Below are 57,548 nucleotides of genomic sequence, written 5' to 3'. Positions count from 1 at the left end.
AGACATCGGATGTTCGCGCCTGCCAATCAACCGCGTTTCACGTTGACCCTCGAAGGCGCCCAAGTTGATCTCAAAGTCCTTGAGTTCACGGGCAAGGAAGCCATCAGCCAACCCTTTCGTTTCGAGCTGGAACTGGTCAGTGAGCGTCCGGATCTGGACCTCGAAAGCCTGCTGCACCGTCAGGCGTTTCTGAGCTTCGATGCGGAAGGTTCCGGTGTCCATGGTCAGATTTATCAGGTCGGGCAGGGCGATTCCGGGAAACGTCTGACGCGCTACCACCTGAGCCTGGTGTCGCGTCTGACCTACCTCGGTCACCGCATCAACCAGCGGATTTTTCAGCATCAGACGGTTCCGCAGATCGTCGCGCAGATCCTCAAGGATCACGCAATCCTGCGCGATGCCTTCGAGTTCCGCCTCGGCAGCGATTACCCGGTGCGGGAATATTGCGTGCAATACGTCGAGAGCGATCTGGCGTTCATCCAGCGCCTGTGTGCCGAGGTCGGCATTCATTACCACTTTCAGCACAGTCCCGAAGGCCATCTGTTGGTGTTCGGCGACGATCAAACGGTGTTTCCGCGCCTGGCCGAGCCGACGCTGTATCTGCCGGGCAGCGGCATGGCGTCGACGGCGCCGGCCATCAAGCGCTTCAACGTCCGGGTGGAGACTCGCACCAGCGTGGTCACCCGGCGCGACTACAACTTCGAAAAGCCGCGACTGCAACTGCAAAGCCGCAGCGACAGTGAGCAGCGCCCGGTGCTCGAGGACTATCACTTTCCCGGCCAATTCAACGATCGAGAAACCGGCAGGCAACTGGCGCAACGTACGCTGGAAAGGCATGTCGCCGACTACCGTCAGGCTGAGGGCATCAGCGACGTATCCGCACTGGTTTGCGGACATTTCCTGCAACTGAGCGAGCATCCGCGCCAGGACTGGAATGACCTGTGGCTGCTCACCGCCATCGAGCATCATGGCCGACAGCCGCAAGTGCTGGAGGAATCGGTGACCAGCGATGGGGAAACATTCCAGGGTTACCGTAATACCTTTCTTGCCACGCCGTGGGAGGTGTTCTTTCGCCCGGCGTTGGGGCCGGAAAAACCGCGCATGCCCGGTTATCAACCGGCCGTGGTCACCGGGCCGCAAGACACGGAAATCCATTGCGACGAGTACGGCCGGGTCAAGGTGCAACTGGCCTGGGATCGTGACGGCGAGCTCAACGAGCATTCCAGTTGCTGGCTGCGCGTTGCCACGGGTTGGGCGCATGATCATTACGGCAGCGTGCTGATCCCGCGGGTCGGCATGGAAGTGCTGGTCGGTTTCATCGATGCCGATGCCGACAAACCGTTGGTGATGGGTTGCCTGCCAAACGCCGCAACTCCGCTGCCGCTGGATTTGCCAGCGGACAAGACCCGCAGCATCCTGCGCAGCCAGAGCAGCCCCGGTGGCGGCGGTTATAACGAACTGCGCATCGAGGACAAGAAAGGCGCCGAGGAAATTTACCTGCGCGCCCAGCGCAATTGGACCCAGCATGTCCTGCACGACCAGCAGGTGCAGGTCGACAACCAGCGCAGCATTGTCGTCACTGGCCTTGCCAGCCATGAACTCAAGGCTGACGAGCAGCGCATCACCCACGGCCAGCGCCAGACCGAAGTGAAACAGGACGATCACCTCACGGTTATTGGTGATCGGCATATTCGGGTGAGTAGTCAGGCAACCAGTGCGAGCGCACAAATTCACGTCAGTGCCGGGCAACAAGTGGTGATCGACGGTGGCGCGAGCGCGACGATTCAGGCCGGCGGGCAATGGATCAACATCGGTCCCGGCGGGATTTTCAGTAGCGTGCCGATTGTCGTGGGTGGGGCGCCAATGGCGGCGATGAGCGCGGCGCCGAGTGTGCCGGGGTTGCCGGCAAAACTCGCAGCAGCACCAGCGGCCATGCTCACTGCTGCGCAAATCATGAGCTTTAAAGGTGATGCACCATTCTGCGAAGAATGCGAGCGTTGCAAGGACGGTGTCTGTGCAGCCTGAGTGCCTCACACCTGCAGAGTGGCTGGCGCGTGAACCGCTGAAACCTTCGGAGCAACTGTTCGCGATTTTCAGTAATGCCAGCGACGCCAGGCCTCCGCTGGTCGCGCCGGCCCCGATCTGGGCGGACACGATCTACGCCGAGTGGGACGCGGTGATGCCCTTCGTGGGAATTGTCGCGGCGGACAGTGAGTTTCTCGATTGGGTGGCCTCTACCGAGTCTCGCGACTGGGGTTGGCTGGCGGTATCTTCCGCGAGCCTGGAAGTGCTGGTCGAGCATTTTTGCAGCCTGACTCAGGTGCTGATGCCGGATGGCAAAGCGGTGTTTTTTCGCTTCTGGGATGGGCGGTTTTTGTTGCCGATCCTGCAGTCCGATGAAGTGCATTCTGCGCAGTTGATGCCGGTGATCTCGCGCGGCTTGATCAATGGACAGGCCGTGGAGATTGGGGGCAGGGCGCAGGTTTCAGGGCGGGTGTTTCCCTGGTGGAAAGTGCCTGAGTCAGTGCTGGCTTCAGCAGGGAATTCAGTCCGGATCGGGAATGCGCTGCAGTGGCTGAGCGAGGAGCATCCGGCGCTGTACGAGGCGTTTCCGCAGGCTGTGTTGCGCTGCAAGGTTCAGCAGTTTTTTCAGGTTTCGGCGTCGGAAGAATCGTCGCCATCGGTGCTGTTGGCGTATTTGCAGGACGAAGCAGAATGAAATTTCCGGGCGAAGGCTTCGGAAATTTCCCGCGAGTTGCGGCGGATTTCATGAACTGGTGGGCGGTGGGTTGCGGGGATAGTCTTTTCGTTGTCACTGCGAGAGTGGTGGCAGGGTGTAGGAACCCGTTACCTATGGTGCATCAGCGCTGTTGATTTAATTGCGACATGTAACTTGTGCCAGCAATATCTTTAGCGGCGGCTGTGTGCGGGGCACGCTTTGGCGTGGCCGAATTCCATGGGTCGGTTCCTACTCCCGTGCACAGCTGCCACCCGATCCCGTAGGAAGGAGCGAGGCAGTTCATTTTCACATCCATGGTAGAAAATATGACGATGCTTAAACCCGACCCACCCTACGAACAAATCATCCCCCATCCCGACAACCGCTTCATGGCCCTGACCGGCAACTGCAGCGACATGCCCACCCTGTTCATCGACACCCAAGTCCCCCTCGACATCCTAATGGACGCCGCCAACCACCGCATCCGCGCCGTGATTCAAGTGCTGGAAAACATGTGCATGCGCGGCTCGGTCGAGTGCGACTCCATCATCCTCAGCGACTTCGCCATGCTCTGCGCCATTCCGCTGCGTGACGGCTGCGATGTGCTGGATGTCATCGGCAAACGCTTGAGCGCGATGCCGGCCTGAAAAAAGAGCAAAAGATCGCAGCCTTCGGCAGCTCCTACAGGGGGGAACGCCAATCCTGTGTAGGAGCTGCGTGACGGCTGCGATCTTTGGACTTTGGCTCAATCAGCGATATACGCATCCTGAGTTTTGATAAAGCGGTCGAACGCCTCGGAGTTGTAGACCTTCATGCACCCAAAAAACACTACTTTTTCATTCGAGTATTTACTGTTTGAAGGTTTCTGCTCGTAAGCCGCCAACACGTAGTTTCGGGTTTCTTTGTAGGGATCGTGCAGCACCTGGAGCGTGTCTTCATTTTGCAAAATGGTATGCATGCCTTTGCCCATGAACGAATAGGCATTGGCGGACAGTGCGATGTCTTTTTCCAGCGCGGAGCGTTCGTTGAATGGCTTCAGAATGCAGTGGCTCAGTCCGTAGTTTTTTAGTGACTGGCGTGCCTGTTCAATGTGAGTTTCGTCGGCAAGGGCGAGGTATGGGCTAAGCAGGCTGAATAAGCAGATGATCAGATATTGCATGAGTTTTTGACTTCCTGTCGTTCATGGTTCGCCAGTTTAACGCCATAAAAGCAAAGCCCCTCACCCTAGCCCTCTCCCAGAGGGAAAGGGGACTGACCGAGTTGTCTGGGTGATGTACGCCGACCTGCGCCTTCGGTGGTGAACGTCAGTTGGCCAAGCCTGAGATCACGCTGATCATTCAGGTCGATGTAACTCGCAAGATCACCACCGTTAGTCCCCTCTGCCTCCGGGAGAGGGTTAGGGTGAGGGCCGGCTTTTGTCCGCTCGGCCGCCAACCCCTGACTTGCCGCCCGGTAAAAGGTAAACTTCACGGCCCTCGCAGGAGCAGCCATGAATTATCGTCACGCCTTCCATGCCGGCAATCACGCCGATGTGTTCAAACACCTGACCTTGACCCGCCTCATCGCCTTGATGTCGCGCAAGGAGCAGCCGTTTGCCTATCTCGATACGCACGCCGGTATCGGTTTGTATGACTTGCAGGGTGATCAGGCCAACCGTACCGGCGAGTACCTGGAAGGCATTGCGCGTTTGTGGGATCAGCCGGATCTTCCGGCGCTGACCGCCGACTACATGAAGGTGCTGCACGAGATGAACCCGGATGGCCAGTTGCGCTACTACCCGGGTTCGCCGGAGTTAGCGCGGCGTCTGACCCGGCCTCAGGACCGGGTGATGCTCAACGAGAAACACCCGGAAGACGGGGTGCAGCTCAAAGAGAACATGGCCGGTGACCGTCGGGTCAAGGTGCATCTGGGCGAGGGCTGGCATGTGGCGCGGGCGATGCTGCCGGTGCAGGAGAAGCGTGCGGTGATGTTGATCGATCCGCCGTTCGAGCAGCTCGACGAGATGCAAAAGTGTGCGGCGTCGCTGAAAGAAGCGATTGGCCGGATGCGCCAAACCGTGGCGGCGATCTGGTACCCGGTAAAGGACCAGCGTGCGCTGCGACGTTTCTATCAGGATCTGGCTGGTACCGGTGCGCCGAAGTTGCTGCGCGTGGAACTGCTGGTGCATCCGCTGGATACGCCGAACAGCCTCAACGGCTCGGGGATGGCGATTGCCAATCCGCCGTGGGGGCTGGAGGAAGAATTGCGTGAGCTGCTGCCGTGGTTGTCCAAGAAGCTTGGGCAGACTCAGGGTGGGTGGCAGATGGATTGGTTGATTGCTGAAAGCTGATCAACTGTTTTAGCGGTGTCTGAACGGACGCCTTCGCGGGCAAGCCCGCTCCCACAAAGTACTGCGCCATTTTGAAGTCGGCGCTAAACCTGTGGGAGCGGGCTTGCCCGCGATGCTTTGGGGTTTAGTTACCCGCCAGGCTCGGTGGCATGCACACGCCGGTGCCGCCAATCCCGCAATAGCCCTCAGGGTTCTTCGCCAGATATTGCTGGTGATACGCCTCGGCGAAGTACACGGTCGGCGCCTGCTCGATCTCGGTGCTGATGTCGCCCAGACCCGCCTTCGACAGTTCAGCCTGATACACCGCTTTGCTCTTCAGCGCAGCGTCCAGTTGCTCTGGCGAGGTCGCGTAGATCACCGAACGGTATTGGGTGCCGATGTCGTTGCCCTGACGCATGCCCTGCGTCGGGTTGTGCAGCTCCCAGAACATCGCCAGCAGCTCTTCGTAGCTGACCTTGGCCTTGTCATACACCACCAGTACCACTTCGGCGTGGCCGGTCAGGCCCGAGCAGACTTCTTCGTAGGTCGGGTTCGGCGTGTAGCCGCCGGCGTAGCCGACCACGGTGCTGACCACGCCTTCGCGCTGCCAGAAGCGGCGCTCCGCCCCCCAGAAGCAACCCAGACCGAAGATCGCAAAGTCGACGTCCTGGAAAAACGGGCCGAGCAGCGGAGTTTCTTCGAAGACGAAATGCTTTTCAGGTAGGGTCATCGCGGTTTCGCGGCCGGGCAGCGCTTGTTCTTTGGTCGGTAGCACGTTTTTGTTCACCAGAATTTCCGAGCGCAGAACCATGATCGTTCCTCTCAGTCAGGATGGGATGTAAAAAGTCAGACCGTCAGTGTGCCGAATGATGCCGGATTTCGCACTATTCAAATGTGGGAGCGGGCTTGCTCGCGAATGCGGTGTGTCAGTCGACATCAAGATTGCCTGACAAACCGCATTCGCGAGCAAGCCCGCTCCCACAAGTGGAATTCATCGACAGGGATATCGGTGGGGGCTAGAGGCAGAGCGGGCCGCGCGGGTAGCGCTTGAGCGCCTGGATCAGCTCGGCGCCGGGGATCGGCCGGTCGAACAGGTAGCCCTGGCCGACGTCGCAGCGGTGGCGACGCAGGAACGCCAGTTGCTCGGCGGTCTCGATGCCTTCGGCCACGACTTTGAGCTTCAGGTTGTGGGCCATGGCGATCACCGCGGAGGTGATTTCCATGTCGTCCTGGTTGTCGGGGATTTCGTGGATGAAGCTGCGATCGATCTTGATGATGTCGATCGGGAATTTCTTCAGGTAGCTGAGCGACGAGTAACCGGTGCCGAAGTCGTCCATGGCCAGGGTCAGGCCCAGACGCTTGAGCTGGTCGAGCTGCAAGTGAGTGTCTTCGGTGGCTTCCAGCAACAGGCCTTCGGTCAGCTCCAGTTCGAGCAGATTGGCCGGCAGCGCTTCTTCCTTGAGGATGTTGGCGATGGACGCGACCAGATCCGGGTCGGAGAACTGCTTCGGCGAGAGGTTGATTGCCACTTGCAGATTGCCCATGCCCGCAGCGGTCAGTGCCTTGCTCATGCGGCAGGCCTGACGCGCGATCCACTTGCCGATCGGAATGATCAGGCCGGTCTCTTCGGCAACGCTGATGAACTGGTCCGGGCGGATCATGCCGCGTTCCGGGTGATTCCAGCGCAGCAGCGCTTCCATGCCCAGCAGGCGACCGCTGCGCAGGCACAGCTTGGGCTGGTAGAACACGTCCAGCTCGTTCTGGGTCAGGGCGCGGCGCAGGTTGTTCTCGACGAACAGCTTGTAACTGGCCTCGGCATTCAGCGCCTCGGTGAAGACTTGCACCTGATGTTTGCCGTTGGCCTTGGCCTTGTGCAGGGCCAGACCGGCGTTGCGCATCAGGGTCTGCGGATCGCGACCATGCAGCGGCGCACAGGCCAGGCCCACGGAGCCGGTGACACTGATCAGCTGGTTGTCGACGAACATCGGTTTATCGAGGGTCGCCAGTAATTGGTTGGCGATCTGCTGGCCGGTGGCGAGGTCGGTGTCGTCGAGCAGCACTGCAAATTCGTTACTGGCGAAACGCGCGAGGCTGCCGCTCGGGCTGAGGCTGTTGCGTAGGCGCCGGGCAAGGCTGATCAGCAGTTTGTCACCGGTCTGGTGACCGAGGCTGTCGTTGATCCGCTTGAAGTTGTCGATGTCCACCAGCAGCAGGCTGATCGGGGTATCGCTATCGCGGGCGAAGCGTTCATCCAGATTGCGGATAAACGCCGGGCGGTTGCCGAGGTTGGTCAGGTTGTCGGTGTACGCCAGACGTTCTATGCGCTGCTGCGCCAGTTTGGTCTGGGTGATGTCTTCGTAGATGCCGATGTAGTGCGTCAGCTCACGGTTGTCGCCATACACCTTGGAGATCGACAACTGGCCCCAGTACGGTTCGAGGTTTTTGCGCCGGCTCTTGAATTCGCCCTGCCAGCTGTTGCTCTTGGCCAGCGCCGAGGGTGCGTCGAACAGCAGCTCGCTGAGGTTTTCCAGCGCCGGCAGCTCCGACAGGCGCTGGCCGTGGACTTCCTCGGTGGAGTACTGGGTAATCGCGGTGAAGCTCGGGTTGACGTACTCGACCACGCCGTCGCAATTGACCAGCAGAAAGGCGTTGGCACTTTGCTCGACCGCACGCTGGAACAGGTGCAGGGCGCTGGTGGCGGTGCGGCGGTTGTGGTTGTTGATGACCTGGGCGAACTGGTCGGCCAGCTCACCGGCAAAGGCGATTTCGTCGGACTGCCAGGCGCGGGTCACGCCGGTCTGCTCCAGGCAGAGCACGCCGACCACTTGGCCGTCGACCCGGATGCTGGCGTCGAGCATGGCGTTGACGTCACGCGGGCGCAGGGCTTCGGCCATCTCACGGGTGCGCGGGTCGCGCATCGCATTGTGCGCGTCGATGGCGCGGCTGCCGTGCAGCGCTTCCATGTAGTCGGGGAAGCCGCTGATGTCGATCACTTCCGGCAGGATGTATTCCTGCGTTGCGCGGTGATACGCCGAAATCGGCACCAGCAGATTGCCTTCGAGGTTCCACAGGCTGGCGCAGTCGATTTCATAGATATCGCAGGCGCAGCGGGTGATCAGTTCGGCGGCTTCCTGCAGCGAGTTGTGGCTGCTGTAGCGCTGGCGGGCGAGCAGCAGAATCAGATCCTGCTGGGCGCGCACCCGATCAAGGTGCTGCAGTTGTTCCTGCTGGGCACGTTGGTTGAGTTCGAGGGCGATCTGCAGGCGCGAGTTCTGGGTTTCGAGGTCAACGGACGGCAGCGTTGGCGCTTCGTCGAACACGTCATCGACCGCCAGCAAATAACCGCGCAGCAAGTGTCGATTGTGCTGTTTATAGGCTTCGCCCAGTTCGAGGATGCTCAGCACGCCCGCAGCGGTGTGCAGTGCGTAGCGCACCAGATAGTGCGGACTGTCACGCAGTTGCTGCTGAATGGTGTCGTGCAGTTGATAGCGCGCTTCAGGCTCCATCAGGCTGGCATACGGTGAACCGACCAGTGCACAGAGCTCGACGGCCGGCTGGCCGAACTGGCGTTCGCAGTTGGGGTCAAGAAACAGCATTGCCCAACTGGCTTCATTCAAGCGCTCGAAACGCAGCATGCCGAGCCGCGAGGGCACAGGCAACTGCGTCACTACCTCGGCCGCCATACGGCTGGCGGCATCGGGTTGGCTCTTCATGAAGGAACTCGCTTGGAAATATGCTGAACGCGCCGGGCTCGCGCCCTCTTTACTGTTGCCTGCGGCAAGGTTGCATCATTGCGGCACCGACTGACAAGAGAGATGAAGGCCAAGTGCTATAAGAATGTGTCGGCCGCTCGGGGCATTTCTCCAGTGGGTGGTTGAAAAGAGCAAAAGATCGCAGCCTGCGGCAACTCCTACAGGGAATACGAAGTCCTTCAGGAGCTGCCGCAGGCTGCGATCTTTTCAGAATTCAACGCAATTTAATGCTGATCGATTGCAGCTTCTTGCCATCCCGATCATGGTAATAGACCAGAATCTGATCAGCCTCGACCACCACATGGGCGAAGTTGTCCTCACTGACCACCGCGCTGGTCAATTCATGCCGATAATCGCCCGCGGCCGTGCGCGCCAGCGGTTGATCGAGGATGAACGTCGACGCCTTGGCATAGGGCAACAGCTTGCTGTTGCACAGCGGCGAGGAAACGATGGTGTGGACTTCGAAGTCCGGGTCTTCGCTATGGGTCAGGCGCGAGGTCAGCGAGCCGTGCACGTCGCCCGAGACGAATACGACATTCCTGATCTGTTGGGTGCGAATGGTTTCCAGCAGACGCAGGCGCTGCTCCGGGAAGGCTTTCCAGGCATCGTCGCCGTGCAGTTTGCGATCCGGATAGAACATCACGCTGGTGACCACGAATTTGACCCGTGCCTTGCTGTTGCTCAGCCAGGCGACCAGGGCCTGTTCCTGCTCGCTGTCCAGGATGCGTCGATCATCAGCAGCCAGGTTGCGCCGAGTGCGGCTATCAGTGACAAACCATTCAATATCGCCATCGCTGAACTGATACCAGTAATGCGCCAGTTTTGAATGATCAATCTCGCCATCAACTGTTAGTTCATGCGCCGGACTATGACTGGCTTGATACAACTCATACGCCGCCATTGCATTGCGATATAACTCATGATCGGACTTGCTGGCGTTCGCCGGCCAGTTGTCTTCAATTTCGTGATCGTCGAGGATCATGTAAGTCGAAGTGCCGGACATCAGCCGCTGAATATTCGGTTGCGAGAACGCCGCGCGGTATTTGTCGAGGATGTCCTTGTATTCGCGATCCGGGGCAATCAGGTTGAGGTCGTCGACATAGATCTGGTCTCCGGTCATCAGGGTGGCGCTGATCGGCGGCTCGGCGCCTTCGATCAACTGATTGATCGAGGCGAATATACGGTCGCCAATTTGGGGCAGGGAAGCAATGCCGGCGGTCATGCGCAGGTAGCGACAGGAGCCGATGATGTAAGCGCGTGGCTGCGCGGGGTCGCTGGCACGGGTGCGAAAGCGGTAGATCTCGCGCGGCCATTGCAAAGGCAATTCGGCGATGCTCTCGACGGTATGCACCGGGCTCATGGGGCTGAACCAGCCCGTCTGGTATTCGTATTCGCAATGGCTCTCCAGGTCATTCAATGAAAAGACCTGGCAAAAATCGCGCAAAGCACTTAAACGGGAAAAAAGGCTATTTGACCATTGATTGCTGTCGCGCTTTCGATAACGCAGGCCGGCAAATGTGGTGGCGTTGTTTTGCGAGTCGCCGCGCATGAAGATGCGTGCGTGATTAGTTGTTGTATGGCCAATAATCGGGCCGACAGTTGGTTTTAACATGTTCGAATCCGTTCGAATTGATACTTGAATAACGGTCAGTGTTTAGCAAGTTATTCGTTTAACTTGTGCCGCCAAGGTTAGTTGTCGGCGGATAAAAAATATCGGCGCGAAGTGGACTGGACTCGTGGCTTAAGTAGACCGAAGTTGTAGGAATAAAAGCGTTGTAACTTTTCTTCGGGCAAAAAAAGCCCCGTCAAACTGACGGGGTTGAGGTACGAGCGTGTGGCGCTCGAAAACGTGGGACGCAATCGGCCCTCCGTTGCCGGAGGGCCGAACGCTTTACAGCAGGATGGTGCGGATGTCGCCCAGCAGGCTGCCCAGACGCTGGGTGAAGCGTGCAGCGGCGGCGCCGTTGATCACACGGTGATCGTAGGACAGCGACAGTGGCAGCATCAGTTTCGGCTGGAAGGCTTTGCCGTCCCAGACTGGCTGGATGGTTGCCTTGGAAACACCGAGGATCGCCACTTCGGGCGCGTTGACGATCGGCGTGAAGCCGGTGCCGCCAATGTGGCCGAGGCTGGAAATGGTGAAGCAGGCGCCTTGCATCTCGTCCGAAGAGAGCTTCTTGGTGCGGGCTTTTTCAGCCAGCGAAGCAGCTTCTGCAGCCAGTTGCAGCAGGCTCTTCTGGTCGACGTTCTTGATGACCGGTACCAGCAGGCCATCTGGAGTGTCGACCGCGAAACCGATGTTGACGTACTTCTTGCGAATGATCGCCTTGCCGCTTGGCGCCAGCGAACTGTTGAAGTCCGGCAGTTCCTTGAGCAGGTGCGCACAGGTCTTGAGCAGCAGCGGCAGGATGGTCAGCTTGACGCCGGCCTTCTCTGCGACGGCTTTCTGCGCAACGCGGAACGCTTCCAGCTCGGTGATATCCGCCGAGTCGAATTGCGTCACGTGCGGCACGTTCAGCCAGCTGCGGTGCAGGTTGGCAGCGCCGACCTGCATCAGGCGGGTCATCGGCACTTCTTCGATTTCACCGAAGCGGCTGAAGTCCACGACCGGGATCGGCGGGATGCCCGCGCCACCGGTTGCGCCGCCAGCAGCCGGCGCTTCCTTGGCCTTCTGCATCATCGCCTTGACGTAAACCTGCACGTCTTCCTTGAGGATGCGACCGTGCGGACCGCTGGCGCCAACGGCGCTCAGCTCGACGCCGAACTCGCGGGCCAGTTGACGCACGGCCGGGCCGGCGTGAACTTTGGCACCAGGCTTGGCCGGAGCAGCAACCGGAGCGGCAGCAGCAGGTGCAGCGGCAGCCGGAGCAGCAGCGGCCGGTGCCGGAGCGCTTGGCGCAGCGGCGGCAGCTGGAGCCGGGGCAGCAGCAGGGGCTGCGCCTTTGACTTTCAGCTTGAGGATCAGGTCGCCGGTACCGACTTCGTCGTCCAGCTTGATGGAAATGCTTTCCACCACGCCAGCGGCAGGCGATGGGATTTCCATGCTTGCCTTGTCGGATTCGAGAGTGATCAGTGACTGGTCGGCTTCAACGCTGTCGCCAGCCTTGACCAACACTTCAATGATCTTGGCCTTGCCGGCCGAACCGATGTCCGGAACATGGATGTCCTGAACGCTGTCAGCCACTGGAGCAGCTGGGGCTGCCGCAGGAGCAGGCGCAGCAGCGGCTGGCGCAGCGGCCTGAGCCGGAGCGGCCGCAGCCGGGGCCGCAGCACCCGCCACTTCCAGATCCAGAATCAGGTCGCCGGTGCCGACTTCGTCGTTGAGCTTGACGCTGATGGCCTTGACCACGCCCGCGGCAGGCGACGGGATTTCCATGCTCGCCTTGTCGGATTCCAGGGTGATCAAAGATTGATCAGCCTCGACGGTGTCGCCGACCTTGACCTGGATCTCGATGATCTGCGCCTTGCCCGAGGAACCGATGTCCGGCACGTGCACTTGCTGCACCGAAGCGGCGGCAGGCGCAGCGGCTGGCGCGGCGGCGGCAGGGGCCGCAGCCGGTTTTTCTTCGGCTTTCTTGGCCGGAGCAGCAGGAGCAGGGGCCGCGGCAGCGGCGCCCTCGACTTCCAGCTCAAGCAGTTCGTCGCCTTCTTTCAGACGGTCGCCCAGCTTGACTTTCAGGCTCTTGATGACGCCGGCTTTCGGGGCCGGCACTTCCATGCTGGCCTTGTCCGATTCCAGGGTCAGGATGCTCTGGTCGGCTTCGATACGGTCGCCGACCTTCACAAACAGTTCAATTACTTCACCTTCACCGCTGCCGATGTCAGGTACGCGAATGAGTTCGCTCACAAAATGTCTCCTCAGCAGTCCAGTGGGTTGCGTTTTTCCGGGTCGATGCCGAACTTGACGATGGCCTCGGCCACCACTTTAGGTTCGATATCACCACGGTCAGCCAGTGCTTCCAGGGCTGCCAACACCACGAAATGACGGTCGACTTCGAAGAAATGACGCAGTTTCTTGCGGCTGTCGCTGCGGCCGAAACCGTCGGTGCCCAGGACTTTGAATTCCTTGGACGGTACCCACTGACGGATCTGCTCGGCGAACAGCTTCATGTAGTCGGTAGAAGCGATGACCGGACCCTTACGGCCGCTCAGGCACTCTTCAACGTAGCTCTGCTTAGGCTTCTGGCCAGGCTTCAGACGGTTGCTGCGCTCTACGGCCAGGCCGTCGCGACGCAGTTCGTTGAAGCTGGTGACACTCCATACGTCGGCGCCGATGTTGAACTCTTCACGCAGGATCTTCGCCGCTTCACGCACTTCACGCAGGATGGTGCCGGAGCCCATCAGCTGTACATGATGCGCTGCATCGCGGGTGTCTTCTTCAAGCAGGTACATGCCTTTCTTGATGCCTTCTTCGGCACCGGCCGGCATGGCTGGCTGCTGGTACGACTCGTTCATCACGGTGATGTAGTAGAAGATGTCCTGTTGCTCTTCGGTCATCTTCTTCATGCCGTCCTGAATGATCACCGCCAGCTCGTAGCCGTAGGTCGGATCGTAGGTGCGGCAGTTCGGGATGGTCGCGGCCAGCAGGTGGCTGTGACCGTCTTCGTGCTGCAGACCTTCACCGTTCAGGGTGGTACGGCCGGCGGTGCCGCCGATCAGGAAGCCACGGGTACGGCTGTCGCCAGCGGCCCAGGCCAGGTCACCGATACGCTGGAAGCCGAACATCGAGTAGAAGATGTAGAACGGCAGCATCGGCTGGTTGTGGCTGGAGTACGAAGTACCGGCAGCGATGAAGGAACTCATGGCGCCTGCTTCGTTGATGCCTTCTTCAAGGATCTGACCTTTCTGGTCTTCCTTGTAGAACATCACCTGGTCTTTATCGACTGGCTCGTAGAGCTGGCCGACGGAGGAGTAGATGCCCAGCTGACGGAACATGCCTTCCATACCGAAGGTACGGGCTTCGTCCGGGATGATTGGCACGATGCGCGGGCCGATTTCCTTGTCCTTGACCAGTTGCGCGAGGATCCGCACGAAGGCCATGGTGGTGGAAATTTCACGGTCGCCCGAACCATCGAGGATGGCTTTCAGGGTGTCCAGGTCCGGCGTCGGTACGCTGAAGCTCTGCGCGCGGCGCTGCGGTACGAAACCGCCCAGTGCGGCACGGCGCTCGCTCAGGTAGCGGGCTTCGGCGCTGTTTGGCTCTGGCTTGAAGAACGGCAGGTTCTCCAGCTCTTCGTCCTTGACCGGGATGTCGAAGCGATCGCGGAACAACTTCAGGCTGTCGACGTCGACTTTCTTGGTGTTGTGCGCAGTGTTTTTCGCTTCGCCGGCACCGGTGCCATAACCCTTGATGGTCTTGGCGAGGATGACGGTTGGTTGTTCTTTGTGGTTGACCGCTTCGTGGTACGCCGCATAGACCTTGTACGGGTCGTGGCCGCCACGGTTGAGTTTCCAGATCTCGTCGTCGGACAGGTCGGCAACCATCGCCTTGAGTTCAGGCGTGTTGAAGAAGTGCTCGCGAACGAACGCACCGTCTTTGGCTTTGTAGTTCTGGTACTCGCCGTCGATGACTTCGTCCATGCGACGTTGCAGGATGCCGTCGACGTCTTTGGCCAGCAGTGGGTCCCAGAAACGGCCCCAGATGACTTTGGTCACGTTCCACTGTGCACCGCGGAACACGCCTTCGAGTTCCTGGATGATCTTGCCGTTGCCGCGAACCGGGCCGTCGAGGCGCTGCAGGTTGCAGTTGATGACGAAGATCAGGTTGTCCAGCTTCTCGCGGCCGGCCAGGGAGATCGCACCCAGGGATTCCGGCTCGTCGCACTCGCCGTCGCCCAGGAAGCACCAGACTTTCTGTTTGCCCGGCTGGATGAAGCCGCGGTGTTCCAGGTACTTCATGAAGCGAGCCTGGTAGATCGCCTGGATCGGACCCAGACCCATGGATACGGTCGGGAACTGCCAGAAGTCAGGCATCAGCCAAGGGTGCGGGTAGGACGACAGGCCCTGACCGTCGACTTCCTGGCGGAAGTTGTTCATCTGGTCTTCGGTGATGCGGCCTTCCATGAACGCACGGGCGTAAACGCCTGGCGAGGTGTGGCCCTGGAAGTAGATCAGGTCACCGCCGTGTTCGTCGGTCGGGGCCTGGAAGAAATAGTTGAAGCCGATGTCATACAGGGTCGCACTGGAAGCGAAGCTGGAGATGTGACCACCCAGGTCAGAATCTTTCAGGTTCGTACGCATTACCATGGCCATTGCGTTCCAGCGCACCAGCGAGCGAATGCGGCGTTCCATGAACAGGTCGCCAGGCATGCGTGCTTCGTGGGTTACCGGGATGGTGTTGCGGTAAGGCGTGGTGATGGCGTAAGGGAGCTGCGAACCGCTGCGGGTCGCCAGTTCACCCATACGGGTCATCAGATAGTGAGCACGGTCTTCGCCTTCTTTGTCGAGAACCGATTCCAGGGCGTCCAGCCATTCCTGGGTTTCGACGGGATCGAGGTCTTGCATGGCTTGCTCCAGGGCGGAAAGGCTTCCAGAATCGGTTGCCTGAGTTTGCGACTGGCCTTGTGGGCAGACGATTTAAAATTCTTGGATTGCCGACAGGTTGTTCCGGCGGCGTGTAGTTTTACTACAAATCTTTGAGCATTTCAGCCTTTCGCCTGTATAGACGAGTAGTAAAACTACAGAGGAAAGGCTTGTGGCCTCCGACTGCGTTGTGAGAATAATCGTTAAGGTTGGTCGATTACCATCCGAAAAAGGTGAAAGTTTGATGCTGGATGCCAAAGAAGAAGAAATTTCAGCTATTTCTAACTTTTGTTCGACAGTCCTTCGCGTAGCGGGTTTTCATCAAACACTACAAGCGGCCATTTACACGCCGATCAAGGATAGACCATGACCCTGCCCGTGCTCGCTGAACTCCCCGCCATTCTCCTGCCGTTGGTCACTCGATCCGAGCAGTCGTTCCGTACGGCCGTCGCCGCGCTGGAAGACGATCACGGCTTCTCCAGCTGGACCCCGGAACGCTGGGCGCAATTCGCCCGCGTCAGTGCCGCCAGCGATTTCGTCATTGAACAGAGCGTTCGTGACCCTTTGATGTTGCTGTCGCTGGTGCAGTCCGGTGAGCTCGACCGGCCTTTCGCACCGGGTGAATTGTGCGCGCAGATTGCCGCCGCCGTGAACACCGTGCAAAGCGAAGACGAACTCGGACGCGTCCTGCGTCGCCAGCGCGCACGCCATCAAGTGCGGATCATCTGGCGTGACCTCAACCGCCAGGCCGATCTGGTACAGACCTGCCGCGATCTGTCCGACATGGCCGATGCCACCATCGACCAGGCCTACCAATGGCTGTACAGCCGCCATTGCCAGCAATTCGGCACGCCGACCGGCCGGCGCAGCGGCTTGCCGCAGCAGATGGTGATCCTTGGCATGGGCAAGCTCGGCGCGGTGGAGTTGAATCTGTCGTCGGACATCGACCTGATCTTCGCCTATCCCGAGGGCGGCGAAACCGTCGGTGTGAAACGCGCGCTGGATAATCAGGAATTCTTCATTCGCCTCGGTCAGCGCCTGATCAAGGCCCTCGACCCGATGACCGTCGACGGTTTTGTGTTCCGCGTCGACATGCGCCTGCGCCCGTACGGTTCGTCCGGCGCGCTGGTGCTGAGCTTCAATGCATTGGAGCAGTATTACCAGGATCAGGGCCGCGACTGGGAACGCTACGCAATGATCAAGGCGCGGGTGGTGGCCGGCGATCAGACGGCCGGCGCGCAGTTGCTCGATATGCTGCGCCCGTTCGTCTACCGGCGTTATCTGGACTTCTCGGCGATCGAAGCGCTGCGCACCATGAAGCAGCTGATCCAGCAGGAAGTGCGGCGCAAGGGCATGGCCGACAACATCAAACTCGGCTCCGGCGGTATCCGCGAGGTCGAGTTCATCGCCCAGGCCTTCCAGTTGATCCACGGCGGGCGCGACCTCAGCCTGCAACAGCGTCCTCTATTAAAGGTGCTGAGCACGCTGGAAGGGCAGGGCTACCTGCCACCGGCGGTGATCAGCGAGCTGCGCGAAGGCTATGAATTCCTGCGCTACACCGAACACGCGATCCAGGCGATTGCCGACCGCCAGACCCAGATGTTGCCGGACGGCGCTCAGGATCAGGCGCGCATCGCGTTCATGCTGGGCTTCGCCGATTGGCAGGCCTTCCATGAAAAGCTGATGTTCTGGCGTGGTCGGGTGGCCTGGCACTTTGCGCAGGTGATCGCCGATCCCGATGAGGAAGAGGGCGCCGACTGCGAGGTGGTGGTGGGCGGTGAGTGGTTGCCGCTGTGGGAAGAGGAGCAGGATGAAGAGGCTGCTTGTCGGCAACTGGAAGAGGGCGGCTTCAAGGACGCGAGCAAAGCGCTGAAAGCTCTGGCCAGTTTGCGTGGCAGTCCGCAATTGCGCGCCATGCAGCGGCTGGGTCGCGAGCGTCTCGATGCGTTTATTCCGCGCCTGCTGGCGCAGGCGGTGGAGCATGACAACCCGGATCTGGTGCTGGAACGAGTGTTGCCACTGGTCGAAGCCGTGGCCCGACGCTCGGCTTATTTAGTGTTGCTGACGGAAAACCCCGGCGCCCTGCGGCGCTTGCTGACGCTGTGTGCGGCCAGTCCGTGGATCGCCGAACAGATCACCCGTTTCCCGCTGCTGCTCGACGAATTGCTCAACGAAGGCCGGCTGTTCAAGCCGCCCCTGGCGCCGGAACTGGCCGCCGAGCTGCGCGAGCGCCTGACGCGGATCCCCGAAGACGACCTCGAACAGCAGATGGAAGCCCTGCGTCACTTCAAACTGGCGCACCGCTTGCGCGTCGCCGCCTCGGAAATCGCCGGCAGTCTGCCGTTGATGAAAGTCAGCGATTACCTGACCTGGCTCGCCGAAGCGATTCTCGAGCAAGTGCTGGCGCTGGCCTGGCGCCAGACGGTGGCCAAGTACGGCACGCCGCTGCGCACTGATGGCAGCCTGTGCGATCCCGGCTTCATCATTGTCGGTTATGGCAAAGTCGGCGGGCTGGAACTGGGGCATGGTTCGGATCTGGACCTGGTGTTCATCCATGACGGCGATCCGCAGGCGGAAACCGACGGGCCGAAGCCGATCGATGGCGCGCAGTTCTTCACCCGTCTGGGGCAGCGGATCATTCACTTACTGACGGCGCAGACCAACTCCGGTCAGCTGTATGAGGTGGATATGCGTTTGCGCCCGTCCGGCGCGTCGGGGCTGTTGGTCAGCTCGCTCGGGGCGTTTGAGCGCTATCAGGAAAACGAAGCCTGGACCTGGGAACATCAGGCTCTGGTGCGGGCGCGGGTGCTGGTCGGCAGTCAGGATGTCGGCCAGGCGTTCGAGAAAGTTCGTGCGCAGGTTTTGGGCAAGGCGCGGGATCTGGCGAAGCTGCAACAGGAAGTCAGCGAGATGCGCGCCAAGATGCGCGATAACCTCGGCAGCAAGAGCACGGCGGCCGGTACCGCGGCAAATGCCTTCGAGGCCACGGCGCCGTTCGACCTCAAGCAGGACGCCGGAGGTATCGTCGATATTGAATTTATGGTGCAATACGCGGCCCTGGCGTGGTCGCAAAGCCACCCGCCATTGCTGCGCTGGACCGATAACATCCGCATTCTGGAAGAGCTGGAACACGAAGGGCTGATGCCTGCCGAAGATGCCAGCCTGCTGCGCGAGGCCTATAAAGCCTACCGCTCCGCCGCCCACCGACAGGCCTTGCAGAAGGACGCCGGGGTGATTGCAGGCGACCAGTTTGTCGAGGAGCGCCGGCAGGTATTGCGGATCTGGAAAGAGTTGGGGCTAAGCTGAAACCGGATAGTTGAAGCACCGATTACCTTGTGGGAGCGAGCTTGCTCGCGAAGACGGAGTGTCAGATGACACCGATGTCGGATGTGATGGCCCCTTCGCGAGCAAGCTCGCTCCCACAGTGGATTTACAGTGTCTGTAGATCTGAAGTAAGGCGAACAAACCATGTGGGAGCGAGCCTGCTCGCGATAGCGGAGTGACAGTCGACAGTCATGTTGAAGGTAATGACCCATCGCAAGCAGCGCCGCTCCCTCAGTGATTCTCGAGGCGGGGAGGCGTAAATGCCTCCCCGGTTCGTTTATGGAAACCACATGAATATTCTGATCGTTGGGCCCAGTTGGGTCGGTGACATGGTGATGGCGCAGACACTGTTTCAGTGTCTCAAGCAGCGCCACCCGCAATGCGAAATCGACGTGCTGGCCCCCGAGTGGAGCCGGCCGATCCTTGAGCGCATGCCTGAAGTGCGCAAGGCCTTGAGCTTTCCGCTCGGCCATGGCGCGCTGGAACTGGCGACGCGTCGGCGGATCGGCAAATCCCTGGCCGGCCAGTACGATCAGGCCATCCTGCTGCCGAACTCGCTGAAATCGGCGCTGGTGCCGTTTTTCGCCGGCATCAAGCAACGCACCGGCTGGCGTGGCGAATTCCGCTACGGCCTGCTCAATGACGTGCGCACGCTGGATAAAGAACGTTATCCGCTGATGATCGAGCGCTTCATGGCGCTGGCTTACGAGCCGAACGCCGAGCTGCCAAAGCCTTATCCGCGTCCGAGCCTGCAAATCGATCCGGTGACCCGCGAAGCGGCGCTGGCCAAGTTCGGCCTGACTCTGGACCGTCCGGTGTTGGCCCTGTGCCCCGGCGCCGAGTTCGGCGAATCCAAGCGCTGGCCGTCCGAGCACTACGCCAAGGTTGCCGAAGCGCGGATTCGCGAAGGCTGGCAGGTGTGGCTGTTCGGCTCGAAAAACGACCACGCGGTAGGCGAAGACATTCGCGCACGGCTGATTCCCGGCCTGCGTGAAGAGTCGGTCAACCTCAGCGGCGGCACTTCGCTGGCCGAGGCCATCGACCTGCTGTCGTGCGCCGATTCGGTTGTGTCCAACGACTCCGGCCTGATGCATGTCGCTGCGGCGCTGAACCGTCCGCTGGTGGCGGTCTACGGCTCGACGTCGCCGGGCTTCACCCCGCCGCTGGCCGAGCACGTCGAAATCGTTCGGCTGGGTCTGGATTGCAGCCCGTGCTTCGACCGTACCTGCCGGTTCGGCCATTACAACTGCCTGCGCCAGCTGATGCCGGACGCCGTCAACGATGCCTTGCAGAAACTGCAGGGCTCCGTGGTCGAGGTTCATTAAGTTGCGGGTATTGCTGATCAAGACTTCATCGCTGGGCGACGTGATTCACGCGTTGCCGGCGCTGACCGACGCGGCCCGGGCCATCCCCGGGATCAAGTTCGACTGGGTGGTGGAAGAAGGCTTCGCCGAGATCCCGACCTGGCACCCGGCCGTCGGCAAGGTGATTCCGGTGGCGATCCGCCGCTGGCGCAAAAACCTCTGGCAGACCATCAAGAGCGGCGAGTGGAAGCGCTTCAAGCAAAGCGTGCGCGCCCATAAATACGATCTGGTGATCGACGCTCAGGGTCTGCTGAAAAGCGCCTGGCTGACGCGCTACGTCAAAGCTCCGGTGGCCGGCCTCGACAAAGGCTCGGCGCGCGAGCCGATCGCCGCACGTTTCTACGATCGCAAACTGGCGGTGGCTCGTGGGCAGCACGCCGTTGAGCGGGTGCGCCAGTTGTTCGCTATCGCCCTCGGTTATGACCTGCCCAAAGGTCTGGGCGATTACGGCCTCAACGTCGAGCGGCTGGTGGAATTGCCGCGCAAGAGCGCGTTCGTGGTGTTCCTGCACGGCACCACATGGGACACCAAGCACTGGCCGGAAGCCTACTGGCGCGAGCTGACCGAACGCGTCGGCTATCTGGGCGTCGGGGTCAAACTGCCGTGGGGCAACCCGCTGGAGAAGGCCCGTGCCGAACGGATTGCCGCCGGTTTCAAACACGCCGAAGTGTTGCCGAAGCTGAATCTGGCCGGGGTCGGCAAAGTGCTGGCCGGCGCCCAGGCTTGCGTCGCTGTGGACACCGGTCTCGGTCACCTTGCAGCCGCGCTGGATGTGCCGACGATTTCCCTGTTCGGCCCGACCAACCCGGGCCTGACCGGCGCCTACGGCAAGGTGCAGATTCACATGGCCAGTGATTTCCCCTGCGCCCCTTGCCTGCAAAAGAAATGCACTTACCAACCGACCGCGCAGGATGCCCGTCAGTTTGACCTGAAACGCGAGCAGCCGCTGTGCTTCACGCGTCTGAATCCCGAGCGTGTCGCCAGCCGACTGAGCACGTTGTTAATGGCTGAGGAGCTGCGCTGATGCAATTGGCTTTTGTTCTGTACAAATATTTCCCGTTCGGTGGCTTGCAGCGCGACTTCATGCGCATCGCCCTCGAATGCCAGAAGCGCGGCCATCAGATCCGTGTCTATACGCTGATCTGGGAAGGCGACGTGCCGCCCGGTTTCGAAGTGCTGGTGGCGCCGGTCAAGGCGTTCTTCAATCATCGGCGCAACGAGAAACTCACGGCGTGGATGGAAGCGGATCTGGCCAAGCGTCCGGTGGACCGCTTGATCGGCTTCAACAAGATGCCGGGGCTGGACGTCTACTACGCCGCCGACGGCTGCTTCGAAGACAAGGCGCAGAACCTGCGCCATTCGTTGTACCGCCGCTGGGGCCGCTACCGCCACTTCGCCGAGTACGAGCGCGCGGTGTTCGCCAAAGACGCGAAAACCGAAGTGCTGATGATTTCCGAAGTGCAGCAGCCGCTGTTCATCAAGCACTACGACACGCCGCTGGAGCGCTTCCACCTGCTGCCACCGGGTATCGCCCAGGATCGTCGCCGGCCGGCGGATGCCGACCAGATTCGCGCCGGTTTCCGCGCCGAATTCAGCCTCAAGGACGACGAACTGCTGCTGGTGCAGATCGGTTCCGGGTTCAAGACCAAGGGCGTCGATCGCAGCCTCAAGGCGCTGGCTGCACTGCCCGCCGAGCTGAAGAAGCGCACCCGGCTGTTTGTAATCGGCCAGGATGACCCCAAATTGTTCCAGATGCAGAGTGCGACTTTGGGCCTGGGCGACAACGTGACGTTCCTCAAGGGGCGCAGCGATATTCCGCGGTTCCTGCTCGGCGCCGACCTGTTGATCCACCCGGCGTACAACGAAAACACCGGCACCGTATTGCTCGAAGCGCTGGTCGCCGGGTTGCCGGTGCTGGTCAGCGCGGTCTGCGGTTACGCCCATTACATTGCCGAGGCGGACGCCGGGCGAGTGCTGGACGAGCCGTTCGATCAGGCGCAACTGACGCAGTACCTGACTGACATGTTGAATGACGACGCTGCACGCGCGGCCTGGAGCCGCAATGGTCTGGCTTTCGCCGAGACAGCCGACCTCTACAGCATGCCGCAGCACGCGGCCGATGTGATTCTGGCGGAGCACGCTTAAATGAAGTTGATGCTGGCTGAACCGTTCAAGAGCCTTTGGGCCGGGCGCGACCCGTTCGCCGAAGTCGAAGGCTTGCAGGGCGAGGTCTACCGCGAGCTGGAAGCTCGACGGACTCTGCGCACGGAAGTCGACGGCAACGGATTTTTCGTCAAGATCCACCGGGGCATCGGCTGGGGCGAGATCTTCAAGAACCTGCTGACCGCCAAGCTGCCGGTGCTTGGCGCAGGTCAGGAGTGGAAGGCAATCCAGCGTCTGCAGGAAGTCGGCGTGCCGACCATGACCGCCGTGGCTTACGGCGAGAAGGGCAGCAACCCGGCGGATCAGCATTCGTTCATCGTCACCGAAGAACTGGCGCCCACCATCAGCCTCGAAGATTTCAGCATCGATTGGGTCAAGAACCCGCCGCAGCCGAAACTCAAGCGCGCGCTGATCGCTGAAGTGGCGCGCATGACCGGCATGATGCACCGCGCCGGGGTCAACCACCGCGACTGCTACATCTGCCACTTTCTGCTGCACACCGACAAGCCGATCACCCCGGACGATTTCAAGCTCTCGGTGATCGACCTGCACCGCGCCCAGACTCGCCCAAGAATTACTCAACGCTGGCGCAACAAGGATCTGGCCGCGCTGTATTTCTCGGCACTGGACATCGGCTTGACCCGACGCGACAAGCTGCGTTTCCTCAAAGGCTACTTCCAGCAGCCGCTACGGCAGATCCTCGCCGAAGAAGCGCCGTTGCTGAGCTGGCTCGAAGGCAAGGCCAACAAGCTCTATGCGCGCAAACAGCGTTACGGGGATGCGCTCTGATGGCGGGTTGGACTCTGGAACCGCAATACAGCGAACTGGCCGAAGATTTCGGCAGCCTCGAAGCGGTGTTTGCCCTGCAGGGCGAACGTCTGACCCGTGATCCGCTGTCCGAAGTCATTCGCGTGCAGCGCAACGGCGTGAATTACTACGTCAAACGCTACGTCGGCGCCGGTAAAGGCTTGCGCCGTTACCTGGGTAAGCCACGGGTGAAGATGGAGTGGCAGAACCTCAAACGCTTCGCCAAATGGGGCATTCCCACCGCCGAAGTGGTGGCCTGGGGTCTGGAGCGACGTGGCGCGGCCTATGCCCGTGGCGCCATGATCACCCGCGAGCTGCCGCGCACCGAAGACCTGTCGGCGCTGGCCGAACGCAACGATCCGAAACTCAAGGATCGTCTGTGGGTCGATGGCATCAGCCGCCAACTGGCCGGCTACACCAGAACCATGCACGACCACCGCTTTACCCATAACGATCTGAAATGGCGCAACCTGCTGATCGACGATCAGGCGCAGCTGTTTCTGATCGACTGCCCGAACGGCGATTTCTGGCGCGGCTTCTGGCTCAAATACCGGATCACCAAGGATCTGGCCTGTCTCGACAAGGTGGCCAAGTATCACCTGTCGAACACCCAGCGCCTGCGCTTCTACCTGCAATACCGCGGACGTGATCGGCTGAATGCCGCCGACAAGAAACGGATTCGCCACGTGGTGAGATTTTTCGAGGGACGCGAATGACTGATTTCCTGGCCGCTGAAGACCGGGCGCTGCTTGAGCGTCATGGCCTCGGCACTTTCGACGCGCTCTGGGCCAAACAGCTCGAAGCCGTGGACGAACCGAACACCGATGGCGGTGGCTGGAGCAGCGTGTTTCGCCTGGAGCTGGAAGGGCAGGCCTACTACCTCAAGCGCCAGAGCAACTACCTGACCCGCACCCTGCATGCGCCGTTCGGCGAGCCGAGTTTCGCCCGCGAGTTTCGCAACATCAGCCGCTACAACAAGTTGGGGATCCCGGCGCTGCAAGCGGCGTTCTTCGGTGAGCGCAAGGTCAAGGGCGAAGTCCGGGCGATCCTGCTGACCCGTGCCCTCGACGGCTGGGACGACCTTGATTCGCTGTTGCAACGCTGGTCCGACCTGACCGCCGCGCAGCAATCGGCCATTCTCCAGGCCTGTGGACAGCTGGCGCGCCGGCTGCACGGCGTGCGTCAGGTGCACGGCTGCTTTTATCCGAAACACATCTTTTTGCAGGCTGATGGCGATGCATATAAGGCGCAGTTGATCGACCTGGAAAAGACCCGGCCCCTGCTGTTCGGCATGCGCGACCGGGTCAAGGATCTGGAGCCGCTGCTGCGTCGCGCCCCGGAATGGAGCGAGGCGCAATTACGCGAATTGCTCGCGGCCTATCTCGATCAGCCAGTCGACAGTTCGCTGGTCGACAGCTGGGTGACGCGCCTGACTGCACGGCGCAGTCGCAAGGAGACCCGTTGATGCAGTTGTCCGAACTGAAAAACGCCGGACGTACGCCGAGTCTGCCGCTGACGATTTCGCTTGCCGATGCGGCAGGCCCAGCGGATCTGCAACTGCTGAGTCTGCTGCGGGTGCTGCCGGGGCAGCGCTATGTCGGTGCCGGGGTCTGGCGCGGGCGGCCGGTGCTGGCCAAATTACTGGTGGGCAGCAAGGCTGCGCGGCATTTTCAGCGTGAGCTGGCGGGCGTCAAGCTGCTCGCCGAACAAGGTCTGACCACGCCGCTGTTGTTGGCTGATGGCTTGCAGGATGGCGAGGACGGCTGGCTGCTGTTCGAGTTCCTCGAAGGTGCTGAAAGCCTCGGTGATGCCTGGCAGAAAGTCGAATCACTGCCGGTGCTGGCGGACGAGCAATCGGCGGTACTCGCCGAGGCGCTGGGCGCTATCGGTCAACTGCATGGCAAAGGCCTGTGGCAGGAAGATCTGCACCTCGACAACCTGCTGCGCCAGGGCGGTCAGTTGTACCTGATCGATGGTGCCGGGATTTGTGCCGAGACCGCTGGCCAGCCGCTGTCGCGGCAGAAAGTGCTGGAAAACCTCGGGGTGTTTTTCGCCCAGTTGCCCAAGTCGCTGGAGCCGTTCACCGAAGAATTGCTGGTGTATTACCTGCTGAGCAACAGCGAGCACGCGTTGCCGCTGGAAGCCTTGCAGAAGCAGATCGCCAAGGTCCGCGCCTGGCGGCTGAAGGATTATCTGATCAAGGTGGGCCGCGAGTGCACGTTGTTCAGTGTGCAGCGCGGTGCGTTCGGTCTGCGGGCGATCCGTCGCGAGGAAGAAGCGGCGATGCTCCCGGTGCTGGATCAGGCCGATGCGCTGCTCGATCAGGGCCATCTGTACAAGACCGGCGGCGCGGCGAGCGTCGGCAAGGTCGAAGTGGCCGGGCGTACGCTGGTGATCAAGCGCTACAACATCAAAGGCTTTGCGCACTGGCTCAAGCGCTTCTGGCGCCCGAGCCGCGCGTGGCATTCGTGGCGTGAAGGCAATCGCCTGGCGTTCCTCGGCATCGCCACGCCGAAACCGCTGGCGGTGCTGGAAAAGCGTTTTTTATGGTTGCGCAGCCGTGCTTATCTGGTGACCGAGTTCCTGCCGGGGCCGGACATCATCGAGCGCTTTGCGCCGTATGTGGAAAGCGGTGCGGCGCCGGAATCCGAGTTGCAGGCGCTGGATCAACTGTTCGCACGATTGATTGCCGAGCGCATCAGCCATGGCGACTTCAAGGGGCATAACCTGTTCTGGCAGGAAGATCGCTGGGCACTGATCGATCTGGATTCGATGTGCCAGCACAGCTCTGTCGGAAGTTTCGCAGCGGCCTATGCGCGGGATCGGGCACGGTTCATGCGCAACTGGCCCGAGAGCAGCGCGCTGTATCAGGTGATCGATCAGCGATTGCCCAAAGATCTCTCCAGCGCGGCCTGAGCCGCCTTCGCCAGCAAGCTCACTCCCACATGGGATAGCATTCCCCTATAGGAGTGAGCCTGCTCGCAATAGGGCTTTAAAGCCCCAGAAAACTCCCGTTGAGCAATAGCGGACAAACACCACTGACTTGTCCTACAGCTTCTCCAGAAGCCATGAACTGTGCCCGCTCCAGCCCCGATGCTAGCTTGCCCTGACCACTTCGGAGGGCAAGACTTGACCATCAAAAACGCTTTAACACTCAGCACCTGCGCATGGCTTTTATCCGGCTGCGGCACCGCCGCCTCGGTCCTGCAAATGGACGCTGACGTCGCCCGCGACATGCGCAAACAGAAAACCTACTGCCAATCGATTCCACGGATCTACAGCGGGCTGGCGTTCGATTTCTGCGTACTGAATGCCCCGCCTGACCCTACCGGTGTGCTGCTGCCATTTGTGCTGCTGGACCTGCCGTTGTCCGGGGTGCTGGATACGGTGGTGTTGCCGTATACGATTTATCAACAGGTCGTGGATGGCAATATCGGCATCTATTGGCGAACAGATCGCGGGTAACTTTTTTTGCAATTTTCTCTGTTTGAAAACCAGAGCGAGTAAAGCGCTCTCAGTTCTTTTGCATCCAGACTTTGATGTGCCGAGCTTCAGCTTTCTATTGGAGTGGAGGACGAAATGATGCGGGGGAGTAAGTTTCGAGAACTGGGGGTTGAAGGTTTTCCCTCCCCCAGAAAGCGAAAAGCCCCGGTGATCTCACCGAGGCATTAGCGCCGACCGGGATCCCCCAGCCCATTTGCACGGAAGTCTATGTTGAGAGGCTCGGGAGTGTCAACGCAAAGGCCGGCCAGTTCCGCTAGAGGCTTGTCGGCGCTTTTACGCTATAATCCCGCCCTTTAGCTGTCTCTCGCCCGGTGCGAGGGCACATCAATTTTCAAGGCGCATCGCGCCTGAATGCAGACTAAAGAGGCTAGACCCTGTGGCATTGACGATTCTTGGCCTGTCCGGCGCCCTTAGCCATGACCCTTCAGCCGCCTTGTACATCGACGGCAAGCTGGTGGCGGCGGCTGAAGAAGAGCGCTTCGTCCGCGATAAGCATGCAAAGAACCGCATGCCCTACGAATCGGCGAAGTTCTGCCTGGAACAGGCCGGTATCAAGCCGTCCGACGTTGACGTGGTGGCGATTCCGTTCGCCCCGATCAGCCTGTTCGGCAAGGCCCGCTGGCACTATGCCAAGCGTTACTGGTACGCACCGGATCGCGCCCTCGATGCGATCCTGATGGGCAACCGTCGCTACAAGCGCTATCGCAACAAGATCGTCTGGTGCCTGGAGCAGTTGGGTTTTGATCCGAAGAAGATCAAGATCGAGCCGGTCGAGCACCACCTCGCTCACGCCTCCAGCGCCTACCACTGCTCGGGTTTCAAAGAGAAAACCGCGATCCTCGGCATCGACGGCAAGGGCGAGTACGCCACGACCTTCTTCGGTTATGGCGAAAACGGCAAGATCCACAAGATCAAGGAATTCTTCGATCCGGACTCCCTTGGCGGCCTGTACGGCGCGATTACCGAGTTCCTCGGTTTCGAGATGCTCGACGGCGAGTTCAAGGTCATGGGCATGGCGCCGTACGGCGACGCCAGCAAATACGATTTCTCGCGTCTGGCCTCGTTCGAGAACGGCGAGCTGGTGATCAACACCGACTACGCCAACGTGATCGGCCTGCGTCGCTACAAAGAGAAGGGCAAAGGCTTCTACTTCTCGCCGAAGCTGATCGAATGGCTGGGTCCGAAGCGTGAAGGTGATATCGCCGACGAACCGTACATCCACTACGCCGCCAGCATGCAAGCGCTGTTCGAGAAACTGGCGCTGCAGATGATCGATTACTACCTGGGCGATGTGCTCAAGGAAACCGGCAAGCTGGCCTTCGCCGGTGGCTGTGCGTTGAACGTCAAGCTGAACCAGAAAATCATCGCCCGCGATGACATCAAGGAACTGTTCGTCCAGCCTGCGTCCGGCGATGCCGGCACCGCGGTCGGCGCAGCAGCCTATGTGTCCCACGCCCGTGGCGTACCGGTCGAGAAGATGGAACACGTCTACCTCGGCCCGTCGTACAGCAACGAAGACGTGATCGCCGCGTGCGCCCGTCACGAGAACAAGCCGACCTGGCGCAAGCTCGACAACATGCCGGAGCAGATCGCCAAAATCATGGTCGATGGCAACCCGGTGGCCTGGTTCCAGGGCCGCATGGAATTCGGTCCGCGTGCGCTCGGTGGTCGTTCGATCATCGGTTGCCCGAGCGTGGCCGGTGTGGCTGACCGGATCAACCACCAGATCAAGTTCCGCGAGCGCTGGAGGCCTTTCTGCCCGTCGATGCTCGACACCGTTGCACCGCAGATGATCAAGATCGATCACCCGGCGCCGTTCATGACCTTCACGTTCGAAGTGGCGGAAGAGTGGAAGACCCGCGTGCCGGAAGTCGTCCACGAAGACGGTACTTCCCGTGCCCAGGTGCTGAAGCGCGAATACAACCCGCGCTACTACGACATGATGAAGGCGCTGGAAAACCTCACCGGCAACGGCGTGTCGCTGAACACCTCGCTGAACCGTCGTGGTGAGCCGATGATCTGCTCGCCGACCGACGCCCTGAACATGTTCTTCGGCTCCGATCTGCAGTACCTGATCATGGAAGACATTCTGGTGGTCAAAGAGGGCGCAAACGCTTATGACTCGCTCGGCTGAACGCCATGTGCTGCAGTTCTGTCACGGCTATGACGGGCCGTTCCTCGACTGCGCACGGCAGTACGCCAGCCTGTTCGCGGGCACCGGTTATCGGGTGACCACGGTCTTTCTGACCGGGGCCGCCGATAGCGAGGTGGCTGCAGCGTGTGCTTCCGATGAAGTGTTGTTCATGGAATACAGCTCCAAGGCCATTCGTGGCCTGAAGCTGGGCGCCATCGGCGATCTGCGCAAGATCGCCGCTTCACGCAATTTCAGTTTCTGCATCGCCCATCGCTTCAAGCCGATCTACATCGCCTTGCTCGGCACGTCGCTGCCGGTGATTGGCGTGCACCACGCGTTTGACGATTACAAACGTGGCACGCGCAAGCTGTTCGCGCATATTTTCCGCAAGCGTCTGAGCCTGCTCGGTGTGTCCGACGCGGTACGCGACGACATGCGGCGCTGCCTGCCGAAATGGCCGTCCACTCGCATCCAGACCTTGTACAACCGCATCGATGTGCCGGCCTTGCAGGCCAGTCAGGTGTCAGCCCGCGAAGCGCGCGAGACCCTCGGTCTGGCGGCGGATGCGTTCATTGTCGGCAACGTCGGACGGCTGCACCCGGACAAGGATCAGGCCACCTTGCTGCACGGTTTTGCCGCGGCGTTGCCCGGTCTGCCGCGCAACAGTCAATTGGTGATTCTCGGCAAGGGCCGTCTGGAACAGGACCTCAAGGAGCTGGCGCGCGAACTGGGCATCGGTGATCGGGTGTTGTTTCTCGGTCAGGTGCCGGACGCGCGCAATTACTTCCGCGCCTTCGACGTGTTTGCCCTGAGCTCCGATCATGAACCGTTCGGCATGGTGCTGCTCGAAGCCATGGCCGCTGGCGTGCCGTTGCTCGCCACGGCCTGTGGCGGGGCCAAGGAAGTGGTCGAAGGCGTGGGGATTCTGTTCCCGCTGGGCGATGCCGAACACCTTGCACAAGGCCTGCAACATTTGGCCGGTATGGATGATCAGCAACGTCGGCAGTGCGCCGAGCTGATGCTCGATCGCCTGCGTGAGCGTTTCTCCGACCGTGCGGTGCGCGACACCTTCTGGCGTCTGCCGCAAGTTACCGATCTGGCACCGAGGGGCTGATGCTCAACCGATTTCAAGGCTGGCGCGAACGTGGCTGGTCGCTCGTTGACGCCTCCACCTATGCCAGCGCCTGGCAACGTTTTGGCGGCAGCGTCGCGACGCATCCTTTGGTAGTCGAGCGTCTGGCGGATCTGGCCGGCATCCCGGTGCGCTATCTGGCCTGGGAGCAGGACGGTGAAGTCAAAGCGGCAATCCCGACCTGGGGCCGCGACCTGGCCCTGTCCAAGGACGTGCTCAAGCGCAACGGCAAGAAGGGCCTGTTCGACCTCGGCAATGCCGAGCTGATCCTGCCGGCCGCGGTCGATGCCCAGGCACCCCTGCGCCATCGCGCACGCTATCTGTCGGCGCTCAACGAAAACCGCTTCAGCGGCCTCAAGTTGCAGACCGAACAACTGGCCATGGCCCGCACCCCCGAAGAGCTGTCGAAGAAGTTTCGTTACAACCAGCGCCGCGAATTGCGTTTACTGGAAGAGGCGGGTGGCGTGGTACGTCCGGTCGCAGAGTTTTCCAGTGCAGAACTGGCGGCGATCTACTGTGATCTGTTCCAGCGCCGCTGGGGCTTCCCGGCCACCGGCGCGGCACGCATGGCCGAGGTCATCGAGCTGCTGCGCGAGCTGCTGATCGGCTCGGTGATCTTCCTCAATGATGCGCCGATCGCCATTCAACTGGTGTACCGCGTCGAAGCCCCAGAGTGGATCAGCGTCGAGTACATCAACGGCGGCGTCGATCCCGAAACCCGCGAATTCAGCCCCGGCAGCGTGTTGAGCTTCCTCAATACGCAAAGCGCCTGGGAACACGCGCGCGCCCTGAACAAGCCGCTGCGGTTTTCCTTCGGTCGCGCCGACCGTGAATACAAGGATCGCTGGTGCAATCCTGTGCCGGTGTTCACCGTATGAGTCAGCCCATGAGCCGCAAACAGCAACTGCTCAAGCGTCATCGTCGCAACAAGCGCATTACCTTGCTGATCGCCCTGATCGTGTTGATCACGCTCGGTGTGCTGGTCGCGTGGTGGTTGCCGCTGGTGCTCGCGGTGGTTGGCTGGGTCGCCCATGAAGCGTGGTTTGCCGATCACCTGTTCTATTCGCCGAAAGACGATTACCAGTACAGCTTTCCGCCGTTCACACCGCAGCCGAAGGTGCATTTGAGCGGCGAGCAATTGCGCCTGGACGAGGGTGTGATGCTGGTCGACGAAGCGACGTTGATCCTCGCGGTAAAGGTCAAAAGCACTTGGCTGGGACGTTTTCTCGATCCGCGCGTGGAACTGCTCGGCGGGACGCATCCGGATGCGCAAACCTTCGAGCGCGGGGTCAATGGCCTGCGTTACCTGAACCTCAGCGGTCAGGCGCAAGCTCTGGCGCAAGGCCAGTTGCGCTTGCGCGGGCGCTTCTGCCGGGTCTTTGGCGAGCCGGTGCTGTGGGCGCTGGAGCAACCAGACTACCGCCGTCAGCGGGTGATGGTGATCGCCCCGCACGCCGACGATGCCGAGCTGGCCGCCTATGGCTTGTATAGCCAGGCCGACGAAGCCTGGATCGTCACCCTGACCGCGGGTGAGATCGAAGCCGAACACTATCAACAGATGGGCATGAACAAGGTCGAGGCCGCGCGGCTCAAGGGCCGTCTGCGTGCCTGGGACAGCCTCGCCGTGCCGCGTTGGGCCGGTGTGCCGCAGGAACACTGCGTGCAACTCGGTTACTTTTGCCTGCAACTGGCGGCGATGCAGGCCGCGCCGAATCAGGCGGTGGGCTCGCGCGAAGCCGACCTGAACGACACGCGCCTGTTTCGTCAGTTGAATCCGTTCACTCTGCCGGGCGATGCCGATGGCGCGCCGAGCTGGAACAACCTGCTGGCCGACTTGCGTGAAGTGCTGTTGCGCGCGCGTCCGGAGGTGATCGTGCTGCCGCACCCGACCCTCGATCCGCACCCTGACCATATCTGCGCCCAGCAAGCTGTTTTGCAGGCGCTCCAGGGTCTCGACTGGCAGCCGACGCTGCTCGGTTACGCCAACCACTTGCACGACAACGACCGCTGGCCGATGGGCAACACCGGGCAGGGTATTGCCTTGCCGCCGGCCTTCGATTCGGCGGTGCCGATGCAGCCGCTGTGCCTGCCGCTGTCCATCGAGCTGCAACGGGACAAGGCCATGGCGCTGGGCATGATGCATGACCTGCAGCCGCCGGCACCGTTCAAGCGTCGACTGCGCCGGGTTATCCAGCGTGTGCTCGCCGGGCGGGCTGGGTCGGTGTACGGCGAAAACGAATTTTTTCGAAAAGCAGTCAGGCGCCAGGAGTTGTTCTGGCTACTGAAGCACGGTGAGACAGGCGTCCAGCGGGGAGAGTCATGAGTCAACGGTTCAAGGTGTTGCAGCTGCAACCCGACTACAACGTCAAAGCCCATGACTTTGCCGACCTCGCCGAGCAGATCGTCAAGGCGCTGCCGAGCGATCGCTATGAGATCACCGCGGCTTTCCTGCGCGGCAAACCGGGGCCGGGCGAGCCGGTAAGCCGGGCCGACCATTCGGTGTACTTCGAGTTTTCCGACAAGTCGCTCAAGGGCATGCGCCTGCGGGCGATGTGGCAGTTGTACAAGTTCTGCCGCCGGGAAAAGTTCGACGTGGTGATCTGCAACCGCTTCAAACCGGTGAACATGATGCTCGCGCTCAACCGCTGGTTGAAGGTGCCGCTGTGCATTGGCATCTCCCATGGTTTCGGTGAGTACGATCGCTTTTACCGGCGTCGTCAGACCCAGCGTCTGATCGATCGGCACTGGCGCTTCGTCGGTGTGTCGCCAGCGGTCAAACAGTACCTGCTCGATTGCGATTGCGGCTTTACCGACCAGAACACCTACGCCATCACCAATGCCATCGACATCGAGCAGGCCGAGGGCTTGCAACACAGCCGCGAAAAAGCTCGTGAGCTGTTGGGCCTCGACCCGAATGTGCGCTTGATTGGCGCACTGGGGCGGCTGGTGTCGGTCAAGGGCCACACCTATCTGCTGCAAGCCTTTGCCGCGCTGAAAGACAAATACCCGAACACCCAGTTGGCGATCATCGGTGCCGGACGCCTGCAGGCACCGCTGGCGGCCGAGATCGAGCAACTGGGCCTGAGCGGTCGCGCGCACCTGCTGGGCTTCAAGGAAAACGCTCTGCAATACGTGCGTGCGTTCGACATCTGGACCATGCCGTCGCTGGCCGAAGGCCTGGGTCTGGCCTTGCTCGAAGGCATGAGCGGCCATTTGCCGGTGATCGCTTCGAACGTGCCGGCGATGTTGCCGCTGATCGAAGGTGCCGGTGGTCTGGCGATCACGCCCAAGGACGTGCCGAGTCTGGTCGCCGCGCTGGATAACTATCTGGCGCTGTCGGACGACGAGCTCAAGGCCAAGGGCGAACAGGCCTACCGTTATCTGCAGGAACAGCACGACATCGAGGTGTTCCGTCAGGAATACCTGGACCTGATCGACTCCGGCCTGGAGCAGGCCCGCAAGGAACAGCCGTGAGCGAAGAGAAAACCGTGAGCGAAGAAAGAGTCATGAGCGAAGCCAACGCCCTCGTCACCGTGATCATCGCCTCGTACAACCACGGCCCGTACATCGAGGAGAGCATCCTCAGTGTCCTCAACCAGAGCTACAAGAACATCGAGCTGTTGGTGGTCGATGACGGTTCGAAGGACGACAGCGTCGAGCGCATCAGCGCGTTGCAGGCGCAGTACGGCTTCGATTTCCGTGTGCAGCAGAATCAGGGCCTGACCAATACCCTAAACGGCGCGATCGCCCGTTCGAAGGGCAGCCTGATTGTGCCGTTCGGCTCCGACGACATCATGTACCCCGAACGTATTGCCACCCAGGTGGCGTACATGGACGGCAAGCCTGAAGTCGGGATCTGTGCCGGCAATATCGAGCTGATGCACGCCGACGGCAGTCTTTACCCGGAGAAACGTCAGCGCCGCGACGTGCCGTTTCGCCGCCTCGATTTCGACGACATGTTTCTTGAACGCAAGCCGTATCCGCCAGCGCCGACGCTGATGATCCGTCGTGAGGCGCTTGAAAAGGTGGGAGGGTTCGATCCGACGATTCGTCTTGAAGACCTGTACATCGAGCTCAAGGTGACCCGTGCTGGCTACTTCATCGACGGTTTGAACGTGGTGATGGCGCGTTACCGCAAGCACGCCACCAACTCGTACAAGAATCATCGCTTCATGATCGAGAACATCCTGCGCACCTATGCGCTGTTCAGCGATCATCCGCTGTACGACGAAGTGCGCTTCAAGGCGCTTAACTCGATGTTCCTCAAGACCGCCAACCGTAATCGCAAACTGGCAAGGGAGCTGCTGGCGCAGATCCCGTTCAAGGCCTGGAACAAGAAGACCTGGCGCGGACTGGGGCGTTTACTCTTTTCCCCGCTGGAAAAGGACTGAGGCAGCGGTCGCTCGCGCTCAGCGGGCGACCTTCTCCGGCAAGCGCTTTTCGCCCTTCTGACGCTGGCGCAGCCAATGCACAACCTTCTTGCCGGCAGCCATGCCCGGCTGCTCGATATAGAGGAACGTCGCGCTGCTGATCAGAATCAGCAAGCACGTGCAGACGGCCACCAGGGGCAGGTACACCGCCGTTTCCCGCGCATCGATATTCAGCAGCAGCGGCAGCCGTTGCACCATCAGCCATAGAACGAACCCGTGCAGCAGATAGGTGCTGTAGCTGATTTCGCCGAGCCAGCGAATGCTGCGTGGTTTCAGCGCGCCGAACAGATTATTGCCGGACGCCACGATCACGAAAAACAACCCCAGCAAAAACAGCGGTGCAGTCTTGAACGCCCGACTGAACGCGGTGAACGCGATCAACAGCGCGAGCACGGCGATGATGCTCGCCAGACGCGACTGGCTCCACGCCACGAGCGCCGGCCGGCGAATCCAGTAGGCGGCGGCGATGCCACCGAGGAAGCTCGCCAGAAAGTGTTTCTTCAGCGAATGTTCCCAGCCGATGACCTGGTAAAGCGTGTAGATGCCGATCAGGCACAGCACCACCTGCAACCAGCTGCCGCGGTAGATGAACACCAGCCCGGCCAATGGCAGCGCCATGTAGAAAAACACCTCATAGGCCAGCGTCCAGGTGACGTTGGATATCAGCATGCCGGAGTGGCGGTACTGGTTGATGTCCGGGCGGTCGAACGTCAGCCAGGCGAGGATCTGTTTGAACAGCTCCAGGCCAGGCTCCTTCATTTGCCAGCCCTGCAAGTGGAAGATCGAGACGAACACCAGCAGCATCAGTGGCAGATAAAGCGGATACAGGCGAAATACCCGTGACACGCCGAACGCCAGCCAGTCATGGTTGCGTCCCTGCGCGAGCAGGCGGCTCCAGAACAGAAAACCGGTGATCATGAAGAACAGCGCGACGCTGCCCTGACCGAGCATCGAATAGAAGTTGCTCGGCGGAAAGTCGATCACCCCGGTGCGCAAGAAGATCCAGGTAATGACCGAGTGGTGCACGAACACACCAAACGCCAGATAGCCACGCAGGCCGTCGATGCTGGCATATCGACTTTCGCCGGAATGCTGCAGGTGCCGAGCGATTTTCGGCACCGCACGCAACAGCAGGGCGGAAGTGACGATGGCCAGCAGATAGGCTGCCAGCGCGATAAGCGGATTGGTTTCGATCATCAATGAACCCGGACCGGGGTGTTGCCGGCCAGCACTTGCCTGTGCAGATTTTCAACCGCGGATTTGGACGCCGTCACGGCGTACCCCTGGAGCAACGCATCGAGGTGATCCTCGAACAGCCAGCGTTTGTCGACAGTGTAACGTTGCATATGACGCAAATTGCGTTGCCGCAGGGAAAGACTGAGCGGAGTAGGGTAGATACGCAGGTCGGCCAGATCGATCAAGCCGAATTCGCCATCTTCCAGCACCAGTACGTTGCCCAGGTGCAGCGAGCGGAAATAAACGCCTTTCTCGTGCAGTTGCGCCATGAATTTGCCAAAGCGCTCCACCAGCGCCTGGCGCACCGCAGGAGCGGTAATGCTCTGCAGCACCTGACGCAGCGTGTGCCCCGGCAACGGCGCGTAATGCACAGCGCTGCTGCCATCGTCGAGACGGTACAGATTCAATATTTGCGGGGTCGGGATGCCCATCTTACGCAGTTGTTCGCTGTTGACTGCGAAACGTTCGGAGTAGGGATTGAAACTGCCGGAGGTGTACCAGCGGCGACGGCGGAACAGCTTGAGGAAACTGCCGTCGGTCAGGCGCAGGACTTTCGGGCCGAGGCCATCTTCTTCAATGATCTGGGCCGTGCTGCTCATGTGCTCCAGGTCAGCGGTCGCAAGCTTTTGCACCGGCTGGGTCAACAGGCGCCGCGCGCGTTGATTGATGCTCAGCGCCGCGATCAGTGCCAGCGGGATCCACAACAGGAACCAGTGTTCCTTGGGCCGGGAAATGATCCCGCCGCCTTCGGTCAGCCCGGCGCCGATACCGAATACCAGCCAGGTCGAGGCAATGATCAGCAGTGGCTGCACACGCTGGCGCCAACTGCTCAGCAGGCCCCACAGCAGGAAGAACAGCCAGGGCAGCAAGCCGATGATGCCGACGTAATACAGCACACCCAGGATAAAGCTGTGCGGCTCCTGAAAGCTGATGCCGTTACCGGGGTCTACGGCAAGGCTGGCGCTGTAGCCATGACCGATCCATGGATGATCGGCAATCATGTGCAGTACCTTCTGCCAGATTTCCAGACGATAGGAGTCGCCACGTTCGGTGATCATCTGCGAAAACTGCGTAATGACTGCTACGCCGCTCAGGACCAGCGCGATCAGTAACCCCACCGAGCGCTTGTTCCAGCAGATGAAACACAGCCACAGCGCCGCCATGGTCAGTGCCACCAACGGCGTCCGGGAACCGGTGCCGATCACCGCCATGAACATGATTGCCATCGCCGGCAAGCTGAGCCACATCATCTGGCGACGTTTGCAGGTCATGGTCACGCTCAGCCAGTAGGCACTGAAGAAGCCGAACAGGTGCGAGCTGAGCAACGGGTTATCGAAGGCACCACCGCCGATCAGGCGCATGCCCGGCTCATAAACCCGGGCGAACATGAACAGGAAAATGGTCGTGGCAATCAGCGCGACCAACGCGGCGCCGAACAGCAAGGGTTGCAGGATGTCGCTGCGGTAGCGCACCAGCAGGTAGCAGCCGGCAAACAGCAGCAAGGTATGCAGTGGCGGCTTGAACATTCCGCCGAGCGGCTCCCCGCCCGGCCCCCAGGCGAGGCTGAGCAACGCCCAGGCGGCGAACAGCAGGGTCGCGATGAAAATCGGCTCGCGCAGCAGCTCCTTGAGTTCGCGCGGGCGCAGGCACAGCGCGATCAGTGTCGGAATGCTGAACAGGCCATAGAACAACTTGTGATGCAGACTTCGACCCGGCAAGAAGAACAGCGCGCACAGGAGCAGGAAAAAACCGGTGGGAAGAATCCACAGGCTAATGAAATCGAAAATCCGATTGGACGTACTGCTGAAGCCGCGAAGTTGCATGCTGTGAGATTCATTCCTGAGGTTGATCGACCATTCGAGTGATGGCTATTTGATGCAGAAGAGGTGCATAACAATAACAGCCTTTCGCCGATTGCCAGAACCCTGAAGAAGCTGTGCTAAAGTCAGCGTCCTTTTTATCGACTTTCGCGTGATATGACCGATTCCAGTCCCGCCGCAAGCCCATCGAGCTTGAAAATCTACTTCCGCCTGCTCGGCTATGTCCGGCCGTACATCAGTCTGTTCCTGATCAGCATCGTCGGCTTTCTGATTTTCGCCTCGACGCAACCGATGCTTGGCTACATCCTCAAGTACTTTGTCGATGGCCTGTCCAACCCTGAAGCGGTGCTGTTTCCTTCCGTGCCCTACCTGCGTGACCTGCAGCTGCTGCAGGCCGTGCCGCTGTTGATCATCCTGATCGCCGCGTGGCAGGGGCTGGGCTCCTATCTGGGCAACTATTTCCTGGCCAAGGTTTCCCTCGGGCTGGTGCATGACTTGCGTGTGCAGTTGTTCAACAACCTGTTGGTGCTGCCTAACCGCTATTTCGACAAGCATAACTCCGGTCATCTGATTTCGCGTATCACCTTCAACGTGACGATGGTCACGGGGGCGGCAACAGATGCGATCAAGGTCGTAATCCGTGAAGGCATGACGGTGATCTTCCTGTTTGCCTCGCTGTTGTTCATGAACTGGAAGCTGACCCTGGTGATGGTGGCGATCCTGCCGCTGATCGCCGTAATGGTGCGCACCGCCAGCAAGAAATTCCGCAAGCAGAGCAAGAAGATCCAGCTGGCGATGGGCGATGTCACGCATGTGGCCTCGGAAACCATCCAGGGTTATCGCGTGGTTCGCAGCTTCGGCGGCGAGGCCTATGAAGAAAAGCGCTTCCTCGATGCCAGCCAGGGCAACACCGACAAGCAACTGCGCATGACCCGTACCGGCGCGATCTACACGCCGATGCTGCAACTGGTGATCTACACCGCCATGGCCGTGCTGATGTTCCTGGTGCTGTACCTGCGCGGTGACGCCTCGGCCGGTGACATGGTCGCCTACATCACGCTGGCGGGCCTGCTGCCCAAGCCGATCCGTCAATTGTCCGAAGTCAGCTCGACCATTCAGAAAGGCGTGGCCGGTGCCGAGAGCATTTTCGAGCAACTGGATGTCGAGCCGGAAGTCGACACCGGCACCGTCGAGCGCGATGCGGTGAGCGGTCGTCTGGACGTGCGCAACCTCAGCTTCACCTACCCTGGCACCGAACGCCAGGTGCTGGACGACATCAGTTTCTCGGTCCAGCCAGGGCAGATGGTCGCACTGGTCGGGCGTTCGGGCAGCGGCAAGTCGACGCTGGCCAACCTGATTCCGCGTTTCTATCACCACGACAAGGGCGAAATCCTCATCGACGATGTGGAAGTCGAACAGTACAAACTGCTCAACCTGCGTCGTCACATCGCTCAGGTGACTCAGCACGTCACTCTGTTCAGCGACACCGTGGCCAACAACATCGCTTATGGCGATCTGGCCGGTGCGCCGCGTGAAGACATTGAAAAAGCCGCGCGTGATGCCTACGCGATGGACTTCATTTCGCAGTTGCCGCAAGGCCTGGACACCCAGGTCGGCGAGAACGGCGTCTTGCTTTCCGGTGGACAGCGCCAGCGTCTGGCGATTGCCCGTGCGTTGCTGAAGAATGCCCCGCTGCTGATTCTCGACGAGGCCACCTCGGCACTCGACACCGAGTCCGAACGGCACATTCAGGCGGCACTGGATCAGGTGATGAAGGGGCGTACCACGCTGGTGATCGCTCACCGTCTGTCGACCATCGAGAAGGCCGACCTGATTCTGGTCATGGATCAGGGGCGCATCGTCGAGCGCGGCACCCACGACCAGTTGCTGGCGCAAAATGGTTACTACGCGCGCCTCAACGCCATGGGCCTCGATGCCCCGGCCGAAGATATCGCCTGACTCCAGGCCCTGCCCTGTGGGAGCGAGCCTGCTCGCTCCCACAGTCGTTTGTATCCAGACCTTTACCCTTCTTGACCAAACCGGAATAAAACCTGGCACCGCGCTTGTTAAGGTTCCTCAACGAACTCTGACTTCCATCGAGGGGGCCATCCCCGTCGCGCGGGTGCTTTCATGCTGCAACGCTATCTCTGGAAACTGCTGCCCAAGCCACAGCGGGCTTTTCTGCTCGGGCGCCTGTCGGTGGTCGATCGGCAGGTGGTGAACAAGTCGATGTCGGCCAACCTGACGTTTCCTCAGGCCTTCCAGCAGCGCTCCTGCCTGTTTATCCATGTTCCGAAATGCGCCGGCAGCAGCGTTTGCACGGCGCTGTTCGACGGCTGGCGACCCGGGCACTTGCCGCTGTATTGGTATGAAGAGCAGTTTCCCGAGCAGTTCGCCAACGCCTTCAAGTTCGCTTTTGTTCGCGACCCGCTGGAACGTGCCTATTCGGCCTACGCCTTTTTGCGTGGCAACGAGTTGAGCGCGCGTGACCATATGGCGCAACGGCTGGTGCGGCAGTACCGGGATTTCGACGATTTTGTCGCGCGCTGGCTGCATCCGGAAACGATTGCCCGGCAATTGCACTTTGCCGCGCAGACCGACTTTCTGACGGACTCGCTGGGGCATCTGGCGCTGGACTTCATCGGTTATCAGGAACACCTGACGCGGGATTTTCGTCTGGTTTGCGAACAGTTGGGGCTGACTGGCGAGTTGCCTCACGTCAACGGCTCGCGGGAACGGCAATCGATGCCGGCGCGCGAGTTCTGTTCGGTGCGCACCCAGCGTCTGGTACGTCGGGTTTATCAGCGTGATTACGAGTTGCTCGGGTATGAATGAGTCCCTGTCACTGCCGCTACAGAAGCTCGCCATTCGGCCTTACGGTCTGGCGCTCTCGCACCTGGCCCGGGCAGCGCTCAAGGCACAACACCCACGCTGCCTGTGGTTGACCGGACTTTCCGGCGCCGGCAAGTCAACCCTGGCCAATGCCCTCGAACTGCACCTGCATGCGTCGGGTCTGCACACCTTTTTGCTCGATGGCGACAATGTGCGCAATGGCCTGTGCCGCGACCTGGGCATGAGCGATCTCTGCCGCCGGGAAAACATCCGGCGTATGGCCGAGGTGGCGCGGTTGATGGTCGACGCCGGGCTGATTGTGATCGTTGCGGCCATTTCGCCGTTCCGCGCCGAACGCGACGCCGCGCGCAGGCTGTTTGCGCAGGATGAGTTCATTGAAGTGCACGTCAGCACTTCGCTGGAAGTCTGCGCCCGTCGCGATCCGAAAGGTTTGTATCAGGCCGTACGGGAAGGTCGGATCAAGCACTTTACGGGCGTGGACAGTCCTTACGAAGCGCCATTGGCAGCCGAGTGGCAAATCGACACCGAGGCGCTGGAATTGTCCGAAGCCTGTGGACAACTGGCGGCACTGGTGCTCAAAAAATGAGCAAAGTAACGGACTGTTTCATCCTGTTGCAGGCTGCACGCAAGCCTGCGCCAACCCTGTGTTAATATCGCGCCCCTGTTCATTTTGTATGTGGGTTGCTCCATGAAGTTGTCCATGCCGCGATTCGATCAAGCCCCAGTCTTGGTGGTCGGCGATGTCATGCTCGACCGTTACTGGCATGGTGGAACCTCACGGATTTCCCCTGAGGCACCGGTACCGGTCGTAAAAGTCGAGCAAATCGAAGACCGCCCGGGCGGTGCTGCCAACGTTGCCTTGAACATTGCCGCGCTGGGCGCGCCGGCGTCACTGGTCGGTGTGACCGGCGACGACGAAGCCGCCGACAGCTTGAGCAACAGTCTCAAGGGCGCGGGCGTGCGCGCGCTGTTCCAGCGCATCGCGCACCAGCCGACCATCGTCAAACTGCGGGTCATGAGCCGGCACCAGCAGTTGCTGCGTATCGACTTTGAAGAACCGTTTGCCACCGATGCGCTGGCCCTGGCCTCGCAGGTCGATGATCTGCTCGAAGGCATCAAGGTGCTGGTGCTGTCGGACTACGGCAAAGGCGCGCTGAAGAATCATCAGGCCTTGATTCAGGCGGCCCGGGCCAAAGGCATTCCGGTGCTGGCCGATCCCAAGGGCAAGGATTTTTCGATCTACCGTGGTGCGAGCCTGATCACGCCGAACCTCAGTGAGTTCGAGGCCATCGTTGGCGGTTGCGCCGATGAGCACGAACTGGTGAGCAAGGGCGCGACCCTGATGCACGATCTCGAGCTCGGCGCGCTGCTGGTCACCCGTGGTGAACACGGCATGACCCTGCTGCGTCCGGAGCATCCGGCGCTGCACTTGCCGGCCCGTGCCCGCGAAGTGTTCGACGTGACCGGTGCCGGCGACACGGTGATTTCCACCCTGGCGGCGGCGATCGCTGCCGGTGAAGAACTGCCGCACGCGGTGGCGCTGGCCAATCTGGCGGCGGGCATCGTGGTCGGCAAACTCGGTACTGCGGCGATCAGCGCCCCGGAACTGCGCCGCGCGATTCAGCGTGAAGAAGGTTCGGAGCGTGGGGTGCTAGGTCTGGAACAGCTGGTGCTGGCAGTGGCCGATGCCCGTGCGCATAACGAGCGCATCGTCTTCACCAACGGCTGCTTCGACATTCTGCATGCCGGGCACGTGACCTACCTCGAGCAGGCGCGCGCCCAGGGCGACCGTCTGATCGTGGCGATCAACGATGACGCCTCCGTCAGCCGCCTGAAGGGGCCGGGACGTCCGATCAACAGTGTCGACCGACGCATGGCGGTACTCGCCGGCCTCGGTGCGGTGGACTGGGTGATCAGCTTCCCCGAAGGCACCCCGGAAAACCTGCTGCGCGAGGTCAAGCCGGATGTGCTGGTCAAGGGCGGTGATTACGGTATCGACCAGGTTGTTGGTGCCGATATCGTCAAGGCTTACGGCGGCACGGTGAAAGTGCTGGGTCTGGTGGAAAACAGCTCGACCACGGCGATCGTGGAAAAAATCCGCGGTAACTGATTCAAGCTAAAAAGATCGCCGCCTGCGACAGCTCCTACATTGGAATGCGTTTCCCTGTAGGAGCTGCCGCAGGCGGCGATCTTTTGCGTTTCAGGAACTGACTTTCTTGCGCGGTACGATCTTCTTCAGCAATTGCCTGGCCTTGCCGCGCAACCGCGCCAGTCCCGTGGGTTTCTCCGGCGGGGTCAGGCCTTGTTGGCGTAACCAGTCCTTCCAGCGAATCCGCTCGTCACGCACCAGCCAGCCATCCTGTCTGGCAAAACTTTCGGCCAGATACAGACCGCGCGTGCCCGCCGGAGACAGCTGACCTTTCTTCAAGGTATACAGCTCGGCCAGCGGTTCGCCGTCCTGCAACGGCATCAGGTACAAATCCGGGCGCTTGCGGTCCAGTCGCGCCACCAGTTGATCACCTTCCAGGCGTTCATCGACGTGAAACAGACTCAGGGATTTGGCTTCCTTTGGCACGTCCAGGCGCAAGTCATAGATAAGTTGCAGCGATGCTGTCGGCAGATGCACGTAGGCCCGCGGTCGTTCGAGCAATTGCAGATTGGCGCAGCGCACCGGTCGCGCCGAACCGGACTGCGGCGTCAGGCGAAACGGCAGGGCCTCGCGATAATGCAGGGCGGAGGCGTAGGGTGCGGGTAGCCAGGTGTCGTTGAAGCGCCCGCCGAGCCAGCCTTCCGGGGTTTCCAGCAGGCACTCTTCGGCAATTTCCTGAATCGCCGTGTGCAGCGGGATGTTCAGTTCTTGAGCAGGCACGTAACCGGAAATCAGCTTGAGCACCACATCGCCGCGATCCTGCCGACGCTGGCGCACCAGCACCCAGTAATCGCGATTCTGCCAGTGCAGGGTCAGGCGCACAGAGACCCCGAGGTTGGCCAGTTCCACCGCAAAGCGCTCGGCATCCGCCACGCTCACCGGTTTGCGCCGCTGCAGGGTCTGGGCGAAATTCAGCGGCATGCCGACGCTCTGATACGTCAGGCCTTCGGGCGTGGCCTCGACGAACAGCGGCAGCGTCTTGAAGTTGCTCGGGTTCTTTCTGATGAGCGTGCGCGGCATGTCGGCTCCTGCTTAAGGCCGCGGGGCGGCGTCAGTGACCACGGAGGACCTGGGCAACGGTCGCAACGTTATGGGCGAGGTGCAGCGGATTGATCGTCCCGACAATAGCACTGGCCACGCCGGGCTGCTGGAACAACAACTCGAAGCTGGCGCGCACCGGATCCACGCCCGGACTCAGACATACATGGCCGCTGGCCAGGGCTTTTTTCACCAGAATGGCTTTGCCGTGGGCAGCAGCATAGTCAATGACTGCCTTCTCGTTCTGTTCGTTCAGATTGTAGGTGACCATCGCGCAGTCCCCTTGCTCCAACGCCTTGAGTCCGCCCTCGACCGTTTTGCCGGAGAAGCCGAAACCGCGAATCTTGCCCTCGGCCTTGAGTGCGGCGAGGGTGGCGTAGACCTCTTCGTGTTCGAGGATGGCCAGATCGTTGCCGTCGGAGTGCACCAGCACCAGGTCGATAAAATCGGTTTCAAGACGTTGCAGGCTGCGCTCCACCGACATCCGCGTATGCGCCGCACTGAAGTCATGGCGCGACAGGCCGTCGGCAAACTCTTCACCGACCTTGCTGACGATTACCCAGTCCTGCCGCTGGCCGCGCAACAGCGGGCCGAGGCGTTCTTCGCTGCGACCATAGGCCGGGGCGGTGTCGATCAGGTTGATGCCCAGCCCTTTGGCCTGATTGAGCAGCATGCGTGCCGCGTCATCGTCGGGGATCTGGAAACCGTTGGGGTATTTCACCCCTTGGTCGCGGCCGAGTTTGACCGTGCCCAGGCCCAGCGGTGAAACCATCAGGCCGGTGCTGCCCAAGGGGCGATGCAGTTCGTGCAGGGTCGCTACGCTCATGGCAGCAGTTGCTCCCAGGCTGGAACGCCCATCGGTGGTTTTGGCAACGCCGGCAAAGGTTCGGCGGCTTGTGGCTGAATGCCGTCGCGCTCCAGCGAGGCGATGACCCGGTCGGCGAAGTCCGGCGCCAGTGCGAGTTTGGTCGGCCAGCCCACCAGCAGGCGACCCTCCTCGGCGAGGAAGGCGTTGTCCGGACGGGTCAGGCCGGTTTGCAGGGGCTCGGCGCGATCGACACGCAAGGTCGCCCATTGCGTGGTGCTGAGGTCAATCCACGGCAACAGCTGTGCGATCTCCTTTTGCGCCGTGGCGATCTGTTCGGCAGGTTCGCGCGCCACGCCTTCGCTTTCGGCGATGTCACCGCCCATGTACCAGACCCACTGACCGTCAGCGGCCGGGTGCGTGGTCACGGTGATGCGCGGTTTAGTGCCGCCGCCCAGGCAATGGGCGTACAACGGTTTAAGGCCCGGGCCTTTGGCGATGATCATGTGCAGCGGCCGGCGTTGCATCTGCGGATGAGTCAGGCCCAGGTCTTCCAGCAATCGGGCAGTGCCGGCGCCGGCACTGAGGACGATGCGCTGAGCACGGATCTCGCGACCGTCGACTTTCAGGCCGACCAGCACACCGGCTTCCAGCAGCGGCTCGATGGTTTGCCCGGCGAGCAGGCCGTCACCGGCCAGATCGGCCAGGCGCTGGATCAAGCTCGGCACGTCGACCACCAGTTCGGCGAGGCGATAGACCTTGCCCTTGAAGCGCTTGTCTTGCAGGGCCGGCGGCAGTTGATCGCCCTTGACCTGATCGACCCGGCCACGCACGGCTTTGCTGGCGAAGAAACTGGTGAGGTTGCCGGCGAGGGTGCCGGGCGACCACAGGTAATGCGCTTCGGACAACAGGCGCACGCCGGACAGGTCCAGCTCGCCGTTGCCGGCCAGCGCTTCACGCCAGCGGCGCGGCATGTCGGCGATGGCTTCCGAGGCGCCGGTCAGCGCACCGTGCAGCGCATACTTGGCGCCGCCGTGGATGATGCCCTGGGACTTCACGCTCTGCCCGCCGCCGAGACTGGCGCTTTCCACCAGCACGGTCGAAAAACCCTGACGGCGCAGACGCGCGTTCAGCCAGAGGCCGGCGACACCAGCGCCGACAATCAGAACGTCGGTGGAAATAACGGATGGCATGCAACGACCTCAGTGTTCAAGACGAGGGCGCAGTATACAGACTCGGGAAAGAGCGGGATTTGTCGATGATCAACAGGGCAGATGCAAAACCAAATGTGGGAGCGGGCTTGCTCGCGAATGCGCTGTGTCAGTTAACAGAAATGTTGTTGCCACACCGCCTTCGCGAGCAAGCCCGCTTCCACAGGGGATTTGCGTTACTGCAAATCAGTGCCCGGCAGTCTTGGAGAACAGCTGGATGACCACCACGCCGAGCACGATCAGCGCCATTCCGAGCATCGCCGGCACGTCCAGCTTCTGCCCATAAATGAACAGCGCTGCGACGCTGACCATGACGATGCCCATGCCCGCCCACACGGCGTAGGCGACTCCCACCGGCACAGTGCGCACCACCAGCGTCAGCATCCAGAAAGCAATCCCGTAGCCGACGATCACCAGAATCAGCGGCAGCGGGGTGCTCAGGCCTTTGACCGCTTTCATCGAAACGGTGGCGATCACTTCGGCGCAGATGGCGATGGCCAGAAAGGCGTAGGCGTTCATGTGTAAATCCTCATGTAAAACGTTGCTTGCTGAGGCGGCATTCTAGTCGCTCTCCAGATGGGGTAAAGTCATTACCTATCTGTTTTGAAGATGGGTTGCAGCATGAATACCCTGTGGAATCTGGAACAACTGCGCGCCTTCGTCAGCGTCGCCGAACAGCGCTCGTTTTCTGCCGTGGCGCGCCAGCAACGCAAGGCACAGTCGGCGATCAGCAGTGCGATTGCCATGCTGGAAGATGATTTGGGAGTCAGCCTGTTCGAGCGTAGCAGTGGTCGCTCACCCAGGCTCACCGAAGCGGGCGAAGCACTGCTCGAAGAAGCCCGGGAAGTGCTGCGCCAATGCGAGCGCCTCAATGGTCGGGCGATGGCGATGATGCGCGGCCAGGAAGCGCAGTTGCGCGTGGCGCAGGATGAAGCGATGCCGTATCAGGCACTGGTGGAAAGCTTCGATGCGCTGGCCGAGCAATTTCCCAGCCTCGAAGTGCAACTGACCAGCGCCGCCCAGGGTGAAGTCGCACGCAAACTGGTCGAGCGTCGCGCTGATCTGGGCCTGCTGTTCTATCACGACGAAATTCCCGAAGCGCTGGAGCGTCGGGTATTGGGCCGGGTGGAAATGGTCACCGTCTGCGGGATCAATCATCCGCTGGCGACGCAGTCCTACGTCACCTGCCAGCAACTGGCGCAGCATCGGCAACTGCTGATGTCGACGCAGACCAGCGTCTACCCCGGCAACGAACCGGCTAGCCCGCAAGTCTGGCGCGCTGACAGTTTCTACGTGATGGCCGAATGGTTGGTGCGGGATCTGGGCTGGGCCTGGCTACCCCGGCATGTGGTGCAGTATTCGGCTTATCAGGGCCTGATGGTCGAACTGGACAGCGAATGGACCCCGCCGGCGTTGGTGGTGGAGCTGGTCTGGCGCCGGGATGAACCCCTCGGCCCGGCTGCGCGCTGGCTGGCTGAACGTTTTGCCGTGCACTTGCGGGCGATTGGCGACAAAAGTCGATAAACTCCGCCGCCATGAATAGAACTCTCTACACCGCGCTGTTTTACCTGGGGCTGCCATTGGTGGCGATTCGGCTGTGGCTGCGCTCGCGCAAGGCCCCGGCGTATGCCAAACGGATTGGCGAGCGCTTCTCCTACGGGATGCCACCACTGCAACCCGGCGGGATCTGGGTGCACGCGGTGTCGGTGGGCGAAAGCATTGCCGCCGCGCCGATGATTCGCGCCTTGCTGCAGCGTTATCCACAGCTGCCGATCACCGTGACCTGCATGACGCCGACCGGATCGGAACGGATTCAGGCGTTGTTCGCCGGCGAACCGCGCATCCAGCATTGTTATCTGCCCTACGACTTGCCGTGCGCAGCGGCGCGTTTTCTTGATCACGCCAAACCGAAACTGGCGGTGATCATGGAAACCGAACTGTGGCCCAACCACATCCATCAGTGCGCCAAGCGCGGGATTCCGGTGGCGCTGGCCAACGGCCGGTTGTCCGAACGATCGGCCCGGGGTTATGGCCGTTTCACTAAGCTGACCGCGCCGATGCTCGCTGAAATGAGTTTTTTCGCGGTGCAGACCGAGGCTGAAGCCCAGCGCTTCCGCGATCTCGGCGCGCGTCCGCAGGCGGTCGAGGTCACTGGCTCGATCAAGTTCGACCTGACCATCGACCCGCAACTGCTGCAGCGCGCCCATGAGTTGCGCGGCCAATGGCAGGCGCTCGAGCGCCCGGTGTGGATCGCTGCGAGTACCCACGAAGGCGAAGACGAAGTGGTGCTCGACGCCCATCGCCGGCTGTTGGCGAACTACCCGAACGCATTGCTGATCCTGGTGCCGCGCCATCCCGAGCGCTTCAACTCGGTGTTCGAATTGTGCCAGCGTGAAGGCTTTGCCACGGTGCGCCGTTCCACCGGTGCCAACGTCGAAGCGGACACTTCAGTGCTGCTCGGCGACACCATGGGCGAGCTGCTGTTTCTCTATGCGTTGGCTGACAGTGCTTTCGTCGGCGGCAGCCTGGTGCCCAACGGCGGGCATAACCTGCTGGAGCCGGCAGCACTGGCAAAACCGGTGCTCAGCGGCCCGCATCTATTCAACTTCCTCGACATCGCCGCGCAATTGCGTGAAGCCGGCGCGCTGGCCGAAGTGGATGATGCCGAAGGGCTGGCGGTGGAAGTGCAGCGCTTGTTCGAATTGCCGCGCGATGCCCAGCGCATGGCCGAGGCGGGGCTGGCGGTGATGCGGCGTAATCAGGGGGCGCTGCAGCGGTTGCTGGATGGCTTGGGCCGGTTGATCAAATAGTCGCCCGGAACATTTATTGTGGTGAGGGGATTTATCCCCGATCGGCTGCGCAGCAGTCGTTAACCCTGCTTGCCATATCAGACTGAATCACCGCGGTGAATGGTTTTGGGGCTGCTACGCGCCCCATCGGGGATAAATCCCCTCGCCACAGGGGATTTTCCAGATTGTTTAGGGGCGCGCCTTGAGCTGTGCTTCCGCTGCCTTGGCCAGATCCGGTGGCAGGAAGTCCTTGTCCGGGTTGTAGTCGGCCTTCAGATAGCGCGCCAGGTCTTGCAAGTCACCCGGATTCAACGTTCCTGCCGCCTGCTTCAAGCGCAGGTTGTCGAGGATGTAGTCGTAGCGGGTGTTGTTGTAGTTGCGCACCGAGGTGTACAGCTGGCGCTGGGCGTCGAGCACGTCAACGATGTTGCGCGTACCCACCTGGTAACCGATTTCCGTGGCTTCCACCGCGCTCTGGTTGGAGATGATCGACTGGCGGCGCGCCTGCACCTGCTCGACATCGGTGTTCACCGCGCGGTGCAGGTTGCGGGTGTTTTCCACCACCTGCCGACGCAGGGATTCGCGCTGTTGCTCGCTCTGATCCAGTTGCGCATAGGACTGACGCACTTGCGAACTGGTCAGCCCACCGCTGTAGATCGGAATGTTCAGTTGCAGGCCCAGGGTGCTTTGCTCGACGTTGCCACTGTACGGCGTACCGAAGGCGTTCGGGTTGGCGAAACCGAGGGCGTCGTTGTCACCCTTTTCGTATTTGGCCACGGCATCGAGGGTCGGCAGGTGACCGGCCTTGCGCTGTTTGAGGGTCTGTTCGGCGGAGCTGACCGCAAAGTTGCTCGCCAGCAGATTGAGGTTCTGTTTGCCCGCCGTGTCGACCCAGGCCTTGGCGTCGTTTGGCGCCGGCGGCAGGATCGGCAGCGTGTGGACGATGCCCTGAATCGAGTTGTACTGACGGTTGGTCAGGGTGATCAGCGCTTCGAACGCATCATCGACCTGACGCTGCGCAACGATACGGTTGGCGCGCGCGGTGTCGTAACTGGCCTGCGATTGCAGGACATCGGTCTTGTCCGACAGGCCGACATCGAAACGCTCGTTGGACTGGTCGAGCTGACGCTTGAACGCGGCTTCTTCAGCCTTGGTCGAGGCCAGGTTGTCCTGACTGCGCAGCACGTTGAAGTAGCTTTCAGCCGATTGCAGAATCAGGTTCTGTTCGGTGGCCGAGAGTTGCAGGGCGGCTTGTTCGTTGACGTCTTTCGCCGCTTGGTACTGGAACCAGCGATCGGCGCGGAACAACGGCTGGGCCAGGGTCGCCTGATAGGAATGCGCGCTGCGATTGGCAATGGCTGAAGGCTGGTCGATCGAGGTGCGCACGTCCGCCACTTCGGCGCCGCCAGACAAGTTCGGCAGCAAGCCGGCACGGGCCTGCGGCACCACTTCCTTTTGCGCTCCGTACTGGGCGCGGGCGGCGGCCAGATCGGCGTTGTTGTCGACGGCTTCCTGATAGACGCTGACCAGGTCGGTCTTGGTCGACAAGGGCGCTTCTGCTGCCCAGGCCATTGCGTTGGACGCACAAGACACGGCAAGAGCCAGTGAAAGTTTGCGCAGCATGAGGCGATCCCTAGCAAAAATATTACGGAAATAATGTGCGCGCCAAGGCTACGGCGCGGCCCCGGCAGCGTCAAGGCGCGCAGGGCACAGCGAGTGTAGTTGCGCAATCGTGCGGCAACAATCCTGCAAGTCCCGGTAATTGCGCCATTCATCATGGTGTTTGCCGCGGTGTTGGCGTTCTTTGCTGGTTGTGTCTAGACTGGCCGGGTTCTTGTCGGGGTGCCTTGCTATGAGGCTGAGATCGAATAATTTCGGATCCCGTTGAACCTGATCAGGTTAGCGCCTGCGTAGGGAACAAGATTTCTCGTCACCCGGCGAGTCCTCTTGTGCTTCGTCCGGGAAATTGTTCGACAATCGAACGCTCGACGACGATGCACAGCACCAGTCCTGGTGCGTCCGTGCCTTTCAGGTTCTGCTCCGACAATCCATTTGCCTGGATGCTGTCTGGAGAGCCCGTGATGACTACAAAAGCAAAAAACGCGATCAACCTGAGTGACTCGGCCAAGGTCGATGAGCAGTCGGTTCAGCCGTTCACCCGTTCGCAAAAAGTCTACGTTCAGGGCTCGCGCCCGGACATCCGCGTGCCGATGCGCGAAATCACCCTCGATGTGACCCCGACCGACTTCGGCGGCGAAATCAACGCGCCGGTCACCGTCTACGACACCTCGGGCCCGTACACCGATCCGAACGTGGTGATCGACGTGCGCAAAGGTCTGGGCGACGTGCGTTCGGCGTGGATCGACGACCGTGGCGACACCGAGCGTTTGCCAGGCCTGAGTTCCAACTTCGGTCAGGAGCGCCTCGCCGACCCTGAACTGACCAAGCTGCGTTTCGCCCACGTCAACAGCCCGCGCCGCGCCAAGGCCGGGGCCAACGTCAGCCAGATGCACTACGCGCGCAAAGGCATCATCACCGCCGAGATGGAATACGTCGCCATCCGCGAAAACATGAAGCTGCAAGAAGCCCGCGCCGCTGGCCTGTTGACTCAGCAACACGCCGGCCACAGCTTCGGCGCGAGCATCCCGAAAGAAATCACCGCTGAATTCGTCCGCGAAGAAATCGCCCGTGGTCGCGCGATCATTCCGGCCAACATCAACCACGTCGAACTGGAACCGATGATCATCGGCCGTAACTTCCTGGTGAAGATCAACGGCAACATCGGCAACAGCGCCCTGGGTTCGTCCATCGAAGAAGAAGTGGCGAAACTGACCTGGGGCATTCGCTGGGGTTCGGACACCGTGATGGACCTGTCCACCGGCAAACACATTCACGAAACCCGCGAATGGATCATCCGCAACTCGCCGGTGCCGATCGGTACCGTGCCGATCTATCAGGCGCTGGAGAAGGTCAACGGCGTCGCTGAAGACCTGACCTGGGAGCTGTTCCGCGACACGCTGATCGAGCAGGCCGAGCAGGGCGTCGACTACTTCACCATCCACGCCGGCGTGCTGTTGCGCTACGTGCCGCTGACCGCCAAACGCGTGACCGGCATCGTTTCCCGTGGCGGTTCGATCATGGCCAAGTGGTGCCTGGCGCACCACAAAGAGAACTTCCTCTACACCCACTTCGACGAAATCTGCGAAATCATGAAGGCCTACGACGTCAGCTTCTCGCTGGGCGATGGCCTGCGTCCGGGCTCGATTGCCGACGCCAACGACGAAGCGCAATTCGGCGAGCTGGAGACCCTCGGCGAGCTGACCAAGATCGCCTGGAAACACGACGTGCAATGCATGATCGAAGGCCCGGGCCATGTGCCGATGCAGTTGATCAAAGAGAACATGGACAAGCAGCTTGAGTGCTGCGACGAGGCGCCGTTCTATACCCTCGGCCCGCTGACCACCGATATTGCGCCGGGTTACGACCACATCACCTCGGGTATCGGTGCGGCGATGATCGGCTGGTTCGGTTGCGCCATGCTCTGCTACGTGACGCCGAAGGAACACCTCGGCTTGCCGAACAAGGATGACGTGAAGACCGGGATCATCACCTACAAGATCGCCGCCCACGCAGCGGACCTGGCCAAAGGGCATCCGGGCGCGCAGATTCGCGACAACGCCTTGAGCAAGGCGCGTTTCGAATTCCGTTGGGAAGACCAGTTCAACCTCGGTCTCGACCCGGACACTGCACGTTCGTATCACGATGAAACCCTGCCGAAGGACTCGGCCAAGGTCGCGCACTTCTGCTCGATGTGCGGGCCGAAATTCTGCTCGATGAAGATCACTCAGGAAGTCCGTGAATACGCGGCCAACCAGCGGATCGACGCGGTCGACGTGGACGTCGCCCAAGGCCTTGCGGAACAGGCCGAGCGGTTCAAGAAGGAAGGCAGTCAGCTGTACAAGAAGGTTTGATCTGACCTGAAGTCTGCGGTGTCTGTGCTGGCCCCTTCGCGAGCAAGCCCGCTCCCACATTTGAATCCAGTTGTTCACAAAACTTGTGTTCACAGGCGATCCAGTGTGGGAGCGGGCTTGCTCGCGAAGACGTCAGAACAGGCGCCAGGGATCTCAATGACAAAAATACTCCTCTGAGATAACACCTTGAGCATTCAACCCGGCACTTATTCCCCCGACCTCGCCGTACCCGCCGACAAGCGAGTATTCGGCGGTCGCGATCTGTTTTCCCTGTGGTTTTCCCTCGGCATCGGCTTGATGGTATTGCAGACCGGCGCCTTGCTCGCGCCGGGTCTGGGCCTTTCCGGTTCGCTGCTGGCGATTTTCCTAGGCACGCTGGTTGGCGTGCTGCTGTTGGCCGCTGTCGGCGTGATCGGCAGCGATACCGGTCTGTCCTCGATGGCCGCACTGAAACTGAGCCTCGGCAGCAAAGGCGCGAGCCTGCCGGCGCTGCTCAACCTGCTGCAACTGATCGGTTGGGGCTCGTTCGAAATCATCGTCATGCGTGACGCTGCCAGCCTGCTCGGCACTCGCGCGTTCAGCGAGGGTTCGCTGTGGGCCAGCCCGATGCTCTGGACCTTGTGTTTCGGCGCGCTGGCGACTTTGCTCGCGGTCAGCGGGCCGCTGACGTTCGTGCGTAAGATCCTGCGCAAGTGGGGCATCTGGCTGATTCTGGCCGCGTGCATCTGGCTGACCTGGAATCTGTTCACCAAGGCTGATCTGGCGGCACTCTGGGCGCGTGCCGGGGACGGTTCGATGCCGTTCGCCGTGGGCTTCGACATTGCCATCGCCATGCCGTTGTCGTGGCTGCCGCTGATCGCCGATTACTCGCGCTTTGGCAAGCGTGCGAAGCACGTGTTCGGCGGCACTGCGATCGGTTTCTTTATCGGTAACTTCTGGTTGATGAGTCTCGGCGTGGCCTACACCCTGGCGTTTGCGCCGAGTGGTGAAGTCAATGCGTTACTGCTGGCACTGGCCGGGGCCGGTCTGGGCATTCCGCTGTTGCTGATTCTGCTGGATGAGTCGGAAAACGCTTTCGCCGACATTCATTCGGCAGCGGTGTCGAGCGGGATTCTGTTGCGCTTGAAAGTCGAGCATCTGGCCTTGGCCATCGGCGTGATCTGCACCCTGATTGCACTGCTGGCGCCATTGGCGCAGTACCAGAACTTCCTGTTGCTGATCGGTTCGGTGTTCGCGCCGCTGTTCGGCGTGGTGCTGGTGGATCACTTCATCCTGCGCAAGCGCAGCGCTCAGGTGGCGTCAGCCGCATTGCGCTGGCCGGCGCTGCTGGCGTGGCTGGGCGGGATCAGCACCTACCACTTGCTGGCGAATCTGTATCCGGATGTCGGCGCGACCCTGCCGGCACTGGTGCTGGCAGGGCTGTTGCAACTGGTGCTCGGTCGGGCGTTCAGTTACGGCCGGGAAACAGCTCGGGTTTGAGAATGCCGTTCAGACGCGGGTAAGGAATCTTCAGTTCGACGTGGCCCAGCGCGTAAGGCGCGATGGTGCTCACGTCGTACTTGAGGATCACGCCACCGTAGGTCAGCGCCACGTTCGGGGTTTTGACGAACGGCCAGCTCTTCACGAAATCCGCTTCCTGATCGAGCTTGGTGCTGATCAGCCAGCTGTTATGCGCCACTTGCGCCGCTTTCCAGAACGCCTCTTCCTGACCCGGCAGCAACATGTCCGACAGGTTCAGCACTTTATGCTGCTGACGCGAATAGTTGATGAAACCGCGGCCCGGCGTGCCATGGGCGCCGCCGGTGTCGAGGTAGCTCGACAGTTCGATGATCACCAAGCCGTCATGCTGCTCGCGTACCTTGGCCTGCAAATAGCTGCTGTTGCGCGGGCCGGCGTTGCGCAGGAATTGATCACGATAGGCGGCCAGGGTTGGCGCTACCGCTGCGTTTTGCTCGGTGCGGGTCATTTGCAGCAGGCGTTTTTCGATAATGCCGTCCAGCGCAGGCTCGGCCGCGAAGTGCACGGTATCGATATTCACCAGCGGGCAGTCCGGGTTGGAACAGCCGGGTTTCAGGGTTTCCGACGCATCGCGGGTGGTTTCCAGCGGCGTGCGGTAGTTGGGCTGGAACAGGTTGGCGCAGGCGCCCAGGGTCAGGGCGATGGCGGCCACGGAGGCAATTTTGAAAAGCGACATGGGCGTCCTTTCTGAAACAGGGGAAGGCAAAAAGTTATCCGCTTCGACTCTCGCCGAAGCAGTCAGTTCGCCACTAAGCTAATTAGAGTGGGTTTCGCCTCCACCGTCCATCCCGCTGACGGTAAAGGGGCTGCATCAATCATCGCGGGCGCGTTAGGATGGCGCGAAGTCGAGGCCGCCAGTAACCAAAAGCAGCCTCGTATTGGATTTGCAGCAAGAGAGGATGCTCATGACAGATTTTGCCAACGCCACTCCGGCCACCGTCGATGTCGTAAAGCGAGAGCGCTGCTACGAGGGCTTCTACAAGCTCGACCGTTTGCACCTGCGCCATGAACTGTTCGCCGGGGGCATGAGCCGCGAGATCAACCGCGAAGTCTTCGTGCGTCACGATGCCGTGTGCCTGCTGCCTTACGATCCAAAGCGCGATGAAGTGGTGCTGCTCGAGCAGTTTCGCGTCGGTGCCATGGGCAAGACCGACAACCCTTGGCTGGTTGAGCTGGTCGCCGGTCTGATCGACAAGGCCGAAGTGCCGGAAGAAGTTGCTCACCGCGAGGCGCAGGAGGAAGCTGGGCTGGACATCAAGGCCCTGTGGCCGATGACCCAATATTTCCCGTCGCCGGGCGGCAGCAACGAATACGTGCATTTGTTTCTGGGGCGTTGCAGTACAGAAGGCGTAGGCGGCCTGCATGGGCTGGAGGAAGAAGCAGAAGACATCCGTGTCACGGTCTGGGCCTTTGAAGATGCCTTGCAGGCCGTCCGTGACGGACGCATTGCCAACGCGGCGAGCATCATCGCCTTGCAATGGCTGGCGCTGAACCGCGCCGAAGTGAGGGGGTTATGGTCGTAAACAAGCTGCGCGATCGCTATCGAGTCGACCTCGCCGGGCTGCAAGCCGCCTGCGAGGCCAACTATGCGCGCCTGATGCGACTGGTGCCGGATATGCGCAACGACCCCGAGGCGCGGCGGATCGCCGTGACCCAGGGCGAGCAGATGCTCGGCGTGCTGGCCCTCGAAGTGCTGCAGACTTGCCCCTACACCACCACTTTGCAGGTGCGTCAGGAACACAGTTTGCCGTGGCTGCCGGTGCCGCAACTGGAAGTGCAGGTCTACCACGATGCGCGGATGGCCGAAGTGATCAGCGCCGAGCATGCACGACGCTTTCGCGGCATCTATCCTTACCCGAACGCCGCGATGCATCAGCCGGATGAAAAGGCCCAGCTCAATCTGTTCCTCGGGGAATGGCTGAGCCATTGTCTGGCCCTGGGGCACGAGTACGAAGTCGTACGCTAGTTGTGAACTGCGTCCGGTTCGCCGGTTTCCCCTTTGCGTCATCCCCCAGCATAATTGCGGCACTCAACCGATTCCGTGCTTTTGCCCTGGGAGAACGCCTTGCCGAGCGTATCCACATTGACCACCGCCGATCCGGCGCTGCTGGTGCAGTTATCCGACAGTCATCTGTTCGCCGAGGCGGACGGCACACTGCTGGGCATGAACACCCGCGAGAGCCTGCAAAAGGTCATCGAACTGGTGCTCAGGCAGCGACCTCGGATCGACTTGATTCTGGCCACGGGGGACCTTTCCCAGGATGGCACTCTGGAGTCGTATCAACAGTTTCGTGAGATGACGGCTCAGATCGATGCGCCGGCGCGCTGGATTCCCGGCAATCACGATGAGCCGCAAATCATGGCTCAGGCCGCGGTGCAAAGTGCATTACTGGAATCAGTGGTTGATGTCGGCAACTGGCGCGTGACCTTGCTCGACTCGGCGGTGCCGGGCTCTGTGCCGGGGTATCTGCAGGATGATCAGTTGCAACTGCTGGCGCGCTCGCTGAGCGAAGCGCCAGAGCGCCATCATCTGGTGTGTTTCCACCATCATCCGGTGCCGGTGGGTTGTGCCTGGGCGGAGCCGATCGGTTTGCGCAATCCCGAAGCATTCTTCGACGTGCTCGATCGTTTTCCTCAGGCTCGCGCGGTGCTGTGGGGGCATGTGCATCAGGAGATCGACCGCGAACGCAACGGCGTACGGCTGATGGCCTCGCCATCGACCTGCATTCAGTTCGAGCCTGGCAGTCACGACTTCAAGGTCGGCGAACAGGCGCCGGGCTATCGCTGGTTGCGGCTGTTGCCGGACGGGCGGCTGGAAACCGGTGTCGAGCGCGTTACCGACTTCCAATTCACCGTCGATTACGGCTCCGAAGGCTACTGATTTCGATCAAGAGCCCCTCACCCCAGCCCTCTCCCGGAGGGAGAGGGAGCTGACCGAGGTGTCTGGCGTTATCCATCGACCTGAAAGAATGTGTCGATTATGGATTCGCTGAAACTCGCTCAAGTCGGTGTAGCTCTTGAATATCCCCCATTCAGTCCCTCTCCCTCCGGGAGAGGGCTAGGGTGAGGGGCTTTCTCCCTGTAAACTCCGCTATCTTTCGCCGACACCCAGGGAGCTCAAATGTCCGGTTCGATCCTCTATATCCACGGTTTCAACAGCGCGCCGGCCTCGAAAAAGGCCTGTCAGCTGGTCGAGGTGATGGAACGGCTGGGTTTGAGCGACCAATTGCGTGTCCCGGCGCTGCATCACCACCCGCGTGAAGCCATCGGTCAGTTGCAGCAGGCGATTGCCGAGCTGGGCCGGCCGTTGCTGGTGGGAAGCTCACTCGGCGGCTACTATGCGACTCACCTGGCTGAGCGCCACGGCTTGAAAGCCCTGCTGGTCAACCCGGCGGTCAGCCCGCACCGGATGTTCGACGGCTACCTGGGCACACAGAAAAACCTGTATACCGATGAGACCTGGGAATTGACCCACGACCATGTGACGGCCCTGGCCGAGCTGGAAGTGCCGGCACCCGTGGATGCACAGCGTTATCAGGTGTGGTTGCAGACCGGCGATGAAACACTGGATTATCGCCTCGCCCAGCAGTATTACCGGGCCTGCGCCTTGCGCATTCAGGCCGGCGGCGACCATGGTTACCAGGGTTTTGCCGAACAATTACCGGCGTTGTTGAGTTTTGCCGGCATTGGCGCCGATTTGTATCAGGCAATCGATTTCACCGCACTGTGAAGTCTTGCCCCTTTTTCATTGAATCACTGACGACGAGACCCTATGGCCACTCCCAGCGCTAGCTCTTATAACGCCGACGCCATCGAAGTCCTCTCGGGCCTCGACCCGGTGCGCAAACGCCCCGGCATGTACACCGACACCAGTCGGCCGAACCACCTCGCCCAGGAAGTCATCGACAACAGTGTCGACGAAGCCCTGGCCGGCCACGCCAAATCGGTGCAGGTCATTCTGCACGCCGATCACTCGCTGGAGGTCAGCGACGACGGTCG

The 57,548-nt window shown here is 60.9% G+C and carries 47 protein-coding genes and 1 riboswitch (1 of these 48 running past the window's edge); of the genes, 33 read left to right on the top strand and 14 right to left on the bottom strand.

The window, feature by feature from the left end:
• Positions 1 to 9 precede the first annotated feature (9 nt).
• The 3 genes from M0808_RS12805 to M0808_RS12795 all read left to right on the top strand — a co-directional run bounded on the left by M0808_RS12805 (position 10) and on the right by M0808_RS12795 (position 3,366).
• On the top strand, positions 10 to 2,025 hold the full coding sequence (locus M0808_RS12805; RefSeq protein WP_247841325.1) for a type VI secretion system tip protein VgrG: 2,016 nt from the start codon (positions 10 to 12) through the stop codon (positions 2,023 to 2,025).
• Complete coding sequence (locus M0808_RS12800; protein WP_247841323.1) at positions 2,015 to 2,719, top strand: DUF4123 domain-containing protein; 705 nt, start codon at positions 2,015 to 2,017, stop codon at positions 2,717 to 2,719. Before M0808_RS12805 ends, M0808_RS12800 begins: the two co-directional genes overlap by 11 nt.
• 326 nt (positions 2,720 to 3,045) lie before the next feature.
• Positions 3,046 to 3,366, top strand: a complete 321-nt coding sequence (locus M0808_RS12795; protein ID WP_247841321.1) for a hypothetical protein — start codon at positions 3,046 to 3,048, stop codon at positions 3,364 to 3,366.
• A 98-nt stretch (positions 3,367 to 3,464) separates the two neighbouring features.
• Here M0808_RS12795 and M0808_RS12790 read toward each other — a convergent pair whose 3' ends face one another.
• Positions 3,465 to 3,878, bottom strand: coding sequence for a hypothetical protein (locus M0808_RS12790; protein ID WP_003220987.1), 414 nt, complete (start codon positions 3,876 to 3,878; stop codon positions 3,465 to 3,467).
• Between the two features lie 330 nt (positions 3,879 to 4,208).
• On the opposite strand from M0808_RS12790, the gene rlmJ reads away from it, so the two are divergent.
• Complete coding sequence (gene rlmJ / locus M0808_RS12785; RefSeq protein WP_003220988.1) at positions 4,209 to 5,048, top strand: 23S rRNA (adenine(2030)-N(6))-methyltransferase RlmJ; 840 nt, start codon at positions 4,209 to 4,211, stop codon at positions 5,046 to 5,048.
• 124 nt (positions 5,049 to 5,172) lie between these two features.
• Here the strand turns inward: rlmJ and msrA are convergent, their stop codons facing one another.
• From msrA to aceE, 5 genes are all read right to left on the bottom strand, one after another.
• The gene (gene msrA / locus M0808_RS12780) at positions 5,173 to 5,838 is read right to left on the bottom strand and encodes a peptide-methionine (S)-S-oxide reductase MsrA (protein ID WP_139053530.1); all 666 of its coding nucleotides are present in this window, start codon (positions 5,836 to 5,838) and stop codon (positions 5,173 to 5,175) included.
• A 205-nt stretch (positions 5,839 to 6,043) separates the two neighbouring features.
• Entirely contained in the window at positions 6,044 to 8,740 is a 2,697-nt protein-coding gene (locus M0808_RS12775) for a GGDEF and EAL domain-containing protein (RefSeq protein ID WP_247841319.1), read from the bottom strand.
• Positions 8,741 to 8,993: 253 nt separating this feature from the next.
• On the bottom strand, positions 8,994 to 10,391 hold the full coding sequence (locus tag M0808_RS12770) for an alkaline phosphatase D family protein (RefSeq protein WP_247841317.1): 1,398 nt from the start codon (positions 10,389 to 10,391) through the stop codon (positions 8,994 to 8,996).
• 279 nt (positions 10,392 to 10,670) lie between these two features.
• Entirely contained in the window at positions 10,671 to 12,626 is a 1,956-nt protein-coding gene (gene aceF / locus M0808_RS12765) for a dihydrolipoyllysine-residue acetyltransferase (RefSeq protein WP_247841315.1), read from the bottom strand.
• Between the two features lie 11 nt (positions 12,627 to 12,637).
• Entirely contained in the window at positions 12,638 to 15,283 is a 2,646-nt protein-coding gene (aceE, locus tag M0808_RS12760; protein ID WP_003220999.1) for a pyruvate dehydrogenase (acetyl-transferring), homodimeric type, read from the bottom strand.
• Between the two features lie 262 nt (positions 15,284 to 15,545).
• Between aceE and M0808_RS28475 the strand changes: the two genes are divergently transcribed.
• The 16 genes from M0808_RS28475 to M0808_RS12685 all read left to right on the top strand — a co-directional run bounded on the left by M0808_RS28475 (position 15,546) and on the right by M0808_RS12685 (position 34,120).
• On the top strand, positions 15,546 to 15,671 hold the full coding sequence (locus tag M0808_RS28475; protein ID WP_256198919.1) for a hypothetical protein: 126 nt from the start codon (positions 15,546 to 15,548) through the stop codon (positions 15,669 to 15,671).
• On the top strand, positions 15,668 to 18,607 hold the full coding sequence (gene glnE / locus M0808_RS12755; protein ID WP_247841313.1) for a bifunctional [glutamate--ammonia ligase]-adenylyl-L-tyrosine phosphorylase/[glutamate--ammonia-ligase] adenylyltransferase: 2,940 nt from the start codon (positions 15,668 to 15,670) through the stop codon (positions 18,605 to 18,607). Before M0808_RS28475 ends, glnE begins: the two co-directional genes overlap by 4 nt.
• Positions 18,608 to 18,915: 308 nt before the next feature.
• On the top strand, positions 18,916 to 19,950 hold the full coding sequence (waaF, locus tag M0808_RS12750; protein WP_047290935.1) for a lipopolysaccharide heptosyltransferase II: 1,035 nt from the start codon (positions 18,916 to 18,918) through the stop codon (positions 19,948 to 19,950).
• Between the two features lies 1 nt (position 19,951).
• Positions 19,952 to 21,013: a lipopolysaccharide heptosyltransferase I gene (gene waaC / locus M0808_RS12745; RefSeq protein ID WP_103485549.1), complete on the top strand. Its 1,062-nt coding sequence runs from the start codon at positions 19,952 to 19,954 to the stop codon at positions 21,011 to 21,013.
• A complete protein-coding gene (locus M0808_RS12740) occupies positions 21,013 to 22,134 on the top strand; it encodes a glycosyltransferase family 4 protein (protein WP_247841311.1) in 1,122 nt (373 codons plus the stop codon). Before waaC ends, M0808_RS12740 begins: the two co-directional genes overlap by 1 nt.
• A complete protein-coding gene (gene rfaP / locus M0808_RS12735) occupies positions 22,135 to 22,941 on the top strand; it encodes a lipopolysaccharide core heptose(I) kinase RfaP (RefSeq protein WP_098966890.1) in 807 nt (268 codons plus the stop codon).
• Complete coding sequence (locus M0808_RS12730) at positions 22,941 to 23,675, top strand: lipopolysaccharide kinase InaA family protein (RefSeq protein ID WP_097087069.1); 735 nt, start codon at positions 22,941 to 22,943, stop codon at positions 23,673 to 23,675. Before rfaP ends, M0808_RS12730 begins: the two co-directional genes overlap by 1 nt.
• On the top strand, positions 23,672 to 24,424 hold the full coding sequence (locus M0808_RS12725) for a lipopolysaccharide kinase InaA family protein (protein WP_247841309.1): 753 nt from the start codon (positions 23,672 to 23,674) through the stop codon (positions 24,422 to 24,424). The genes M0808_RS12730 and M0808_RS12725 overlap by 4 nt, the downstream gene beginning before the upstream one ends.
• Complete coding sequence (locus tag M0808_RS12720) at positions 24,424 to 25,875, top strand: lipopolysaccharide kinase InaA family protein (RefSeq protein WP_247841307.1); 1,452 nt, start codon at positions 24,424 to 24,426, stop codon at positions 25,873 to 25,875. Before M0808_RS12725 ends, M0808_RS12720 begins: the two co-directional genes overlap by 1 nt.
• Before the next feature lie 213 nt (positions 25,876 to 26,088).
• Positions 26,089 to 26,424: a YceK/YidQ family lipoprotein gene (locus M0808_RS12715; protein ID WP_134785280.1), complete on the top strand. Its 336-nt coding sequence runs from the start codon at positions 26,089 to 26,091 to the stop codon at positions 26,422 to 26,424.
• A gap of 415 nt (positions 26,425 to 26,839) precedes the next feature.
• Positions 26,840 to 28,597 (top strand): carbamoyltransferase, encoded by a 1,758-nt coding sequence (locus M0808_RS12710; protein WP_007967355.1) that lies wholly within the window; start codon positions 26,840 to 26,842, stop codon positions 28,595 to 28,597.
• Positions 28,581 to 29,711 carry a glycosyltransferase gene (locus M0808_RS12705; protein WP_139053523.1) on the top strand — a complete coding sequence of 377 codons (1,131 nt, stop codon included), beginning with the start codon at positions 28,581 to 28,583 and terminating at the stop codon, positions 29,709 to 29,711. Before M0808_RS12710 ends, M0808_RS12705 begins: the two co-directional genes overlap by 17 nt.
• Positions 29,711 to 30,607, top strand: coding sequence for an antimicrobial resistance protein Mig-14 (locus M0808_RS12700; protein ID WP_247841305.1), 897 nt, complete (start codon positions 29,711 to 29,713; stop codon positions 30,605 to 30,607). The genes M0808_RS12705 and M0808_RS12700 overlap by 1 nt, the downstream gene beginning before the upstream one ends.
• An 8-nt stretch (positions 30,608 to 30,615) precedes the next feature.
• Positions 30,616 to 32,052, top strand: a complete 1,437-nt coding sequence (locus M0808_RS12695; RefSeq protein ID WP_247841303.1) for a PIG-L family deacetylase — start codon at positions 30,616 to 30,618, stop codon at positions 32,050 to 32,052.
• Complete coding sequence (locus tag M0808_RS12690) at positions 32,049 to 33,203, top strand: glycosyltransferase family 4 protein (protein WP_096794737.1); 1,155 nt, start codon at positions 32,049 to 32,051, stop codon at positions 33,201 to 33,203. Before M0808_RS12695 ends, M0808_RS12690 begins: the two co-directional genes overlap by 4 nt.
• Positions 33,204 to 33,235: 32 nt before the next feature.
• Positions 33,236 to 34,120: a glycosyltransferase gene (locus tag M0808_RS12685; RefSeq protein WP_027611376.1), complete on the top strand. Its 885-nt coding sequence runs from the start codon at positions 33,236 to 33,238 to the stop codon at positions 34,118 to 34,120.
• 18 nt (positions 34,121 to 34,138) lie between these two features.
• Here the strand turns inward: M0808_RS12685 and M0808_RS12680 are convergent, their stop codons facing one another.
• Together M0808_RS12680 and M0808_RS12675 are read right to left on the bottom strand one after the other, a co-directional pair.
• The gene (locus M0808_RS12680; RefSeq protein ID WP_134785284.1) at positions 34,139 to 35,356 is read right to left on the bottom strand and encodes an acyltransferase; all 1,218 of its coding nucleotides are present in this window, start codon (positions 35,354 to 35,356) and stop codon (positions 34,139 to 34,141) included.
• Complete coding sequence (locus M0808_RS12675) at positions 35,356 to 37,218, bottom strand: bifunctional O-antigen ligase/aminoglycoside phosphotransferase family protein (protein WP_247841301.1); 1,863 nt, start codon at positions 37,216 to 37,218, stop codon at positions 35,356 to 35,358. The genes M0808_RS12680 and M0808_RS12675 overlap by 1 nt, the downstream gene beginning before the upstream one ends.
• A gap of 153 nt (positions 37,219 to 37,371) precedes the next feature.
• On the opposite strand from M0808_RS12675, the gene msbA reads away from it, so the two are divergent.
• The 4 genes from msbA (at position 37,372) to hldE (ending at position 42,178) form a co-directional block, all read left to right on the top strand.
• Positions 37,372 to 39,174 (top strand): lipid A export permease/ATP-binding protein MsbA, encoded by a 1,803-nt coding sequence (gene msbA / locus M0808_RS12670; protein WP_027611379.1) that lies wholly within the window; start codon positions 37,372 to 37,374, stop codon positions 39,172 to 39,174.
• 171 nt (positions 39,175 to 39,345) lie between these two features.
• Positions 39,346 to 40,050 (top strand): sulfotransferase family 2 domain-containing protein, encoded by a 705-nt coding sequence (locus M0808_RS12665; RefSeq protein WP_247841299.1) that lies wholly within the window; start codon positions 39,346 to 39,348, stop codon positions 40,048 to 40,050.
• Positions 40,043 to 40,654, top strand: a complete 612-nt coding sequence (cysC, locus tag M0808_RS12660; RefSeq protein WP_247841297.1) for an adenylyl-sulfate kinase — start codon at positions 40,043 to 40,045, stop codon at positions 40,652 to 40,654. Before M0808_RS12665 ends, cysC begins: the two co-directional genes overlap by 8 nt.
• Before the next feature lie 102 nt (positions 40,655 to 40,756).
• A complete protein-coding gene (gene hldE / locus M0808_RS12655; protein ID WP_003221042.1) occupies positions 40,757 to 42,178 on the top strand; it encodes a bifunctional D-glycero-beta-D-manno-heptose-7-phosphate kinase/D-glycero-beta-D-manno-heptose 1-phosphate adenylyltransferase HldE in 1,422 nt (473 codons plus the stop codon).
• 90 nt (positions 42,179 to 42,268) lie between these two features.
• Here the strand turns inward: hldE and M0808_RS12650 are convergent, their stop codons facing one another.
• The 4 genes from M0808_RS12650 to M0808_RS12635 form a co-directional block, all read right to left on the bottom strand.
• The gene (locus M0808_RS12650) at positions 42,269 to 43,237 is read right to left on the bottom strand and encodes a hypothetical protein (RefSeq protein ID WP_027611383.1); all 969 of its coding nucleotides are present in this window, start codon (positions 43,235 to 43,237) and stop codon (positions 42,269 to 42,271) included.
• A gap of 31 nt (positions 43,238 to 43,268) precedes the next feature.
• Complete coding sequence (locus tag M0808_RS12645; protein ID WP_247841295.1) at positions 43,269 to 44,081, bottom strand: aldo/keto reductase; 813 nt, start codon at positions 44,079 to 44,081, stop codon at positions 43,269 to 43,271.
• Positions 44,078 to 45,253 carry an FAD-dependent oxidoreductase gene (locus M0808_RS12640; protein ID WP_027611385.1) on the bottom strand — a complete coding sequence of 392 codons (1,176 nt, stop codon included), beginning with the start codon at positions 45,251 to 45,253 and terminating at the stop codon, positions 44,078 to 44,080. Before M0808_RS12640 ends, M0808_RS12645 begins: the two co-directional genes overlap by 4 nt.
• Before the next feature lie 204 nt (positions 45,254 to 45,457).
• Positions 45,458 to 45,790, bottom strand: a complete 333-nt coding sequence (locus M0808_RS12635) for a multidrug efflux SMR transporter (RefSeq protein ID WP_003221050.1) — start codon at positions 45,788 to 45,790, stop codon at positions 45,458 to 45,460.
• 102 nt (positions 45,791 to 45,892) lie between these two features.
• On the opposite strand from M0808_RS12635, the gene M0808_RS12630 reads away from it, so the two are divergent.
• Positions 45,893 to 46,795 (top strand): LysR family transcriptional regulator, encoded by a 903-nt coding sequence (locus tag M0808_RS12630; RefSeq protein WP_096794744.1) that lies wholly within the window; start codon positions 45,893 to 45,895, stop codon positions 46,793 to 46,795.
• Positions 46,796 to 46,806: 11 nt separating this feature from the next.
• Positions 46,807 to 48,081: a lipid IV(A) 3-deoxy-D-manno-octulosonic acid transferase gene (gene waaA, locus M0808_RS12625; RefSeq protein ID WP_247841293.1), complete on the top strand. Its 1,275-nt coding sequence runs from the start codon at positions 46,807 to 46,809 to the stop codon at positions 48,079 to 48,081.
• Positions 48,082 to 48,249: 168 nt separating this feature from the next.
• Here the strand turns inward: waaA and M0808_RS12620 are convergent, their stop codons facing one another.
• Entirely contained in the window at positions 48,250 to 49,683 is a 1,434-nt protein-coding gene (locus M0808_RS12620) for a TolC family outer membrane protein (protein ID WP_097087093.1), read from the bottom strand.
• Positions 49,684 to 49,888: 205 nt separating this feature from the next.
• A riboswitch (TPP riboswitch) is annotated at positions 49,889 to 49,994 on the top strand.
• 147 nt (positions 49,995 to 50,141) lie between these two features.
• Between M0808_RS12620 and thiC the strand changes: the two genes are divergently transcribed.
• Positions 50,142 to 52,031 carry a phosphomethylpyrimidine synthase ThiC gene (gene thiC / locus M0808_RS12615; RefSeq protein WP_247841291.1) on the top strand — a complete coding sequence of 630 codons (1,890 nt, stop codon included), beginning with the start codon at positions 50,142 to 50,144 and terminating at the stop codon, positions 52,029 to 52,031.
• A gap of 186 nt (positions 52,032 to 52,217) precedes the next feature.
• Positions 52,218 to 53,510 (top strand): putative hydroxymethylpyrimidine transporter CytX, encoded by a 1,293-nt coding sequence (cytX, locus tag M0808_RS12610; RefSeq protein WP_247841289.1) that lies wholly within the window; start codon positions 52,218 to 52,220, stop codon positions 53,508 to 53,510.
• On the opposite strand, the gene M0808_RS12605 is transcribed toward cytX, so the two are convergent.
• Positions 53,479 to 54,225 (bottom strand): RsiV family protein, encoded by a 747-nt coding sequence (locus M0808_RS12605; protein WP_027611391.1) that lies wholly within the window; start codon positions 54,223 to 54,225, stop codon positions 53,479 to 53,481. The two genes, cytX and M0808_RS12605, sit on opposite strands and share 32 nt — an antisense overlap.
• Before the next feature lie 229 nt (positions 54,226 to 54,454).
• Here M0808_RS12605 and M0808_RS12600 point away from each other — a divergent pair, with 229 nt between their 5' ends.
• The 5 genes from M0808_RS12600 to parE form a co-directional block, all read left to right on the top strand.
• Positions 54,455 to 55,072, top strand: a complete 618-nt coding sequence (locus M0808_RS12600; protein WP_134785293.1) for an NUDIX domain-containing protein — start codon at positions 54,455 to 54,457, stop codon at positions 55,070 to 55,072.
• Complete coding sequence (locus tag M0808_RS12595) at positions 55,063 to 55,515, top strand: DUF1249 domain-containing protein (RefSeq protein ID WP_007967395.1); 453 nt, start codon at positions 55,063 to 55,065, stop codon at positions 55,513 to 55,515. Before M0808_RS12600 ends, M0808_RS12595 begins: the two co-directional genes overlap by 10 nt.
• A gap of 99 nt (positions 55,516 to 55,614) precedes the next feature.
• The gene (gene cpdA, locus M0808_RS12590; RefSeq protein WP_139053509.1) at positions 55,615 to 56,430 is read left to right on the top strand and encodes a 3',5'-cyclic-AMP phosphodiesterase; all 816 of its coding nucleotides are present in this window, start codon (positions 55,615 to 55,617) and stop codon (positions 56,428 to 56,430) included.
• Positions 56,431 to 56,670: 240 nt separating this feature from the next.
• Entirely contained in the window at positions 56,671 to 57,279 is a 609-nt protein-coding gene (locus M0808_RS12585; RefSeq protein WP_096794752.1) for a YqiA/YcfP family alpha/beta fold hydrolase, read from the top strand.
• Between the two features lie 42 nt (positions 57,280 to 57,321).
• A protein-coding gene (parE, locus tag M0808_RS12580; protein WP_007967400.1) for a DNA topoisomerase IV subunit B crosses the window boundary here: on the top strand, positions 57,322 to 57,548 show its 5' portion. Its footprint extends 1,681 nt past the window's final position; only the first 227 of its 1,908 coding nucleotides appear in the window; its start codon is at positions 57,322 to 57,324; the stop codon falls past the right edge of the window.

The organism is Pseudomonas sp. MWU12-3103b (genome assembly GCF_023100615.1).
GTDB classification, from domain to species: domain Bacteria; phylum Pseudomonadota; class Gammaproteobacteria; order Pseudomonadales; family Pseudomonadaceae; genus Aquipseudomonas; species Aquipseudomonas putida_A.
Note: the sequence above shows the minus strand (reverse complement) of the source record. Positions and strands in the feature narration are given on the sequence as shown.

Excerpts from the sequence above, each read along its gene's own strand:
- thiC (WP_247841291.1), top strand. The coding sequence starts at position 50,142 with ATGACTACAAAAGCAAAAAACGCGATCAACCTGAGTGACTCGGCCAAG.
- rlmJ (WP_003220988.1), top strand. The coding sequence starts at position 4,209 with ATGAATTATCGTCACGCCTTCCATGCCGGCAATCACGCCGATGTGTTC.
- cysC (WP_247841297.1), top strand. The coding sequence starts at position 40,043 with ATGAATGAGTCCCTGTCACTGCCGCTACAGAAGCTCGCCATTCGGCCT.
- M0808_RS12635 (WP_003221050.1), bottom strand. The coding sequence starts at position 45,790 with ATGAACGCCTACGCCTTTCTGGCCATCGCCATCTGCGCCGAAGTGATC.
- aceE (WP_003220999.1), bottom strand. The coding sequence starts at position 15,283 with ATGCAAGACCTCGATCCCGTCGAAACCCAGGAATGGCTGGACGCCCTG.
- M0808_RS12775 (WP_247841319.1), bottom strand. The coding sequence starts at position 8,740 with ATGAAGAGCCAACCCGATGCCGCCAGCCGTATGGCGGCCGAGGTAGTG.
- hldE (WP_003221042.1), top strand. The coding sequence starts at position 40,757 with ATGAAGTTGTCCATGCCGCGATTCGATCAAGCCCCAGTCTTGGTGGTC.
- M0808_RS12640 (WP_027611385.1), bottom strand. The coding sequence starts at position 45,253 with ATGCCATCCGTTATTTCCACCGACGTTCTGATTGTCGGCGCTGGTGTC.
- M0808_RS12605 (WP_027611391.1), bottom strand. The coding sequence starts at position 54,225 with ATGTCGCTTTTCAAAATTGCCTCCGTGGCCGCCATCGCCCTGACCCTG.
- M0808_RS12730 (WP_097087069.1), top strand. The coding sequence starts at position 22,941 with ATGGCGGGTTGGACTCTGGAACCGCAATACAGCGAACTGGCCGAAGAT.
- M0808_RS12705 (WP_139053523.1), top strand. The coding sequence starts at position 28,581 with ATGACTCGCTCGGCTGAACGCCATGTGCTGCAGTTCTGTCACGGCTAT.
- M0808_RS12595 (WP_007967395.1), top strand. The coding sequence starts at position 55,063 with ATGGTCGTAAACAAGCTGCGCGATCGCTATCGAGTCGACCTCGCCGGG.
- rfaP (WP_098966890.1), top strand. The coding sequence starts at position 22,135 with ATGAAGTTGATGCTGGCTGAACCGTTCAAGAGCCTTTGGGCCGGGCGC.
- M0808_RS12620 (WP_097087093.1), bottom strand. The coding sequence starts at position 49,683 with ATGCTGCGCAAACTTTCACTGGCTCTTGCCGTGTCTTGTGCGTCCAAC.
- M0808_RS12665 (WP_247841299.1), top strand. The coding sequence starts at position 39,346 with ATGCTGCAACGCTATCTCTGGAAACTGCTGCCCAAGCCACAGCGGGCT.
- M0808_RS12675 (WP_247841301.1), bottom strand. The coding sequence starts at position 37,218 with ATGCAACTTCGCGGCTTCAGCAGTACGTCCAATCGGATTTTCGATTTC.
- M0808_RS12680 (WP_134785284.1), bottom strand. The coding sequence starts at position 35,356 with ATGATCGAAACCAATCCGCTTATCGCGCTGGCAGCCTATCTGCTGGCC.
- M0808_RS12725 (WP_247841309.1), top strand. The coding sequence starts at position 23,672 with ATGACTGATTTCCTGGCCGCTGAAGACCGGGCGCTGCTTGAGCGTCAT.
- M0808_RS12630 (WP_096794744.1), top strand. The coding sequence starts at position 45,893 with ATGAATACCCTGTGGAATCTGGAACAACTGCGCGCCTTCGTCAGCGTC.
- msbA (WP_027611379.1), top strand. The coding sequence starts at position 37,372 with ATGACCGATTCCAGTCCCGCCGCAAGCCCATCGAGCTTGAAAATCTAC.
- M0808_RS12700 (WP_247841305.1), top strand. The coding sequence starts at position 29,711 with ATGCTCAACCGATTTCAAGGCTGGCGCGAACGTGGCTGGTCGCTCGTT.
- M0808_RS12790 (WP_003220987.1), bottom strand. The coding sequence starts at position 3,878 with ATGCAATATCTGATCATCTGCTTATTCAGCCTGCTTAGCCCATACCTC.
- M0808_RS12805 (WP_247841325.1), top strand. The coding sequence starts at position 10 with ATGTTCGCGCCTGCCAATCAACCGCGTTTCACGTTGACCCTCGAAGGC.
- M0808_RS12720 (WP_247841307.1), top strand. The coding sequence starts at position 24,424 with ATGCAGTTGTCCGAACTGAAAAACGCCGGACGTACGCCGAGTCTGCCG.
- M0808_RS12650 (WP_027611383.1), bottom strand. The coding sequence starts at position 43,237 with ATGCCGCGCACGCTCATCAGAAAGAACCCGAGCAACTTCAAGACGCTG.
- M0808_RS12690 (WP_096794737.1), top strand. The coding sequence starts at position 32,049 with ATGAGTCAACGGTTCAAGGTGTTGCAGCTGCAACCCGACTACAACGTC.
- waaF (WP_047290935.1), top strand. The coding sequence starts at position 18,916 with ATGAATATTCTGATCGTTGGGCCCAGTTGGGTCGGTGACATGGTGATG.
- M0808_RS12770 (WP_247841317.1), bottom strand. The coding sequence starts at position 10,391 with ATGTTAAAACCAACTGTCGGCCCGATTATTGGCCATACAACAACTAAT.
- M0808_RS12740 (WP_247841311.1), top strand. The coding sequence starts at position 21,013 with ATGCAATTGGCTTTTGTTCTGTACAAATATTTCCCGTTCGGTGGCTTG.
- msrA (WP_139053530.1), bottom strand. The coding sequence starts at position 5,838 with ATGGTTCTGCGCTCGGAAATTCTGGTGAACAAAAACGTGCTACCGACC.
- M0808_RS28475 (WP_256198919.1), top strand. The coding sequence starts at position 15,546 with ATGCTGGATGCCAAAGAAGAAGAAATTTCAGCTATTTCTAACTTTTGT.
- M0808_RS12600 (WP_134785293.1), top strand. The coding sequence starts at position 54,455 with ATGACAGATTTTGCCAACGCCACTCCGGCCACCGTCGATGTCGTAAAG.
- M0808_RS12645 (WP_247841295.1), bottom strand. The coding sequence starts at position 44,081 with ATGAGCGTAGCGACCCTGCACGAACTGCATCGCCCCTTGGGCAGCACC.
- M0808_RS12695 (WP_247841303.1), top strand. The coding sequence starts at position 30,616 with ATGAGCCGCAAACAGCAACTGCTCAAGCGTCATCGTCGCAACAAGCGC.
- M0808_RS12585 (WP_096794752.1), top strand. The coding sequence starts at position 56,671 with ATGTCCGGTTCGATCCTCTATATCCACGGTTTCAACAGCGCGCCGGCC.
- glnE (WP_247841313.1), top strand. The coding sequence starts at position 15,668 with ATGACCCTGCCCGTGCTCGCTGAACTCCCCGCCATTCTCCTGCCGTTG.
- M0808_RS12795 (WP_247841321.1), top strand. The coding sequence starts at position 3,046 with ATGACGATGCTTAAACCCGACCCACCCTACGAACAAATCATCCCCCAT.
- M0808_RS12685 (WP_027611376.1), top strand. The coding sequence starts at position 33,236 with ATGAGCGAAGCCAACGCCCTCGTCACCGTGATCATCGCCTCGTACAAC.
- waaA (WP_247841293.1), top strand. The coding sequence starts at position 46,807 with ATGAATAGAACTCTCTACACCGCGCTGTTTTACCTGGGGCTGCCATTG.